A 57,671-nucleotide genomic window follows, 5' to 3' on the forward strand; every position below is an offset into this window, starting at 1 on the left:
ACATACCCCTGGCCGTCTGGGGGGCGTTATTGCTTTATCAGCATACTTGCCTTTAGCCGATCATAATCGACCTAAGCTTGATAAACATACGCCGATTTTTATGGGGTCAGGACAATTTGATCCTTTAGTATTACCAAAGTGGGTTGAAATGAGTAAAGATTGGTTGCTAAACAATGGTTACACGTATCTTTCTGATCACAAGTATCCTATGGAGCATTCTGTGTGCATGGATGAAATTAGAGATATAAGCCTTTGGTTATGCCAGCACGCTCCCGGGAGTATTTTATGACCGTAGTAAAAAAATCAAGAATAGTGGGATATACCTGCGAGCAAATGTTTCGTTTAGTAAATGAGGTAGAGCACTATGCTCAGTTTCTCCCTTATTGTGCGGAAAGTGTAGTACATCATCGTGATGAAGATGAAGTGCAAGCAACTTTAGTAATTGGTGCGGCGGGAATGAGCAAGTCATTTACCACTCGTAATCGTTTGCAAATTAATAAAATGATTGAAATTCGTTTGGTTGATGGCCCATTTAGTCACTTAGAGGGATTTTGGCGCTTTGATGAAGTGGATGAGGGCTGCAAAGTTTCTTTTGATTTGGAGTTTGAGTTTGCCGGCCGCATGTTTTCTATGTTACTTGGTCCTGTTTTTGAACAAGTAACTGATAAAATGGTTGATTCTTTTTGTGAGCGTGCAAGGGTAATTTATGGTGAAGGTTGAGCTTGTCTACATCACTCGGGAGCAGCAAACTGTTCATCAGCGGCTTGAGTTGCCGCCAGGAGCAACTGTTGCGGATGCTTTGCATGCTTCTGGAATACATCAATCTCATCCTGAAACCAAGGACATGCCTGTAGGCATTTATGCGAAACAGGTAGCATTAGATACGATGCTTAAAGAGGGTGATCGTGTTGAAATCTATAGACCTTTAACTGTGGACCCTAAAGAGAATAGACGCCAAAAAGCACGGCTAAATAAATAGATATTGCCTGGGCGCAGCGTAATCAAGGGTTCAATGCTAACCATAATGAATGCGCAGCGCTCATGGCTCTCCGATTTCACTGCATTGCCCCAGACTACTTAGACGTTAAATCAAAGCTCAAAATCCAGGGAGTAATTAAGCAAATCTTTATCTATGGGATTAAAGACTGCTGAGCTTTGTGGTTGGAAAAAACTGTTTCTGGATGCAGAAGCTTTAGTTTGACAGTATTGATCGATTTTTTGGGTTAGGGTATCAAGCTCTTGGTGCATTGCTTGAGTAAAAAAAATGATCATGGGCAGTTGATTTTCCGTAAGGGCATTCAGGTTGTACACGCTAAGTGTGTATGCAATAAAACGTCGACCAAAAACTTCAAGTTGCTGTTTTAAGTTTTGTGCCTGTAGAAAACTTAAGCCGTTTTTTTCAATTAACTGGATAAAAAACTCTATTTTTAGAAGATGCTCTTTCCAGTGTTTATCAAGAAGCTCTAATAATTCTTCAAATTTCATATCGCGCTCCTATCCGTTCTATAACCTTGATGCAGCACAGGGTAAACACTTTTTCGCTTGTTAACCTGTCCTTGCATCTAGGCTATGTAATTAAATTAGATTCGCTCAATCCGTTTTAAAGTTCCATTAGAGAAATACAAACTCACTGTAATGATCGTAAGATTGCCATGACCACGACGCCAAGTGTATGCATAATCCCAACGGTCATTGTTAAATGTGGGACTCAATAAACTGGTTCCCATCAATATGGCAACATCATTTTTACTCATGCCAACTTTTAAGCGTTTTAGCTTAGACTCGGGCAAAAGGTTGCCTTGTTGAGCGACTCGACGCGCAAAATCAAAAGAAGTGCATTGAGTTAGAGTTAGGGTACATAAAATACCAAGGAGTAAAGCTATTATTCTCATTTTTTTGCCTACCGTGAAAAATTTCGCCATAATAGCACGTCATTTACTGAAAGACACCTGCAAGGTATGTAGAACTTCGTTCCCTTAAAGAAAATAGTCGAACCAGGAGCACCGATGGATGAAAGTAAGCAATTAAAAAATGCCGGATTAAAAATAACCTTACCACGTTTAAAAGTATTGCAGATTTTAGAACAGTCTAGCAATCATCATTTAAGCGCAGAAGGGGTTTATAAGGCATTGTTAGAAACCGGTGAGGACGTTGGATTGGCGACGGTATATCGGGTGCTCACCCAATTTGAAAGCGCAGGTCTAGTTACTCGCCATAATTTTGAGGGCGGGCATTCAGTTTTTGAATTAAGCCAAGGCGCTCATCATGATCACTTAGTTTGTGTGAAATGTGGTTATGTAGAAGAGTTTGTTGATGAAATTATCGAGCAACGACAAAAAGCGATCGCGGATCGCGCCCATTTTAAAATGACGGATCATGAGTTAAATATTTATGGGATTTGTCATCGCTGTGCGGGCTCATCAGCCTGAGGCGCTAATTTAAAAGAAAATCAAAAGGTCTCTTTATGTTAACTCCCAGCGGGCAATCTGCGAATAAATTAGAAAAAGTGATGCTACTTGCCTTATGGGCAAATACCTTAAAAGAAGAATTAAGACATCAAAATAGAGCTACGTCCAAAAAATTAATTATGGCGGGGCTCGGTAAACCTACCTATCCCATTAATGCAAATACAGTTGCATCTTATTTACGATATTGGAAAAGATTAGAAGACGCAACGCAGAAATGGCATAAAAACCCAGAGGATAATTATGAACATTTGGCGATTGATTATGGCGATCCCAGAGGAGATTATGAGCCTCGGTCTATCATGGCCTCCTATATGTCGTCTTGGTATGAAGCAGAAATAAAGCCAGAACATATTTTATTTACAATTGGTGGTATCGGTGCGCTAAGGACTATTTTTGAAACATTTAATACGCATTATGAAGATATACCTGGTTATCGGATTATTACTCCATTTCCTTATTATAGCGCTTATTCTAATAACCTTCATAAATTACACCCTATCCATGTCATGTCTGAGGCGGGATATAAATTGACCGCATCAGCACTAGAAAAAAGTATTAAAGAAGCATACCAATTAGCGGAGGAAGACCAAGGCTACCCTAAAGCGGTATTAATCTGTAACCCATCCAATCCGCTGGGGAATGTAATTGAAACAAATGAGCTCTATAAGATTGCCGAGGTGTTGAGGAATTATCCTGAATTACACATTATTTTTGATGAAGCCTATATAGAGATGACTTTTGTGCAAACTGAATCGTTCCTTAAAGTTGCACCGGATTTAAAAGAGCGAGTTATTATTCTTCGTTCAGCAACAAAAGCCTTATCTGCTGCAGGCGAGCGAATGGCCATTCTCATTGTTTTTGAGCAAAGGCTTATGAATGAAATCTTAAATAAAAATATCAGTTACTTTATTCATGCCCCACGCTCAGCGCAGATTGCTTATGCGGAAACAATGCGGGATTTTAATAAAGAAGAGCAGAAAAAATTAAGTAAATTTTATAAGAAAAAAGTTGAGTACGTACAAAATAGATTGCAATTAATGGGAGCAGAAATGCCTGATCCCGAATATAAAGTAGAAGCAACATTTTATGTTTTGGGCGACTTTAGCGATTTATTTGGCTTGGAAATGCCTGGAGAGGCACGGCGGGTTTTACAGCATATAGACGTAGTGAAAACAGGGGAGGATTTAGCGTATTATTTATTGTTTAAAGACGCTTTACTTTTAGCCCCGTTAAGTTATTTTGGATTGCCTATGAACTCAGGCATTATGCGTATTACCTGCAGTGGTAATAAGCATGATTTAAAAGAAATGATGGATCGTTTGGAAGATCGGCTTTTTGAAGCAAGAAGTAACATAAAACACCAGCTCCTTGAATCAATTAAGCAAGAGTTGCCCAAAATAAAAGAAATAGATAATCAACTTTATATTATTTGTCATCAAAAGCTGGAATACGTGATTCATGAAGAAGACTCTTGTTTAGTGCTAAAGGATAAAAATAATACATTGAGTAAAATGAGGTCGATTATTGACAACCTTTTGGGATTAATAGAATAATTTTTTTACAAAAATTGGATTCATTATCTATGCTTGTATGAATCTTCTTAGTGAATTTATATATGGATAAGCAACATTATCAGCAAAGCACCAATGACGCAAAAAATGATTCGGGGCTGCCTCAAGATGAGCTGCGAATTTTAATTAATAATCTTCCTGGAGATATCTATTGGAAAGATAGAGATGGAAGATGGCTTGGTCTAAATGCCCATTGCCTGCAAAGTTTAAAACGCATGGGGTTTCTTAAATCAGGCGTAGAAGCGGAGGTCCTTGGTAAGACTGATTTTGACTTATTTGGTCAAGAAACTGCACAAATCTACCGGCAAAATGACCTAAACGTAATGGAACAACGCATTGAACTTTCAATAGAAGAAATAACCGAATTACCTACTGGAGAACAAGTTACTTTACTTTCCACGAAAAAACCTCTGATAAACCATTTAGGTGAGGTGATAGGTATTTTAGGCAATACCATAGATATCACTCATATTAAGCACATTGAAAATGAGTTAAAGCTTGCTAAAGAAAAAGCAGAAGCCGCGAATCAGGCAAAAATCGAATTTTTAGAAAATATGCGCCATGATATTCGTACTCCGCTTTCAGGAATCGTAGGCTTTGCAGAAATACTTAAAAATGAAACTAAAGAAAGTCATACTAAAGAATATGCAGATAATTTAATCGCTTCAAGCCATGCCTTACTGGACTTAATGAATGATGTGCTCGAAGCAATAAGGGTTAGCTCAGGGGAAATTCCCAAATTAAAACAAAAATTTGATCTAAGGGCCTTATTAAGAAATGTCATTGATCTAAATCTTGCCATGTCCAAAGCCAAAAAATTGCAATTGAATTGCGTTGTCGATGAAAATCTACCTCGCTATGTCCTTGGTGATAAAAAAAGAATCCACCGTATTGTTTTAGAGTTGATAGGTAATGCACTTAATTTTACGCATGTTGGGCATGTAACGCTTTCAGCGGATTTAGCAAAAAAACAAGATAATCGTTTAATTATTCGTATTAAAGTTGCCGATACTGGAATTGGTATACCACCAGAAAAACAACAAGATATTTATTTGCAGTTTAAACGCCTTACTTCTTCCTACCAAGGTATTTATAAAGGGGCAGGACTAGGCCTTTATATTGTGCGGCAATTTATTGATGAATTAGAGGGCGAAATTTCTGTAAAAAGCCAACTTGGTGTAGGTACGTCCTTTACCTGTATTCTTCCCCTATGCGAATCGTTACTGGATGATGATACCGGGGTAGAAAACGACTTCCCTGCTTACAGAACCCCTTCTTTATTGGACCAGGATTCATCTTCGAAGCGGGAATTAATTAACCAATCGGCAAAGAAAGCAAAAATATTAGTTGTGGAAGATAATTTAACGGCTCAAAAGGTCATAGAAAAAATTTTATCTAACTTAAATTGCGATGTGGATTTAGCCGCTAATGGAAAAGCAGCGTTAAGCTTAAATAGCCAAAATCATTATGATTTGATTTTTATGGATATTGGTTTAGGTGAAGGCGCTGATGGATATGAAATAACGCAACAAATCCGTAATCATGAGCGCGATAATGAGCATACGCCCATTGTCGCGCTAACTGCCCATGCAGTTGAAGAAAACAAACAACGATGTATTGAGGCGGGTATGGATACGGTTCTGGCAAAACCAATTACCAAAGCCCATGCTGTGAATATTTTAAATTCCTTTGTCAGAACTGATGAACACCTGGAAAGAGAAAAAGAAAAAAAGGCCAAACTTGATTTGCCCGATACAGAAGATGAATTATTTGCCTTAGAGCAATACCCTCTTCTTGAAGTGGAACAGACCTTAAAAAATTTAGGGGATAAAGTGATACTGCGAAATCTCTTAAAACAGCTTGTTGAAAGCGAGCTACCCCAAGATCTTAATAGAATGAAGAACTCTTTTGCTAAAGAGGATTTTGTACACGTTGAGAAACTAGCTCATAAAATAAAAGGAGGTGCAGTTTATATCGGTACCATGAGGATGAAATACGCATGCCAATATTTAGAACGTTATTGGAAAACAGGACAAAGAAACTTATTTCCTAAACTTTATTTTCAGGCTATTTCTGTTATTGAAGACACGATGTTCTATGTTAAAAATTGGCTAAAAAATAATTAGTAAACATTAGTTTACTATATAGGTACTCTGTATTTTAGACCTACGCAGTAATAACGTATATTGTTATTAGTCGCCGTGAACGTCTTCTCTTTTACCCAACAAAAAATAAGTCTTTATGGGGCCAAAACCTTTTACTGTAATGGTATCATAAGGTTCTATAATGAACTCTTCTTCTAACATAAAAGCCATCTTTTCTGAAATATGAATTTTATTCGGTAGCGCGCTTTTTTCTAAGCGGCTGGCTAAATTAACCACATTACCCCAGACGTCATATAAAAATTTCTTATGCCCAATTACTCCTGCGATTACTGTTCCATAAGTCATGCCAATGCGAAATTGTAAGTTCATCTGTTGTGATTTGTTAAACGCGTGCATACGTTCTAAAACAGCGAGTGAATAATTTGCCATATTTATCGCATGCCGGGTTGTTTGTACCGGAACGCCGGAAACGGCCATATAATTGTCACCAATGGTTTTCACTTTTTCGACATGGTATTTTTCCGTAATGCTATCGAGCTCTGCAAATAATTTATTTAAAATAGTAACGGTTTTTTTAGGACCTAATTGGTCTGTTAGTTCGCTAAAATTAATAATATCCGCAAACATTACACTTGCTTGTGGATATTCATCCGCAATATTTTGCTCCCCTAGTTTAAGGCGGGAAGCGATTGACTCGGGTAAGATGTTGAGCAATAGTAAATCATTTTCTTCATTGGCTTTGGATAAAGATCTTAATGTTTGCACTATGGAAAATATCATGATGATAGTGGACAAAAATGCAAGCCCTAAGGCAATGGAAAGAGTATGTTGGACTCGCGCTTCAATTTTGCGAATAGTGCGTTGAACTCGTGAGTTTACGTGCTCAAAAAACTCACGAATGGGTTGCATTACTTCAGTTTTGGTATTCATGTATTCATCATTAAATAATAATTTTTGCGCCAGTTCCGGGTCTGGTTTTCCTTGGATATTATAGTGTCCTGAGCTGTCTTGAAATTTTCCATCAACAGCATTCATTGCCTTTATTTCTATTTGAGTTAAGGCGTTACTTTTATTTTCTGCTTTCGACAGCAGGGAAAACTCTTTTAAGGAGAAGCGTTGTTCTAACATCATTTCCGCTAAGGATTTTGGCTTTTGAAAATCTTTGGGAGATTTATCGGTGATAATTAGATCCCAATAGGGTTCATCATATTTCACTGGGCGTGGCGCTAAACCATTACGAATGGCTAAGACTTGGTCATAATAATTGCGATATTTTTTATTGCCGGTGGTCACATAAAGGCGAGCCATAGTGGTTAAATCCTCAGAACTTTGGCGCAGTTCATCAGCAATTGAATAGGCCCTGTGGCGATCTAGCTCGGTAAACATTTCTTGTTCTGAGTGGTACTTTAACTCGAATAAACAATAAATTAGGCAAATCAGCGTGACGGCCAAAAAGAAGAAGAAGCAGTTAATGAGACGGGTATTTTTTAAATTTAATTTCATCTACCGTAGCCATATGTAAATCCCGGGTTCTTATTTAAAAAGATAGACTATTTTGCCCTAATCAGGTTATTTTTAATAACTAATTTTAAATGCTATTCTTTAAGAGTAAGTATTTGTATTTTTTCATTTAGGACAAGCAGTATTAATTCAGGATTATTTAATGAAATTATTATTTTTAGGCACTGCAAGTGGATTGGGTAGCGATCTTTTAAATTATCAATCCAATATGCTGCTTCTTACTGATAATGGCAAAAAGCTATTAATTGATTGTGGTACCGACATACGTTTTTCATTAACTAAAGCCAATTATACGGCCGCAGAAATTGATGCGGTTTATATTAGTCATTTGCATGCAGATCATGTTGGCGGTATGGAATGGTTTGCTTTACAAAGAAAGTTTGTTTCGCAAAATGGGAAGCCTACGCTGATTATTCACGAGCAATTAGCCGACATGCTCTGGGAGCATTCTCTCAGTGGCGGTTTAAAAACGCTTAATGAAGTAGATGCAACCTTGAATGATTTCTTTTCGGTGCAAGCCATCCCTAATGGACAAATATTTGAATGGGAAGGTTTGCGATTAAATTTAATTAAAACCGTGCATGTACATTCTAATGGCTGTTTAATGCCGAGCTATGGCTTGGATATTGCCTACCAAGGAAAGAAGTTTTTTATTACCGCAGACACCCAATTTACTCCCGATCATCTTAAGCAGTATTATGAAGAGGCAACTATTGTCTTTCATGATTGTGAAACATTAGCCGCGCCAAGTGGTGTACATGCGCATTTTGATCAGTTAACTACGTTAGCCCCTGAAATTAGAGCTAAAATGTGGCTTTATCATTATAATGATGGGGTCTTACCAGAGGTTGGTCCTCATGGATTTCGAGGTTTTGCCCGGTGTGGTCAGATTATTGACTTAAGCTAATTAATACGTTGATTTTGCTGATGAAAATCCATAAAAAACCTTATTTTGCACGTATTTTATTGTTATACTGCGGAGCTATTTACTCGATGTAACAGGGACCGTTAGTTATGTGGATTGTATGGATTGCATTGTCGCGGCCTTATACCTTTATTGTTTTAGCGCTAATGTTACTTATCATTGGGCCGTTGACAATAATGCGTACCCCTACTGATATTTTTCCAGATATTAATATTCCTGTGATTAGTGTGGTGTGGAGTTACACAGGATTACCTCCAGATGAAATGGGAAACAGGATCACCAGTGTTTTTGAGCGAACTGTAACTACTACGGTTAATGACATTGAACATATTGAGTCGGAGTCATTACTCGGCGTTAGCGTTACCAAGTTATTTTTCCATCCCGGGGTAAATATCGATGTGGCTTTAAGCCAGGTAACGGCAATATCGCAGACTATATTGAAAAACCTGCCTCCAGGAACTTTACCGCCATTGATTCTAAATTATAAAGCATCAACAGTGCCGGTATTGCAGTTAGTCTTATCGAGTGCAACCATTCCCGAACAAAAACTGAATGACTTAGCGAATAACTTCTTACGTTCGCAGCTTGCTACTGTACAGGGGGCGGCAATACCTTATCCCTATGGTGGAAAAACGCGCCAAATTCAAGTAGACCTTAATCCCAAAGCAATGCAAACCTATGGCGTATCTGCACAACAAATTAACGCAGTAATTGGTTCGCAAAATTTAATTGTTCCTGCCGGAACGCAAAAAATTGGGACTTATGAGTACATTGTTAAGCTTAATGGCAGTCCATTGGTTGTTGATCAATTAAACGATTTTCCCGTGGCCACGACTCCAGGTCGTGTGCTTTTTATTCGTGATGTTGCGCATGTGCGTGATGGGTTTGCACCCCAGACGAATATTGTACGTGTGGATGGGCAGCGGGCAGTAATGATGTCCATTCAAAAAACCGGGAATGCATCGACGTTAGATATTATTAACAAAATTAAGGCCTTGCTTCCGGGGGTGAAAGAAACCTTGCCTGAGGGCTTAAAGTTATCGCAATTTGCGGATCAATCTATCTTTGTTACAGCAGCAATCCAAGGGGTAATTACGGAAGGAATCATTGCTGCGGCATTAACTGGACTGATGATTTTACTGTTCTTGGGGAGCATTCGCAGCACCTTTATTATTACCATCTCTATCCCTTTATCGATCATTGCTTCAATTACCATTCTTTCTGCGTTAGGTGAAACCATTAACATTATGACCCTCGGAGGTTTGGCACTTGCCGTAGGAATCTTGGTGGATGATGCAACCGTTGCGATTGAAAATATTAACTGGAACCTGGAGCAAGGCAAAGAGGTTGAACAAGCGATTTTAGATGGGGCTAAGCAAATTGCGATTCCTGCGTTAGTTTCAACCTTATGTATCTGTATTGTATTCGTGCCCATGTTTTTCCTTGGTGGAGTGGCGCAGTACTTATTTGTTCCGTTGGCTGAGGCCGTCATCTTCGCTATGTTGATGTCTTACATTTTGTCACGAACCTTAGTTGCTACCCTTGCTAAATATTTATTAAAAAAACATGACTTGTCGGTGGATAAACCTGAAAGTACGAATCGTTTTGTACGAATGCATGAGGCCTTTGAACATAAATTCGCAGAATTTCGGCAGCGGTATTGCGATTTACTTTCTTCGGCTTTGCAAAACACGCGGCTTTTTATTCCTTGCTTTTTAGTCATTATCTTGGTGTCCTTATTTCTATTATGGCCCTGGTTGGGCGCAGACTTTTTCCCTAATGTAGATGCTGGGCAAATTAAATTACATATTCGTGCGCCAACGGGGACTCGCGTGGAAGAAACAGCGCGTCTGGTAGATAAAGTTGATACCGTAATTCGTCGTATTATTCCTGCTAATGAATTGGATAGCATCGTCGATAATATTGGCTTGCCGGTAAGTGGTATTAACCTATCGTACAGTAATTCGGCAACCATTGGGCCTGAGGATGCCGATATTTTAATTTCCCTCAAAGAAGGCCATCGTCCAAGTCCGGACTATGTTCGTAAATTAAGAACCATTTTAAATAACGAGTTTCCCTCCGTATCCATTGCATTTTTACCGGCCGACATCGTCAATCAAATTATTAATTTTGGTTTACCTTCGCCAATTAATATTCAGGTGATTGGCTTGAAGAGGAAGGAAAATGCGCAGTATGCAAATCAGTTGATACGTAAGCTTAAATTAATTCCTGGACTTGCAGATGTTCGCACTCGGCAAGCGGATAATTATCCGGTGTTGTTTGTGGATGTGGATCGCATTCTTTCTAAAGAAATTGGTTTTACGCAATCGGATATTGCGTCGGATTTACTAATTAGTTTATCCGGCAGCTTCCAAACTTCGCCTACATTTTGGCTCGATCCGCGCAATGGTGTCTCCTATCCAATTGTGACGCAGGCGCCCCAATATGTGATGAATTCATTACAGGCTTTAAAAAATCTTCCTATTGGCACATTAACGCTACCAAGCCAAGTGCAAATTTTAGGTTCGGTGAGCCAATTGACGCGCGCTTGGACCTCAGCCGTTGAATCCCATTATAATGTGCAGCCGGTGATTGACATTTTTGCCTCAATACAAGACCGTGATCTTGGTGCTGTAGCAAAGGATATTCAAAAGCTACTAAATGAAACTAAAAAAGATTTGCCTAAAGGCTCCTCCATTGCGATTCGTGGTCAAATTGATACTCAGCATCATGCCTTTACAGGTCTTTATTGGGGCTTGGCATTTTCTATTTTATTAGTGTATCTCTTGATTGTTATTAATTTTCAATCGTGGTTGGATCCTTTTATTATTATCACCGCATTACCCGCCGCATTAGCCGGAATTGCTTGGATGCTGTTTTTAACGCATACCCCTTTAAGTGTGCCCGCATTGACTGGGGCGATTATGTGTATGGGGGTGGCGACTGCAAACAGTATTTTGATCATTAGTTTTGCTCGCGATCACCTGGCGACAACGCCTAATCCTTTTGCAGCAGCCCTGGAGGCCGGAAGAGCACGGCTGCGCCCTGTACTCATGACTGCTTCGGCCATGGTTATTGGAATGTTACCTATGGCTTTGGGCTTAGGAGATGGTGGTGAACAAAATGCGCCATTAGGAAGGGCGGTAATTGGCGGTTTATCTTTCGCGACCATTGCCACACTCTTTTTTGTACCGGCAGTTTTTTATGTAATTCACGAGCGTAAATTAAACGCGAAGACGAAGCAAAGGAATAAAAATGTTTGAAAAAATGCAATTACACCTTAAGGACAAACGGCATCGTCATTATGTGATCGGTATTGCTATTTTCTTACTCATTGTACTGCTGATGATTATATTTCGTATTCATGCCGCCATTGTTTTGCGTAATCGCACCATTGCTGAAGCGGTAACTGTGGTACGCGTTATTAAAGCAACGGCATCAAAGGGTACGGATAAAATAATTCTGCCAGGAAATGTTTGGGCTTGGCATGAAGCGCCTATTTTTGCGCGTACGAATGGCTATGTAAGAAAGTGGTATGTTGATATTGGCAGCCATGTTAAGGCGGGTGATTTGCTTGCTGAGATTGAAACTCCGGAGTTAGATGCACAACAGCGCCAGGCGGTTGCTGATTTAAATACAGCAATTGCGAACAATAATCTAGCCCAATCTACGGCGAAGCGGTGGGTTAATTTATTAAGAACCGACTCCGTTTCCAAACAAGAAACAGAGGAAAAAGTGAGCAGTGCTAAGGCGCTGCAAGCAGCAATGATTTCTGCTAAAGAAAATCTAGCGCGTTTAAATGAGTTAGTGGGGTTTCAGCGTGTAATAGCACCTTTTGATGGCGTAATTACTGCTCGTGCCACTGATATTGGGGACTTAATTAATGAGGGCAGTAGTACTACCGCAAGGCCTTTATTCCGTATTGCGCAAACCAATCCGTTACGTGTTTATGTCAAGGTGCCGCAAAATTTATCAACACGCCTGACATCTGATATGCAGGTAAGCCTACATTTCGCAGAACACCCAAACAAAGTGTTTACGGCTAAATTGTTCGATACCGCCAGAGCGATTGATCCCAATACCCGAACCTTACTTGCACAATTTACAGCAGAAAATAAAGAGGAACTAATGTTATCAGGTAGCTATACGGAAGTTTGGTTTATCTTCCCGCTGCCGCCTAATACCGTGCGTTTACCGGTTAATTGCTTAATATTTCAAGCAGCGGGATTGCAAGTTGCAGTCGTTGATAAGAACAATAAGATTCAATTAAAATCAGTAACCATCAATCGCGATTTTGGCGCCGAAGTGGAAATTGCTACCGGTGTGACTCCGGGTGATCTTATCGTTTTGAATCCTCCCGATTCAATTTCCAATGGTGAAACGGTACGGGTAGCTGCATGAAAAAACTGAGCATTTCTGGTTTATTGGTTTTTGCTTTAGCTGGTTGCTCCTTTGCTCCCAAATATGAGCGCCCATTCATGCCAATTCCTGAACATTTTAAAGAGGCGGGAACTTGGAAAAAAATAACGACCACACCACAGCTGGTGGAGCCTGATGCTTGGTGGGAAGCTTTTAATGATCCCATTCTTAATGATTTGCAGGAGCGCTTAACGGTTGCCAACCAGGATTTAAGAGTCGCCTTTGCGCATTACCAGGATGCTTATGCTTCAGCACAAGTAGCACGCGCAGCACTTTTTCCTTCATTGCAGGCTTTATTTAACGCAGATAGGCAACAAAATTCACGCACAGTTGCTAACCCGCCTTCGGTATTGGTTTATGATCAATTCTTAGTCGGGGGATATCTAAGTTATGAGGTTGATGCATGGGGCGCTGTGCGTAACCAAATAATTGCCACTGCTCAGACAGCAAAAGCCAGTGCAGCGGATGTAGCTGCGATTCATCTAAGCCTGCATGCCGAGCTTGCCAGTGATTATTTCGCTTTGAGGGGGAGTGATGAACAGCAGCGTATTTTAGATAAAACTGTTGCTGCTTATAAAAAAGCGCTGTATTTAACTCAACAACGTCATCGAGGAGGAGTATCTCCTATCGCAGATGTTGACGAGGCGCAAACCCAGCTGGAAAATGCCAAAACTATGGCAGAGGATATGCGCTTAAACCGTGCACAGTTGGAACATGCCATTGCCGTATTAATTGGCGAAATTCCCTCTAATTTTTCTTTAGCTCCCGCTAAATTACCGAGAAAATTCTTAGCTATTGCTCCGAATATGCCATCAACTTTATTAGAGCGCCGACCTGATATTGTTGCTGCCGAACACCGTGTGCAATCGGCTAATGCCCGTATTGGGGTGGCTCGAGCCGCATTTTTTCCGCAATTTAACTTAACCGGAAGCGGTGGCTATCAAAGCCGTTCTTTAGCTAATCTAATTTCCAAGCCCAGCGTATTTTGGTCTATTGGGCCCCTAAGTTTATTAACGTTAATTCAGCCCATCGCCGAAGTTACGGTTTTTGATGGAGGACGATTACGAAGCTTATTAAACCAGGCTAAAGCCGATTATTTTGCAGCTGTAGCAACGTATCGGAAGTCAGTTTTAACAGGATTCCAAGATGTCGAGGATAATCTTATTGCGATGAAGCAATTGGATAAAGAGCGCGTGACTCAAGATGCTGCAGCCCAAGCGGCAACCCGCGCTTGGATTCAAGAGCAATATCGCTATAAAGGAGGATTGGTAACCTTCCTGCAAGTGGTCATTGCTGAAAATACAGCATTGCAATCAGAACTTGCTGCGGTAAATGTGCGTACGCGCCGGCAAATTGCCAGTGTGCAATTGATTAAAGCCTTAGGTGGGGGATGGTCTTTCGATGTAAGCAAGGCAAACGGGTCGAAAAAATCCTAAAAAGAAGTCCTGGTTACAAACAACCAATGGCAAGAGTAACTCCCCACCCGCAACAGGAGCTAGCCTAAGTATGCTATTGAGCGCGGGAGAGGGTTCTCTTTAACCTTGATGACAATAAATCGCTTATAAGTAAGCACCATGATTGCCATCAGTAAGTAAGGGTTTATGCGGTCATTCTTGCTACTAAATGGTTTTCCGGAGAATATTTACTGGGTGCTGTTGCATCAATAATCATTTGCGTCATTTTATTCAGCAGGCTAAATGTTAAGGAAGCGGCAAGACAAGCTAGTCCTACTTGGAGAATTGCTGTTCCTAAAATAGCTGCGCCCAGGCAACCGGCTGTAAAGGAAAAGGCCGCTTTAAACCCTGTATTTTCCATGTACGTGAAAAAAGAGCTATCGAAATGCTCCGCATTAATGGAAGCTTTATAAGCCATCATTGCTGGAATGACTAAAAGCGCACCACCAAGAGCCGCAGCACTTGCTGTCATAACTAGAGAACCAATCGTAGGCAGCGTTGCGCCAATTAAAAGTCCCCCAAAAATTCCATTTTTTGCCGCATTAAGTGCGCCAACACCAACATCACCTACTAATTGCGAGCGTGTACGGCTATTGAAAAAATCTGTCATTTTGTTTCTCATGATTAAATTTGGATTGATATGGTATTTAATTGAGCAGTTCTTGTCAAGGATAAGAGCCAGGGGGAAAAAAGGGTACGACAGTGCAAATGGCATTGCGAATATAGTGAAGTAATCCAGTACAGAGAGTGTATCGTTCTGGGTCTGCTTCACTGTATTCGCAATGACGACAATGAGTGTATTAAAAAGAAATAGGACGTGTTTTAATCGAGTTTAATCGTATATGAATAGCTACCCCAGCCATCATATTCAGTTTCAAGATAACGAATGCCATTGCACGATGCATTGACTTTGGGGTGATTCATGTACGGACCATCTTTGATATCCAGAACACACCAGTTTTCCGCATCATAAGCCACAGTCACGTGAGCATAACCGCTTTTGCATTGGTAGGAGTCTCTGATTAAAAAACTACGTGGGCCAATCATTTGCAGAATAATATCTTGATCGCTAAACCCATTGACGATATGAATCTCTGGGTGTGTGTCATCGCTTAAACGAAAATAATCTTTATAGCCACAGTATAACTCGTTTGCATGAACATTCATTACCATAAAGCTTGATGCTGCTAGTACCATCCATTTTTTCATTTTTAAGCACCTTATTGTTTAAAATCGAAACGGATTATAGAGAAAAATTGTTTTATAAACAATCATTCTGCAGCAACAGGACCTCCAGATTTTACATAAGTTGGTTTTGCCAGCCAAACCAGTACCAGTAAAAAAGTAAATACCCAAGCGGAGGCTCTGAATATATCATTTGTAGCGAGCATAAATGCTTGATTAATTATGGTTTCATAGATTACGCCGAAACGCTTTAAACCATGAATTCCCAGGGCTTGCAATTGTTCTAGTGTTAGCTGGGTGAACGGGCTAAATGCATTTACGTGTTCCACAAGATGGCTTTGGTGTAGGGCTTCTCGATCATTCCATAGCGTAACGCTAATTGAGGTGCCAAAACTTCCTCCCAATATACGAAAGAAATTGCCAAGGCCCAATGCGCTAGCCATTTTTTCCGGAGGCAGATCCGCTAGAATCATGGCAACGAGAGGAGTAAAGAAAAAGGCAAGACCAAAGCCTTGTACTAAACGTGGCTCAATCAGTTGGATGAACCCGACATCCGTATAAAATAAGGATTGCCAGTAGGAGGTAAAGGCAAACACGATAAAGCCAATACTTGTCACCAAGCGTAAATCAAATCTGCCCATGTAGTTTCCCACAATAGGAGTAAGGATAAACGGTATAATCCCTACCGGTGCTACAGCAAGGCCTGCCCACGTTGGCGTATAACCCATTTGTGTTTGTAACCACAATGGGAAAATAACGACATTAGAAAAATAGACTAAAAAGCCTAAGGTCAGACAAATAACCCCAATGGTAAAATTTCTATTTTTAAATAGGTACAGATCAATGATTGGGTCGCACTGCGTCAGTAACCAAATGACTAAGTAGCTTAGCGAGATTAAGGAAATAATGGCTAAGGTGATAATTATATTTGAGTTAAACCAATCTAAATCATGACCTTTATCTAATAGTACTTGTAAACAGCCAATACCAATAACTAATAAGATTAGGCCTACATAATCAATGGGGCGTTTGACGATTGGCGTTTCTCTTCCCGATAGGGTAATCATCGTAAAAATTACGGAAAAAATACCTACAGGAACATTAATATAGAAAATCCATGGCCAGGTATAATTATCGGTAATATACCCCCCAAGAATAGGTCCAAGGATAGGACCAACTACTGCGGTCATCGCCCAGATTCCCGTTGCCAGGCCTCTTTTTTCCGGGGGATAGTTAGCAAGTAAGATACTTTGCGATAAAGGAATCATTGGGCCAGAAACTGCTCCTTGCACCACGCGGAAAAAAATTAACATGGGAAGATTAAATGATAAGCCGCAGAGCACGGATGCGAGGGTAAATAAGGCGGTAGAAAAGAGAAATAAGCGTACTTCGCCAAAGCGCCGTGCGAGCCATCCTGTAAGTGGTAACATAATTGCTTGACTTACCGCAAAAGAGGTAATGACCCAGGTTCCATTATCAGGGCTTACGCCCAGATCTCCGGCAATAGTCGGAATCGCCACATTCGCAATGGATACATCAAGAACATTCATAAAAATGGCTAATGACAAGGAAAAGGTCATTAATCCCAGTCGACCACCACTTAAAGGAGCAAATTCTGCCATTATGTTCCTGCCTTGGGTAAAGACATATCTTGGGAATTTGCTTTTAATATAGAGTCAATCATCTGGTCTACTTTTGCTAACTGGTCAGCAAAAACTGTAGTTTTATATTTAAATAGCGCCTTATTCGTCGTTGGCATTCTACTGCCATCGCGGTTGCTGGTATCTACCGTAACGCGCATTGACAGGCCTATTTGTAACGGATTTTTTTCTACCTCTTTTTCATTAAGCTCAATACGCACCGGCAGTCTTTGTACAATTTTAATCCAGTTCCCCGTAGCATTTTGCGGTGGAAGTAAAGAAAATGCAGAGCCAGTTCCTGCATTAAGCCCAAGCACTTTGCCATGGTAGGTTATACCTGGGTAGGCATCTGCATAAAGTATAACGGGCTGGCCTACACGAATATGCTCCAGAGAGGATTCCTTATAGTTGGCATCAACCCAAGTATCATGTAAAGGGACAATTGCCAGCATCGCAGTATCTCGTGCTATTTGTTGCCCTGGGTGAATATTACGTTTCGCAATAAACCCGGTGACGGGGGCGACAATGGTTGTTCTTTGGAAATTTAAATAAGCATTTTTTAAGTTCGCTTTGGCAGTTTCCACCAGTGGATGGTTATACAGATTGGTGTTATCAATTAAAGCATTTGCAGCATCCAATTGACGTAAGGAAGCATTATAGCTTGCCTGAGCTGCATCTAATGTGGTTTGGAAATGTTGCATTTCTTCACGTGAGACAGCACGGTTACCTATCAACCCTTTGCGACGCTTAAGATCCAGTTGCGCTTTGACTAAATTTGCTTTATCCATAATTACGTTTTGACGTGCTTGGGCTGCATTTTCAAAGTATTGGCGAACTTGTCGTACGGTTTGGCCTAGATCGCCCTTAGCTTTTTGTAAGGCTATGGCATAGTCTGCTTGATCCATTTTTATAAGTACTTGCCCTTCTTTCACCAATTGCGTGTCTTCCGTATGCACTTCAACTACCGTTCCTGGTATTTGCGCCATAAGTTGCACCAAATTACCGCTCACATAAGCATCATCAGTATATTCTTCGAATTGTCCCCATATAAGCCAATAGATTAGCCAGATGATTGCGATTAATAAAAATAGGCCTCCAAGGCTATACATGGCTATTTTTCGCTTGCGTAGTGTCTCAGGGGTTGCGCCACCACTTTCTTCTTTTTTGGTCATAATGATACCTCGCCACCAAGGGCTGCTAACAAGGCTACAAAAGCTTGTTTTTGACGGGTTTGTAAATTAATGAGCAGTGATTTTTGTTGTACTACTAATTGCTTTATTTCAAGAAGTTGTACGTAATCAATAATACCGCTGGCATAACGTGAGCGAAATAATCGGTAATTGGTTATTGTCGCATGCAGTGCTTTATCTTGTGAGTTTACCTGTTTGTTAAGTGTTTGTAGCGCGGTCATCTGATCGCTAACCTCACGTAAGGCATTTAAAATAGTTTGATTGTATTGATTCACGGCAAGCTCATATTCCGCACGCTTTACGCCAAGATTGGCTCGACGAGCTCCAGCATCAAAAATAGGTAATTCGAGAGCAGCTTTAACCCCTTCTGTTTGGAGGGCTATATGGAACAATTTACTAAAATAAAATGACTGTAAGCTCAGTACGCCACTTAAATTAATATTGGGGAAAAAAGCAGCTTTAGCCACTTTAATTAAATGTGCTGCTGCTTGAGCACGAGCACGAGTGGCAACTATATCGGGCCTGCGGCCTAGTAAATTAGCGGGGATTACTTTAGGTAAAGTGAGCTCCTGTTTATTATAAATAAACTTGGTGGTTTCAATCTCGGTATTAAATGGATTTTTCCCCATTAACACGGCTAATTGGTGACGTGCCTGCATTTCTGCTCGATGATAGTCATCAACTGACAGGCGGGCAGATTGGGTGTTAGATATGGCTGTTTTTACTGGAATGTCGGATTCAACGCCATGTTTTGCGCGATCGGTAACAATCCCTTCAAGTTCTTCTAAAATACGTACATTTTCTTTGGCTAGTTGTTGCTGAATCAAATTATTTTGCAAATCAAAATAAACTGAGGCAATTGTAGAACTTAAAATTAAACGTGTTTCTTCCATATCCATATGTGCTGCAAAATTTTCATTGACGGCACTCGCAAAAGTTTCTCGGTTTTTCCCCCATAAATCGAGTTCATAGTTGAAATTTAATGCCAGGTTTTCGATACGTGCTTGATTCGCTACTATTTCCGTAAATGGAGGAGGAACAACACCGTGAAAGGAAAAATGGTCTTTAGCGATGGAGCCACTAAGATCCGCGGAGGGCCAGAGTGCCGAAAAGGCGCCTTTGGCAATTTGTCGGGCGCGATCAATGCGAGCCCAGGCACTACGCATATCCGGTCCATCAATTAGTGCTACGGTAATCAGCTGATGTAACTGCGGATCATTAAACCGTGTAAGGCAGTTCTTAGGTTGATTGGTACTGGGGATTTTATAAATATGGGTTACTGCTAAATCATGCGCATTAATTTGAGGCGTATGACTTGCCGTTACGCTATGAAGTTTACAACCTGTTAAGACGGACGCACAGCAAAGGCCTGTTAATAAGAGCGAGCGCAAATTTAAAATCCCTGTTCTTTCTTAGGCCCTTTAATTTATCAATATTTTTAGGGAAAATATATATTTCTTAAGTACCCTTTTTCCCCTATTGGCAAAAAGAGGAGTTAATAAAACCATAATGAGTATTTTTTGGCAGAGCCTCAGAATATGAACTAAACTAATTAAAGAAAACGTCCTATTTTCAAACTCAAGAAGAGAGGAAAATCATGAACAGAGCGAAAAAAATAATAATGGTTTGTGTTTTTTTAACCACAGTAGGGATGTTAACTGCATGCGGTACTGTTAATGGTTTTGGTCGAGATGTTTCCCATGTTGGCCATGGTATTCAACGTGCATCTCATCTTTAAACCCACCCATGATTTTTTCATAGCCTGGCACAGCGCAGTGTAAGCAAGTTTTACACTGCGCTTCCTCGATACTAGGATTTTGAGCTTATGAAAACGGATTACATTTCCCATCCCAGATGAAAAATTGCCGCATGTCATGGAAAAAGCACAGCATAGGTGATAATAAGCTAATTTCTTTGTTTAGACATAAAGAACGCAGCTGCTCAATTTCAGGAGCAATTATGCGGGCATCTTCCAGCTCTTTATACGCATAGGCTAGCGTAACATGAAATGTTTGAGGGATTTTATTTTGTATGTTGAATTCTTCTGCGATTGCTTTAATTAAAGCATATTGGGATGGCGGAATTACTAAATTCAACTGCAACGCGTATGACACTTTAACACTTACAACCGTTGCGGTAAGCGAAAAGGCAGTAGCCATTAATTTACTGTGTAGGTGTTGAAATCGCTCATCATTGAGCAAGGTGGGCCAGTTATCAAGGTAATCGCTTTGAGTATATAAATGATTGGTGGTCATATGATAACTGGAGCAAGGAAGGGGGCTATAATAGTTGCGGATGTTTTTGGTTCCGTTAAGAAATTCATAGACACTTAACCAGAAATCTTTATCGGTTTCACCCACACAGGCAATAACAGAAACTCCAGGAAACTTAAGGTAATTGCCGTGTACATCTATTTTTTTATGGATGAGCATTCATTGCTTTCTTTTTGTTGGATTGAGGTGATGCTAAAACAAAGCAGATGACAGGTCAATGCAAGCCGTTAGCAGTTCACAAGTTGCCCTGTAAAGCCATGCCTAACTTTGGTGTGGCTTTATGAATCTCATTTTTATAATCTAGGTTATAACTTATTTTGAATTTTATTTAGCAACTCAGGCATGACCTGAATTCGGCGATTTTTCGTACTCAATTCTTTTTTTATAAAAGGCCGCCATTCCCAATGCGGACAATCATAGTCATGAAAAAGTTTATTCAAATGAGCGATTAAGGCATCCTTCTCCATTATTTCAGGAGTAATTTGAATACTAAATTGGTTTAAATCATGTTGTTGAATGGTGTAGTCGTCAAACTCAAAGGGAAAAGAGGCCATTTTTTGACGTATGAGATCAGCAAAGATGGGAAATATTTTATTCTCTTTAGTGGCATAGCAGATATCGCCTACTCGCCCCTCAATTGCAGCTAATTGGGTAAACACGCCATTAGCTGGTTTTTCAATTAATACATCATCAAGACGATAGCGGATAATCGGTTGGGTGGTACGTAGCAAATCAGTAATGATAGGGATAAAGCGGTGTTCATCAATCCATTCTTTCTCGATAATTAAAAATTCTTCATTCATCATTAAACGATTACTGCGCTTATCACTGATGGCTAAAAATCCTTCGGTACATTGATAAACTTGTGATACAGGGCAAGCAAAAGCATTCTCGATGATGGCCGCATCACGAGATTCTAAAACCTCTGCTACCGCAAAGATTTTTTTTGGTTTTATTGCCACGCGATGCATCGCTAAGGCTAATAAAACACTGGCGGGCGCTGAAACAATAGTAGGTTGTAATTGCGTAAGCCGTTTTTTATGTAAATCAAAACGCTCAAGTAAGTCGAAAAAATGAAATTGAATTTTTTTACTTTTACTGAGGTTTGTGTAGAGTCGATTGTTAGCGCGTAAGAAAAAAGCAACTCGTTCTTGTTTTCTTAATCCTTGTGGTAGCGCTTTTGCTAATAAAATTCCAGCCCAGGCATCCCGCTCTTGAGGGCTCACTAGAAATAACCCACGATTGCCTGAGGTTCCGGAGGATAGGCCCACAGCTAAATCATCAATTAAAGGTGAAAAATCACGGGAATTCTCTGCGCGTAAAGCTACTTCCAGGGCATGGTCTTTTTTTATGTTTACTGTATTAATTTCATCAAAATGTTGCATCATGATTTTTTTATTGATGATTGGCCACTCAGCGAATGGTTTGTTCAAATAGGGTTGATAAAAAGACGATTTCCCTAAAGTGTTCTTCACTAATGCATTAAACCGTTTATCCTGATAGGCAGCTAATTGTTCACGGCTATGAAAACACTGGCTTAAATACTGGGTTTTGAAATAATAATAAAGCAGTCGAAGAATCATGAGCTTACCTTATACGCGCGCGTATGTGTTGGCAATGGGCAGGAATAATATCTATCGCCTGATTTCGTTGATGCAGTTGATGCAACTGCAAAATCGTATTTTGATAGGCTTGTTTATCCTCATGGATTAAATAAGTGAGGTTACTGGGATAAATTAGTTCTTTAAAGGTCTCCTGATGCCAGCAGCTATCCGCAATTAAAAAAGTTTCTTGGCCCTCAATTGTTTTAAAGTACAAACCAATTTGCCCTTGGGCATGTCCGGGCAAAGGTATGGCAATTAATTGTCTATCATTAAACAAATCAAAGCCTGACGTAAAAGGTGATAATTCGCTGGGCAAAGTGATTTCATGTTGCAACGGCGCTATGCGCTCATAAAAGTCTTTGGGAAGTAAGTCAGGTAAAAAGCCTTTAATTAAGGCGCGAATTCCTTTTTTCTTATTAATGCCACTAATAGCTTCAGGGTGACAAATGAATCGGGCATTGGGAAAATCTTTTAACCCGCCAATATGATCAGCATGAAAATGCGATATAACAATAGTACGAATTTCGCCTGCTTGAATGTGCTGTTCTTCCAATTGCTGTTTTAGTGATTTCTTAAGAACGACAGGAGTCAGTCGCCGATACAAAGAAAAAGGAAATTTTTGCGTCAATTGGAAGAAGCGCTCGCTATAGCCCGTATCAAACAAAATATAACCTTGCCGGGGGTGCTTAATTAAAGCGCAAATTGCGGGATAATCGCATTGCTGCATCCGCCCTGATTGTAAGGTCATGCGCTGACAATGCTTGCAGTATCCTGCTTCAAATAATTGATATTCAATCATGATGTTGGTACCACGTCGCGAAACGTTCAATCCCTTGGGAAATGCTCAATAATGGGCGATAACCTAAATCATTTTGCGCCGCTTCGATATTTAAAGTTTGTCCTAAAGATAAAACTCCGGCACTGTACTTCGTTAAGCGCGGTTCGGTACGTATAAACGGGAGGCGGTAGATCTTTTCCAAACATGCAGCATACTTTTTGGCTAGGGCATAAGGGATAAACTTAGGCATAAATGGCTTTCCTAAGGCATCGAATAATTGTCTTAATATATGGATTAAGGTTTGTGGCTCGCCATTCGTAATATTATATTTATTACCACAAAACTGCTCCCCAGCTTTAGCGGCTAAGAGTAAACTTTCAACTACATTTCCTACATAAGTAATATCAATAAGATTCTGTCCAGTACCTATAATGGGTAAAACACCCTTGCGTTCGCTTTGTAACAGACGAGGAAAAATCGCCCGGTCATAGGGGCCAAAAATGGCCCGAGGACGTAAGGTAATCACATTAAGGTTCTGTTCTTGAAAGGCCTTATCAATCAACGCCTCCGCCATTAACTTGGTTTTCACATAATGATTTGCAGGCTTTTTAGGTAATAACTCATGTTCTTTGATGTTATGTCGTTCGCTAAAATCAAAGTAGATGCTTGGTGATGAAACATGAACTAAACGTGTTGTTTCTGCCGTATTTTCAATGACATGCTGGGTTCCTAACACATTCGCAGCATAAAAATCTTGATAATGTCCCCACGGGCTGGAGAGGGCTGCACAATGAAATATGGTTTGTGCTTGTTGAGGAATTACTTTTTTTAGTTTTTCTTTATCGCGTAAGTCCACGTTAATAAAATAAGCCCCTGCTTGTCTAATGATTCGAGCAATGGCTTCATGGCGTCCTAAGGCAATAACCTCAGTACCCTGTTCCAGCAAGCGTAGTGTTAAATTCAGTCCTAAACATCCCGTTGCACCAGTAACTACAGAAACCATTTAATACTCCAAAATAAGGCCGCCTGCAGCAAGTCCGGCCCCTGTGCCTAAGAGCAGTACTAATTGTCCGCGCTGTAATTGTTGGCTGTCAATTAGGTGGCATAGTGCGGTAGGAATTGAGGCTGCAATTTGATTACCATGATAAGGGTAAATGGATACATACTTTTCTTGAGGAATATTGAGCCTTTTTTGAATATGTTGCATGGCCAGTAAGCTGGCTTGATGAGGAATAATCCAGTGAACATCACTTAGCGAAACTTGGGCTTTATTCAAAAGATTCTCCAGCAAACTATCCAATAGTTTAGAGGCTAATTTAAAAACTTTTTTTCCTTCCATATAGAATTGGGATTGCTCTATTGTAGGGTTGGGCACGCGCGTACCGCATGCCTCCAGTTTACATATATTTGCGCCAATACTATAGGTTTCATGATGTGCGGCAAGAACACGCTCTCCTCCCTCACTTTGTTCCACAACACAAGCCGCAGCACCATCACCAAAAATGGTACAGGTTTCCATATCTTGCCAATTAAGTCCTACGGAGGCGATTTCACTGGAAACAATCAAGATTCGTTTGAAACGTCCCCCGGCAAGCAAATGAGATGCAATATCTAAGGCAGTAATAAAGCTTAGGCAGGTGCTGTTTACATCAAAGCAGGCAATTCCTGATGATTCAAGGCCGAGCTGTTGTTGAAATAATGCAGCAGTACAGGGAATGGCTTGCTCCCCTACACCGCAGGCACTGATAATTGCATCCACATCCGTCAAATTTATGCCTGCTTTTTCTACTGCAATGCGCGCCGCCTGGGCTCCCATGTACGAAGTAGTTTCATCTGCTGCAGCAAAATGACGGGAAATTAGACCAGACTTTTTTTGTACACTTCCCTCTGCTAACTGGAGTTTTGCATCTAATTCACTAGATGAAACTTTATTTTTAGGTAAATATCGCCCCATTCCAATAATTTTTACGTTTGGCATAGGTTTAATTCCTTAAAAAATTAGCCTTGGCTGGAGGCACTTGTTGTGTAAAAAAAAGTTGGTCTTTGGCAAAGAATACGCAGGACAGCGCATAAACCCCATAGGTAATAAAGGGAGCAGCAAAAACATCAATGCTGTAATGGATATGGCCAATAAGCACAATACAAGCAAAAAAGATACTGGAAAAAAAACACAAATAACGAATTTTCTTATGATCCCAAAAAAGTAGCATCAACAAAAAAGGGCCGCCCACATGACCTGAAAAAAAGAGATCTCCATCGAAGAGGAAAAATGAAGCAAGATTTGCGGGAATCGCTAATTCATTTGTTGGAGCTCCTAAATGAGTAAGACAGATAAAGACACTACGTACTAGAATGAACAAGGCGGCAGACTTTGTGACAAAGGGTATTTTTCCCGGATTTAAGATAATGTAGGTGGTAAATCCGAGCCAGAATAATAGGGCAGCATAAACATGGAGAAAAGTAACATTATACATGGGTAAATGTTGCAGGATCAGATCTTCTACTTGTTGGCCTGCCACTTGGGAAGCATAGAGCCCAGCTTGGTTAGCGGCAATAAAGCTAAACAGCAGTAAGGAAATACCGAGTAAGGTCGTCCAGAGGTAATGGGAGTCTTGACAGAGTTCTTTATAATTTAACCATACGGTTTTCATTTATTATCTCCTGATAAAGTGTTTCATAGCGCTCTATCGTTTGTTGAATGTCATGTTGTTCTGCTAGTTTTCTACTAGCTCGGCCCATTTGACGGCTTTTTTCCACATCAGCGAGTAGTTCCACCAAATAGCGTGTAAGCGCTCGTACATCATTTTCTGCAAATAAATAGCCATTTACCCCGGGAGTTACTAATTCTGGAAGCGCCATGGCATTAACTGCCAGCAAGGGTAATCCTGAGGCAATTGCCTCTAAGGCCACAATGCTTTGTAATTCAACAGGACAGGCGTTTACGAAACATTGGGCTAAACCGTGAATTTTAGGATAGTCCTCATCAGCTAAATAACCGGTAAAGGTGATATGCTCCCTAAGCCCCAAGGTGTGTGCTAGATGTTCCAGACGGTGACGTTCTGCTCCGTGGCCGGTTAGTACGAAGTGAGCGTCAACTTGTTGGCGAGCAGCCTGAAAAGCATGCAAAACCACGGGTAAGTTTTTTTCTTGATCCAGGCGTCCGGTGTAAAGCAGAATGGGTTTTTCAGGTATGGCAAAACGTTGGCGAATTTGTTGTGCATCCTGTCCGGGTCTAAATTTTTGTAAGTCAACACCACAAGAAATAGCATGCACTTCTTTTTTTAAGCCCGCTTTCTTTAGTAATTGCGCTGCGGTTTGCGTCGGAGTGGTTACGGTATCTACATGGGATAACATATCAACGATAATACGCCAGCAGGTACGATTAAACCAGGGCTCGAAACGCTTGGGTAGTTTGGTATAGTGAAAAAAATTTTCAGGCATAAAATGGTTTGTCGCCATCATCGGCAAGCCCATTTTCTTTCCCGCGCGATAACAAATCCCACCCAGAATAAATTTCCCCTGAATATGGAGAAGATCAGGTTTAAAATCCTTAATGGCGTTAAGCATTCCTCTTTTAATAAAAAAAGGTAAACATACGCGAAAGTTTTTATAAAGAAATATCGGCCAGGAGCGCACGCCAAACAAACGCACGCCATCATATTCCTGGTAAGTTTGCTTTCCCGTTTTGGAAGGGCAAATGACTAAAACCTCATGGCCTCTTTTTTGTAACAAAGATGCTAGACGATGGGTGAAATAAGCTCCTCCATTTAAATCAGGAGGATAACTATCTAATACCGTAATAATTCTCATCAAAAACGCTTAATAGCAACCAGCGGCTTCTTATGGCTCAATGTGGTCATTAATTGGGCTTTTATAATATAGGTAATTTATCGCTAATGCAATTATTATCCCTACAGGTAAGGATAGGGGAATCTATTTTCTATCTTTGTTTGGTTATTCTTATATTTTTCAATGCATTTTCTTATAAATTCATGATAAATTAACAGTCATAAATTTATAAGTTGCAAAGGATTGTCGCCAGTGCTTGGTTTTAAAGCTCGCCCAGGTGTATTTATTGGGATATTTTCACTTTCTGTTTTGCAGGCTGGTTGTATGGTTGGGCCTAATTTTCGCTCACCACCATTACCACCAGTTAAGCAATATACTGAATCGCCATTGCCTGCCAAGACCGTAAAAACCTCCGGGACTGGGGGAGAGGCCCAAGCCTTTCTTAAGAATAAAGATATTCCCTTGTTATGGTGGGAGCTTTATCAGTCCCCGGAAATTAACCAATTAGTAAAGGCGGGTTTAGACAATAGTCCTACCTTGGCCTCAGCCTCAGCCGCATTGCGCCAAGCGCGAGAAAATTGGCGGGCACAAGTTGGTAATTTGTTACTTCCGGCAATTAATGGCTCTTTTGGTGTCCAGCGCCAACGTTATGCAACGGCGCAAATTGGTACACCGGGTCAAAGTCCGACGTTCTCAATTTATAGTGCAGCCTTTAATGTTTCTTATGCGCTTGATGTATTCGGTGGATCACGACGAGAGCTCGAATCCTTGCGTGCCCAGGTAGACTATCAACAATTTGAAGAAATTGCCGCACACCTAACCTTGGCTTCCAATATTGTAACCACTGCCGTAAATATCGCATCATATCAAGCGCAAATTGATGCAACTAGAAAGTTAATTAAGATTGAGCAAAATTTGTTAAATATCTTAAACCAGCAATTTAATCTGGGGGCGGTTTCACGCGCAAATATATTGACCCAGCAAACTTTATTAGAACAGTCCAAAGCAACCTTACCGCCATTAGAAAAAAGCTTATCTTTAGCCAAGCATTCACTTTCTGTATTAGTTGGCGAGTTTCCAGAGGGGGCATTACCTAAGCTTGATTTAGATCGATTAAAACTGCCTACCGAATTACCGTTAAGCATTCCTTCAATGTTGGTGCGCCAACGTCCTGATGTGCGTGCATCAGAGGCATTATTGCATTCTGCTTGCGCACAAGTCGGCGTTGCTACTGCTAATCTTTTCCCACAGGTTAACTTAACAGGGAATGACGGGTGGCTTAATACCTCTTGGTCGAAGCTATTTACTGGGCCAAATAATGTATGGTTGATTGGGGCTGCTGTGGCGCAACCACTATTTCGTGGAGGGGCTTTATTTGCTCAACGTCGTGCCGCTATTGCTGCTTATGAGCAGGCAAAAGCTCAGTACCAACAAACTGTTTTGCAAGCATTTCAAAATGTGGCTGATGTTTTAAGCGCCTTAGAAACGGATGCCCGAACATTACAAGCAGATATTCGCGCTGAAGATGCGGCACGGGCAGCATTAGAGTTGACCATACAACAATTTCGCCTTGGTGGGGTTAACTACATTAATTTATTAAATGCACAACAGCAATATCAGCAAACATTGCTAAGTCGTATTCAGGCGCAAACCTTACGTTATAACGATACAGCCGCTTTATTCCAAGCCTTAGGTGGTGGCTGGTGGCATAAGCCATGGTGTGTAAAAGAATGTTTGTAAGTGTAGGAGACATCATCCTGAAAGAGGCAGAGCCTTACCTTCACGGTCACGAGGATGGCGTTTAAGATTTAGATACAATTAAGAGAGAATTTCTTGAAAAAGCAAATGATAATTATGTTGGTATCCGTGGGGATACTTTTTGGCTTAATCTTTGGCTGGAAAGCATTTTCAGGATTCATGATGAAACGATATTTTGCGAGCATGGATAATCCGGTAATCACGGTATCTACCATGAAAGTAGAAAAGTCTTTATGGCAGCCTACAATGAAAGCGGTTGGTAGTTTACGTGCTCGTGTCGGAGTGAATGTTACTACCGAATTGGCAGGCATGGTGCAAACAATATCATTTACTCCTGGTGCTCAAGTTGAAAAAGGTACTGTTTTAGTACAACTAAATGCGGATGCCGAATTAGGGCAATTGCATTCATTACAGGCTCAGGTAGAGTTAGCCAAAATCACCTACGAACGGGATAAGGCACAATTTAAGGTGCACGCAGTAAGCAAACAAGTAGTCGATACTGATTGGTGGAATCTTAAAAACTTGCAAGCACAGGTAGAACAACAAGCTGCCATCGTAGAAAAAAAGACGGTGCGCGCCCCATTTTCAGGACGATTGGGAATCAATAACGTCAATCCTGGTCAATATCTTAACGTGGGGGATACCGTCACTGCTTTGCAGGACCTAAATATAATTTATGCGGACTTTTTCTTACCCCAGCAATCCTTGGCAGATTTACAAATAGGACAACCGGTTTCTGTAACGGTTGATACCTTCCCTGAGCAAACATTTAAAGGAAAAATTACTACGATTCAGCCCCAAGTCGATGTCAATACGCGTAATGTTCAAGTCGAGGCTACATTATTAAACCCACGCTCCTTATTAAAGCCGGGCATGTTTGTGCATACCGCCGTGGAAGTTAATGCCAAGCGCAGTTACATTACTCTACCTCAGTCTGCAATCAGTTTTAATCCTTACGGGGATATTGTTTATGTCGTAAAAGACAGTGGTAAAAAAGATGATAAAAATCGACCCATGCTTACGGTACAACAGGTATTTGTTACTTTAGGCGATACACGAGGTGACCAGGTTGCCGTTTTGAAGGGAATTAACGAGGGCGAAACCGTCGTAACCAGTGGGCAATTAAAGCTTAAAAATGGCAGTCGAATTGCGGTGAATAACTCCATTCAACCCAGTAATGAGGCGAACCCTCAGGTTACCAATAGACGCTAAGGATTGTATTTATGGCATTTACCGATATTTTTATTAAGCGGCCTGTACTGGCTACAGTGATTAGCTTAATGATTTTGGCAATGGGATTGCGCTCCATGGGCTCATTACCTGTAATGCAATATCCATTTACAGAGAATGCTATTGTTACAGTAACGACGACCTATACCGGGGCCAACCCGGATGTAATTGCCGGTTTTATCACTACCCCATTAGAAAACTCAATTGCGCAGGCCAATGGTATTGATTATATGACCTCTACCAGTACGCCGGGCACCAGTACGATCACCGTTAACCTCCTACTCAATTATGATCCCTTAAAAGCATTATCGGATATTACTACCAAAGTAAATGCGGTGCTTAACCAGTTACCGAAAAATTCACAATTGCCGGTAATTACGGTATCCGTTGGGCAAACGATTGATTCAATGTATATTGGTTTTTATAGCGATGAATTGCCCATTAATAAAGTTACTGATTACATCATTCGCGTAGTTCAACCTAAGTTGCAGGCAGTTAATGGTGTTCAGAATGCCCAAATTCTTGGAAGTCAAACCTTTGCCCTGCGTGCTTGGCTTGATCCGGTCAAATTAGCGGGCTTCGGGCTTTCGGCGGCGGATATTGGTGCCGCATTGGCTAATAACGATTTTATTTCTGCTGTGGGTCGTACGGATGGGCAGATGTTTATTCAAAATCTGACCACCTCTACTGATCTGAACGATGTTGAGCAATTTAAAAAAATGATTATTAAGGCACAAAACGGTGCCATTATTCGTTTGTCTGATGTCGCTGATGTTGATCTGGGTGCTCAAAATTATAATTCTTCGGTGAGTTTTGATGGGCGAAGGGCTGTTTATATCGGGATTGTTGTTGCGCCTTCGGCGAATTTGCTTACTGTAATTAATGACATCAGGAAAGTGTTTCCCAACATTCAGGCGCAATTACCTCAAGGTCTAAAGGCCAATATTGTTTATGATGCAAGTTTGTTCGTTGATTCGTCCATTCATGAAGTAATCCTTTCTTTACTCGAAGCATTTATGATTGTAACCGCAGTTATTTTTATTTTCCTGGGTTCCATTCGCTCCGTTATTATTCCATTAATTGCCATTCCTTTATCAATTATTGGTACTTTTTGGATTATGCTAATTTTAGGCTATTCCATTAATTTACTAACCCTATTAGCTTTAGTATTAGGGATTGGGCTGGTAGTGGATGATGCGATTATTGTTGTAGAAAACGTACAGCGCCATATTGAAGAAGGGCGAACCCGAATTAAAGCCGCATTACTTGGAGCGAGTGAGTTAGCCAATCCGATTATTGCCATTACAGTGGTTCTGATTGCTGTGTATGCGCCTATTGGGTTTATGGGAGGACTAACCGGGGCGTTGTTTACGGAATTTGCTTTTACCTTAGCGGGTGCGGTAACTATTTCTGCCGTTGTGGCCTTAACCTTATCTCCCATGATGTGTTCTAAGTTCTTGAAAGTAGGTGAGGGGACAACTAAGGGACGTTTTATGTCCCGGGTAGATCATTTTTTTAATAAACTAGAAAAAGGCTATTCGCGCGTTTTGGTAAGAACTTTGCGTAATTTGCCAGTAGTACTCGTTTTTGCCGCGATTATTTTAGCCAGTAACTTCTTTTTGTTTACCACCTCAGCTTCAGAATTAGCACCGCAAGAGGATCAGGGGGTTATCATTTCGCAAGTAACCGCAGCATCAAACGCTTCATTAGCTCAAACGCAACTTTATGCTAATGCCGTCAGTGAAATCTATAGAAAATATCCTGAAACGGATCATATTTTCCAGGTAGACGGGGGGACTGGGTTAAATACGTCCATTATTGGTATGGTGTTAAAACCCTGGGATGAACGTAGACGTACCTCAAATCAGCTGCAACCTTTGGTTCAACAGGAGTTGGATAAAATTGCCGGGGCAAAAATAGCAGCATTTCAGCTTCCCTCATTGCCAGGGGGTGGAAGCGGATTACCAATTCAATTTGTCATCACCACCACTGAGCCCTTTGAAAATTTAAATGAAGTAGTGCAACCCATATTAGAAAAGGCACGTACGTCTGGATTGTTTGCTTATATCGATCCCGATCTTAAAATCGACCAATTGCAAACACGAATCAATTTGGATCGCGATAGGATCTCTCAATTTGGCTTGACAATGCAGGATATTGGTAATTTATTTGGTTCTGCTCTTAGCGAAGGGTATATCAATTATTTTAATTTTTCGGGACGTTCTTATCAGGTCATTCCTCAAGTGACACGGGAAACTCGTTTAAACCCGGAGCAAATATTAAATTACTACATTAGGACATCTACTGGAGAATCGATACCTCTTTCGACCGTAGCCAGCTTGCAGCGGCAAGTTGTTCCTGAAGCATTGAATCACTTTCAACAGCTTAATTCGGTAACAATTTCAGCAGTTGCTTTTCCTGGTGTTTCAACCGAGAAAGCTTTAAGTACTTTAGCGCAGTTTGCAAATGAGACTTTACCCCAAGGTTATTCTATTGATTACGCATCTCAGTCACGACAGTATATAAAAGAGGGGTCAACCTTAATAGTTACCTTCTTCTTCGCGCTAATCATTATTTTCTTAGCCTTATCGGCTTTATTTGAAAGCTTCCGCGATCCGCTAATCGTATTAATTAGTGTGCCTATGTCGATTTGCGGGGCTATGATTTTCGTAAGTCTTGGCATAGGTGGCGCAACCTTGAATATTTATAGTGAAGTAGGCTTGGTGACTCTTATTGGCTTAATTAGTAAACATGGTATTTTAATTGTGCAGTTTGCTAATGAGTTACAAGAAAAAGGAGAAAAGAAGCTCGACGCAATTCGCGCTGCGGCCGCAATTCGTTTACGCCCCATTTTGATGACTACCGCGGCGATGGTGTTGGGGGTTATTCCGCTAATTATTGCAACAGGAGCTGGGGCTCAAAGTCGTTATAATATTGGTTTGGTGATTGCGACCGGTATTTCAATTGGAACTTTGTTTACTCTTTTTGTGGTTCCGTCAATGTACCTGTTTTTAGCTGAGGAACACGTGGAAAAGGCTAGAGCAGAGCATTTGGAGAACGAGGAATCCTTGGGTTAGCTGCGTTCGATTAGCCTTAAGCATATCTAAATTTCATGTAAATTAGGATGCCATTGCTTTGTATTTAACTTATTAAATAAAAAAATTGCCGTCATGGCGAACAAAGTGAAGCAACCCAGTACTGAGTTTTAAAGAAGTATCGTTCTGGGTTGCTTCGCTATGGCTCGCACTGACAAAATTAACATATCTCATGAACGTTTACTTCGCTCGCAATGGCAATCCATTAATTGAGAAGTATTTTATTTTCTCGTAAATCATTTCAACATCGCAATAGCTGGATCCACCGCAGGCTCATCCAACAGTGTTTCACTCACAGAGGCCTTAGGTAATTGAACAAATAATCCAAATCTTACGATGAGTGCAGCATCCAGTTTTTGCGGCTTATCTACCGCCTCATTCATATTCTCTAAAAAGCGTTTTCTAGTAGAAGTATAAAGATTTAACGCCTCTAATAAGGATAAAAAGCAAGCTTTCAAATAAGCAAAACTGAATGTATCCATATGCCGGTTGGGGGCGAGAAGAACACTTTCAAAGCGAGGTTGTTTCACGCGCTTTTTTATCTCTTCAAAGCGTTCTTTAATTGATAAGGGCTCAGCAGGCATGGATATTTGCAGTGCAGCATTGTGAGGCCTGAGGCCATGCTCTTCCTCAACGTCATCTGCTTCATATTCATGGTCTTGCGTGAGTAACTCATCTTCGTCTCGAGCGTTAGTTGCTATCCCATATAAGTCGTTAATTAATTCAGACTTTTCCGTTAATGGATCTTTAAGCTTAGATTCGGGTTTATGTACGGAGTTAACTTTTTGCTCATTCTTCTTCTTAGTTGCATCGCTTAAATATCCTTTTATTTGAGCTAAAACCACAAGTACACGGTCTAGTTGCGCATACTCCTCATAATGTTTCCATTCAAACTCGGCGATTTTTTCTTGCAACTGAGTTTCTAAACTTAGACTAATATCTTTAACTGTTTTTGCCTGCGCAATGATTTGCGCTTTAAAGGTGAGCAACTCTTTACGTAATTCTTTGCGATATTCCTGATCGGTATATTGCAAACCAATATGACGGTTACAAAGCTTTTTCAAGTGCCTGTCAAAGGTTCTGGTTGTATAGTCATGGATAAAGTCGAGATTTTCTTGAGATTGTGCACTCTCGATTTCTTTAAGATGTGCCAGTTGCTCTGTAGCGGTATGCAGTCGCATCTCATAGGTAGATACCAGGCCAAGAACGTAATGATAACTGGCGGTAATCCAGCCTTCAATTTCGCTAAATTGAGGGTCATATGCATTAAGTTTTTCACTACATACTTGATCTAACAGATGTGCATCGTCATAAGTACTTTTATCAATGTTGACCTTCTTGGCATCGCGAAACTGAGCCAAGATAGGCAATGTTTTTTTATATTGCTCTTGCAGCCTATGAACACATTCCTCAAAGGTGTAAGGATGTATGCTAAGAGGCTGCATCTTTGATAGAAGATCAGGATGTGCATACCGCTTATACTCTTGAACATATTGGTATAAGGTTTTCAGGCCAGCATATTCTTCTTTCACTCGTTCAATGTTTTTCTGCGTCTTGGCAATTTTATTATCAAGAATGCTGATACGCTCTTGCAATGGTTTTTCATCACAAATTAATGCAACATGCTTCTCCGAAGGTAAATCAAGAGTCTCTAAGAAGCCCTTATAAAATTCATTAGTAATGCGTCTTAATGGTTCGGAGAGACTACCAGGAGCTAATCCCAGTTTAGTCTCCCAATGATCAGCTTCAAGCAGCATGGGGGTAAATATGCCCGGTCTAATCTTATCTATATTGTTGAGTGTCGCATCATGCGCGGTAGTGGTAAATTCGTTGAGTTTTTGCATCAACTCTCGGTAAAGCAATAACATCTGCGGCGACTGCAGGAAGAGTTTAAAATAAGAGTGCGAGTTTTTAATCATCGCCTCTATAGTGAGTGTCGCGTGTTTTGCATTCTTGTAGAGTGTATTCAATTCTTCGGTCGATTGATAATTCTTATTCTTTAATGATCGAATATGATTTGGACCAATATAAAATGCATTAAGTGCAAACCATATTGAATTTTGTTGTACTGTTCCAGGTACCGGAATTTGTTCTGGCGCGGTTTGATATGCAAAAGATTGCCCTTGAATTATTGCATAAAGATTTTGCGCTTTGCTGACTAATTCGCGGGTGATAAAACTATAGTGTGGATCTGAAGCCAGTCGTTCGCTGAGCTTAATGATCTCGTTGATATGTCCATAAGCCTGTAGCAGGGTGCTTACATAATTCCATTTCCATAGCTTGGCCATACTTGCCTCACCCAGCGATGTGTATGGACCATGAAGATTATAATCATTTAAATTTTCTAACTCATGTGCAATTCCCTCGATGTGGAACAGACAATTATAGATATCTTTTATCGCGCGCACTTGCATACTCTGAGCGAGTTGCTTGTAAGGATCTTCCATTTCGGGATAAGGAACACCTTGGGTTTGGGGTACTAATTGGGCGCGCATGGCCTCATTAAAGAGCGCTCGAATGCCATATAAGGCTGTTCTGAACTCAGCGATGCCTTTTGAAATATTGGTGTCTTTAAGAAGACGATAGGCTCTTTCTCCTTGCTTCAGGTTTAAGCTCAGCGAGGCAGCTTCATTTTCCTCAAAAAGTTTTTCTTGAGCAGTCCGAATGTATTGTTGATTTTTATGGTGCCAATCCATGCTCACATTAGCAAAATAATTCTCAAAATGCTCGTCTAGTACTTCGAACAAATCCACCACGGGAAGTATTTTTTCGTCAATTTTTTTCTTTGATAATGCAGCAGCCAAGAATCTATCAAGCTTGAGAATGTCTTCGCGGCGTGCCACAGGGGCTGCACAAACAAAATAAGCTTGAAAAACATTATATAAATTGCGGCATTGGGTTTTAACTTGATCGTTTAGTGCCTCAATATTTTGTACCGTGCCTTTTATTTTATTGGCTCGCAGGAGTTCTAGGAATGCCGCCTCTGTCGGGGATTTTTCCTGCGCCAAACGCATAAATAGTTGCTTCTTTTGCCGCCAGTTTTTTTCAACGAGGGTAAAATGTTTTTCTGCATCTTTGAATAAAGTAACAACGGGTAAGTCGGTTGCTACAACGGGATTATTCGATAATAAATCAACTAGAACCCGATCTAAATTAAGCATCTCGTTAGTTCTTTGTGATGAAGTTACAAAATAAGGTTGAAACACTGCATATAAATTACGACATTGTTCTTTGAGTGGTGCAGGCAATCGGCTTAGGTCAAAAATATTTTCATGCAGATTATGTTCTTGCAATATCTTGTTAAATTCCACATAGGCTTGTCGGGCTGCTTGGAACTTGTTGTATTTATTGTGATATAAAGCATAAAGTTCAATGGCTTGCGCAGCTGCTAATTGCTCAGGGGCTGCAATTAATATGTTGGTTTGCGTATTCTGCGGATTGCTCTCATCAATATTGTAGATACTGGGGGTCGAGCTATCATAAGGACGTAAGGGGCCTTGGGCACCAGAATGCATTTCTTGGGCACTATGGATCTGCAATAGTTTAATGAAATCATTATATGCCTGTCGTGCAACCTGGAATTTATTGTGTTTATTGCGATACCATTCACAGAGCTCTAGGGTCTGATCAGCAGTTAATTGTTCAGGATTTTTTAGTAAAGTATGCGGACTATTATCTCTTTTTTCGAATTTTAATTTTTTAGTTTCTTCATCGAGAAAAGCTGCCGCTGCTTGCTCATCCAAAAATTGGGCTTGTTGTAAATCATAATAGGCGTTATCTGTTGTAGACCATTCAGATTGAATTCGCGAAAGCGAGGTCGAGCAACTTTTTAGCAAGGAGCTTACATCAGCAATGGTGGGAGTCTCTTTGGTATCGACTATTCTATTAGCTAGTATCGCAGTAAGATATTGTTCAAAATTTTGTAAGCTCTCTTTTTGTTCCGTAAGATAAGGCAAATAAGGACGTAACTTATCATATAAATTTCGTAGGCGAATCTTATTGTCATTGTCGAGCTGATTTAAGGTTAAATGCGTTTGCTCTTCGCGAATGGTTCGTTTAATTAGGGTGTTGAGACTCAGAAAGTTTTTCCTAAGCGTTAGAAGTTGAGTTTTCTCAATGGTTAGAGGGACTTCGTCTTTTTTAATGCCTAGCGGGATGGTCTCATCAAGAGTATATACATTAGTTTGGCGATTATAAGGATATAAGGCCAGCTGTGCACTTTTGTACACAGAGTCAATCAAATCGCGATTTAGCCTAATATGAAATAATTGCGTTACTTCATTTTTATCAACTAATGCAGATAAGGCTGCTCTTTTAGGAAGAATAAAGCTAACGTGATCAGGGTCTAATGCTCGAGTAATAAAACTCCATGGTCTTGATATATAGGAAGACCAGGTTGAGCGTGTAGTATAGGATGACCAAGCTTGAGGACCAAGGAGGCCCGCGCTCATTTGGTCATTAAGATCCACATTGAGACGTTCTACATAAGGCTTAAATATTTTGTAGTGGCGAGTAAGTTGGGTTCTTACCTGCGCGGGTAATTGATGCAGGCTTAAGTTTTTATGCTCTGGCTTCTCCAGCTCATCAAAAAATGCATCAATAGCATCTTGAGCTTGCTTGGTTTTATAGAGTGTTTTATTCGCTGCATCAATACGCTTATAGGCAAGCTCTAATCTTAATTCAATAAAACGAGAATCCTCAATTTGCAGTAACTCTTCTCCTCGTGCATTAAAATCAATGGCTTTTTTGGGAAGATAAACCAGCGCCTCATATAACTTTTGCGCATTAGCCATTAAGGGAGTAGAAAGGGTCCCCGGATTGAGCATGCAATTGACTTCAATTTTATCTACTAGACCGAAGAGTTTAGGAAGTACGTCATATTTTATTTGCGATAATTTGCCGCATACCACGTCTTGGGAGAACTCACTCAACTCTCCCACCTGCTCTAGGGTGCTCATAACCAGAGTAATCAGATTACGCAGGATATGGATATAATTTAAAAATTTAATCGAAACAAGAATCTTATTTCCCTTTAAATTTTCTATATCATTTAATAAATGCAGAGCGGCATTTTGTATTTCATCTAATTTTTTTTGGTTAAGCTTGGGCTCATTTTGACGAATTTGTGAGGAGTATGATTCGATCTTTTCAGTGAGCTGATTAATATAACTTGGTAAAAGCGCACTAAATTCGGTTAGAAAATTATAGTCGACATCACCACCGAGCGGACGCAATTGATCTACTGTTCTACCTGTTATCTCTCCGACAGTTTTGGCCAGGGGATAAGGTTGGATCGCATCTTTTGTTGCTTGGGCATTTTTTTCAGCAAGTTGCTGCACCTGTGCTAAATGAGGCAGAATAAAGTCCAGCTCTTCTCGAAACATTTCTTTAAGATCCACATCCAAATGTGTGGCTAAGTAACTTGCTTCATAGGTGGTTTCAATGGTATTGCTAATAAGAAGTTGGGCATTAGGGCTAGCTTTACGTAGCTCGCGAATATTAATATTTTCTAAATCAATAAATGATAGGCGGGCATAATAAAGCGCGTTGATTAACTTTTTTATTTGGGTAATGTTATCGGGCTCAAGCTCAAAGCCTGTAAAAGGAACACCGCTCGCATTGATGCGTTCTGGAGCAAAGTATTGACGTATTTGTGGACTAACATGTTTGCTATTAAGGACGTCAAAGATTTGCGCATAAATACGCTCTACATGCTTAGAAAGCTGGTTTCTCTTGAATGATTCAATAACTCGTAGTTTTTCTTCTATCATCAGATGCCCTACATTATTAACCCGCGTTAGTGTAATGCATAATACTGAAATTATTATTAAGAATGTAGGTTTTTTGAACTTATTTTTTTATGAGAGTAATTTTACCGATAATTCTAATGTAAAATCAGCTACCTTATTCGTTAAACCGGGGTAATCTGTATAGGCACCTATACTTATTGGTCTATTAACACGCTCTTTTGTTCTTTGGGTTTCTTCTAGCATTGCTTTGACCTGCGCTCCATCAGTGCAGACAAAATACACATCAGATTCAGGGCGGCGTAAAAATTGTGCTTGGAAGGACTTAAAAACTAAAGAGACTTTACATTGAGCAAGCTCCGCATGATAAAAACCATGGATTCCGCCTGCTAAGTCAGCGCCGACAGATAGAGCGCCAAAATACATGGAGTTTAAATGATTACGGCTACGTCTTCTCAAAGGGAGGCAAATAACTATTTCTTCCTCATCGATTTTGATTAACTTTGGTTTTAAATAACCAATCATCGCTACTTTAAAATGGCAGAAGTACCAGAAGAATAATTTAAAACGAAGCTTAGAGTTCATTTTTCCTCCTTAACCATACTGATACTTTGAATAAGATAAGGGCTGCTTGATGGCGGTTTAGTGGCAATAACAATTACAGAAAAGGCCACTTTTACATTAATTTCGGGCAAGAGAACCTCGGTATTAACACGTGCAAAATGAACTCCTGCAGCAATACCAGAGTCTACTACTTGGGGCTCTATAAGAAAAACAGGATGAATAGAGAGTTCTTTATCACGGATTGTTTGCCCATATCCTCCAAGAAATCCCTTAAGTGCATTCCAGGCATTCATGGTAAACCCAGCTCGATACTCCATGTGCTCCTCATCTATTGTTTTATAATCTACACTTAGGGTGTTTAGTAAGGTTTTTTTGGTCCAGGCGGTTACGGGCATGGGTTCTTTAGCATAAAGATTTGGAGCCACAATTAGAATTATTCCGAGTACAAGCGCCCTCATCATTAAAATCCTTTTATATTAACGAGTTATTTATTAATTGTAGCAGATGTCTCCATGGATGCCCAAACTACTTCAAGCGTGGAAAGCCCGACCTTTTGCAGTATCTGGACGCCAGAATTAAAAATGTCTATACGCTCTGCTAAATTAAGTTCATAATTCATTGTTATTCTCAAAATTATTAAACTAACCGATCGAAATTTATGCAAAAAATCAGTATTCGTGGTGCACGAACCCATAATCTCAAAAATCTTGATTTAGACTTACCTCGAGATCAGCTAATTGTTATTACTGGTTTATCTGGTTCAGGTAAATCTTCTTTAGCGTTCGATACGCTATATGCCGAAGGGCAGCGACGTTATGTTGAATCTCTATCGGCTTATGCCAGACAATTTTTGTCCATGATGGAGAAACCTGATGTTGATTCCATCGAGGGTTTATCTCCAGCTATTTCAATAGAGCAAAAAGCAACGTCGCATAACCCACGTTCTACGGTGGGGACAATCACTGAGATTTACGACTATCTGCGCTTGCTTTATGCCCGGGTTGGCGAACCACGCTGCCCAACACATCATGTGCGTTTGCATGCGCAGACAGTTAGCCAAATGGTGGATCAGGTAATGACCTTACCTGCCGATTCCAAAGTGATGATTTTGGCGCCGGTAGTGCGTGAGCGTAAAGGGGAGCAAGTGCAGCTATTCCAGCAATTGCAAGCGAAGGGTTATGTGCGGGCGCGTATTGATGGGGAATTATATGAGTTAGATTCACCGCCAAAACTTGGTTTACGTACGAAGCATACCATTGAAGTGGTAATTGACCGGTTTAAAGTAAGGCCCGAAATTGAGCAACGCTTAAGTGAGTCCTTTGAAAACGCACTTAACTTGGCAGAGGGGCTTGCCATTGTGGCCTCTATGGACAATCAATTTACCGACTTAGTATTCTCATCCAAATTTGCCTGCCCTGAATGCGGCTATAGTTTGAGTGAGTTAGAACCTCGATTGTTCTCCTTCAATAATCCAGTAGGCGCTTGCCCTTCTTGCGATGGCTTGGGAGTCGATCAGTTTTTCGACCCAGAACGAGTAATTCATGATGCGACGGCCAGCTTAGCTGAGGGCGCTATTCGTGGTTGGGATAAAAAGACCAATTATTATTTCTCAATGCTGGAATCATTGGCTCGGCATTATGGTTTTGATACCGGCACGGCTTTTTGCGATCTTCCTAATAAGATGCAAGAGATTATTTTATATGGGAGCGGCCGTGAAGTGATTGAATTTAATTACCATCGGCCTAGTGGTGGTTATATGGTAAGACAACATCCATTTGAAGGTGTCATCCCTAATATGCAACGTCGTTATCGGGAATCCGATTCAGGGATGATTCGCGAAGAATTGGCTAAATATTTGTCATCACGCCCCTGTCAAACATGTAAGGGCACACGCTTGCGTGAAGAGGCACGTAACGTATTCATTGATGATAAAAACTTACCCGAGATTTCAGCCTATTCCATAGAAAAGTCGTATGAGTTTTTTAAAAATCTACGTCTAACCGGCTATAAAGGGGAGATTGCCGCCAAAATTAATAAAGAAATTGTGGAGCGTTTAGGCTTTTTAGTTAATGTTGGCTTGGACTATCTATCCTTAACCCGCAGTGCGGAAACCTTATCTGGTGGAGAGGCGCAACGTATCCGCCTTGCAAGCCAAATAGGTTCTGGCCTGGTGGGGGTGATGTATATTTTAGATGAGCCATCTATTGGTTTGCATCAACGTGATAATGATCGCTTGCTAAAGACACTGATGCATTTACGGAATCAAGGTAATACCGTTATTGTGGTCGAGCATGATGAGGATGCGATTCGTAGCGCAGATTTTGTGCTGGATATTGGACCTGGCGCAGGGGTTCATGGTGGCGAGATTGTTGCTCGGGGCACTCCGGAAGAAGTAATGCAAAACCCTGCATCACTAACAGGGCAATATTTGTCAGGTAAACAGGCAATAGTTGTACCCAAAGAGCGCTTGCCAATTAATCCCGAAAAAATGATTCATTTAAAGGAGGTTAGCTGTAATAACCTTAAGCAGGTTAGTGTTAGTATTCCCTTGGGCTTAATGACCTGTATTACTGGTGTTTCTGGGTCTGGAAAGTCCAGTTTAATTAACGATACTTTGTATCCGATGGCTGCAAACCAGTTAAACCGGGCTAGTTTATTTACCCCGGGGGCCGTAAAGGAGATTTCAGGTCTGCATCTTTGTGATAAGGTGATTGATATTGATCAAAGCCCAATTGGCCGTACGCCGCGTTCAAACCCTGCCACTTATACCGGATTATTTACCCATGTTCGCGATTTATTTGCGGGGACTCCTGAAGCAAGAGCACGTGGTTATCAACCGGGTCGTTTTAGTTTTAATGTCCGTGGAGGACGTTGTGAGGCTTGTCAGGGTGATGGACTTATTAAAGTAGAAATGCACTTTTTACCGGATATTTATGTTGCTTGCGATGTTTGTCAGGGTAAGCGTTATAACCGTGAAACGTTGGATATCCAATATAAAGGCAAAAATATTCATGAAGTTTTAGAAATGACGGTTGAAGATGCCTGTACTTTTTTCGCTGCCATCCCGGTCTTAGCTAGAAAATGTCAAACTCTTATGGATGTGGGTTTGTCCTATATCAAGTTAGGTCAAAGTGCCACAACTTTGTCTGGAGGAGAGGCGCAAAGAATTAAATTGGCCCGAGAATTATCAAAACGCGGCACCGGAAGTACTTTATACATCTTAGACGAACCAACCACTGGATTGCATTTTCATGATACGCGGCAATTGCTTGCCGTATTATTCCGTTTGCGTGAGCAGGGGAATACGATTGTCATTATTGAGCATAACCTGGATGTGATAAAAACCGCAGACTGGATTATTGATTTAGGTCCAGAAGGTGGTAGTAAAGGAGGGCTTATTGTTGCCACAGGAACTCCAGAGCAAGTTGCCGAAAATCCACAATCTTATACAGGACAATTTTTAAAGCCGCTTCTGAAGTCCAAATAACACAAAACCCGTATTATGCTGCGCTAATACGGGCTGCATTCTTGATTGTGCGCCCGTATTAATTGAAGCGGGTTTTGCCACATTCCCCTGTTATTTTTATCATTTTCAAGCTATAACTTAAGTAGGATATTTTTTATAGGATAACAAAATGGGTACTTTCTTTCTTGCGCTTTTAGTCATCATTGTTCTTGTGGTGCTCTGGGCTATTGGCATTTATAACGCCTTAATTCAGCTAATTGAGACAATTAATAACGACAAAAAGCAAATCGATATCCAATTAGATCGTCGATTTAAGGTGTTTGAATCGCTTATTGATACCGTTAAAAAATATATGGACTATGAGCAAACTACATTGAAAGATGTGGTTGCCTTACGTAATCAAGCACAAGCAGCTAAAGCTGCCGGTGATGAGCAAGGACGAATTGCAGCTGAGAATGGAATTTCGCAAATTGCATCAGGTCTTAATGTAGTTTTTGAACAATATCCCGATTTGAAAGCAAATCAAAACGTGATGCAATTGCAAGAAGAAATTGTAAATACCGAAAACAAATTAGCCTATGCAAAACAAGCATATAATGATGCAATTGAGCGTTATAATGCGAAGAAAAAGTCTTTCTTTGAATCAATGGTCGTAAATTACTTTTCTTCTGCATTAAATAAAGAGTTTGTTTATTGGGGGCTTCCTGAAGAACAAATTCAGGCTAGAGAAGATTACACGGTTAAATTTTGAGATAGACTATGAGTCTTGCTGACTATCATAGCAGTGCAGGCGACTGGCGCGAGCAAATAAGAAAAAACCAGCGAAAGACGCGTACGGTAATTGGATTATTTGTTGGTATATACTTTGTTGTTGGTTTTATTGCGGATATCGTGGTCTTACAATCTATGTATCCGGGTATCACCATGCAGCAAAGTATGTATGCCTTGATTCATTTTCGAGTGGTTCCTTATGCCACCCTGCTCATGGTGGGTTTTGCCGTGATTTCTTTATTAATCACTTACTCGCTCTATGATCGGATTATGCTCTTAGGTACCGAATATCATGAGGTGACCCCGCAGACTGCGCAAAATGTACAAGAACAGCAATTATATAATGTGGTGGAGGAAATGACGGTTGCTGCTGGTTTACAGTATGTGCCCAAGGTTTTTATTATTGAAGCAGATTACATGAACGCCTTTGCCAGTGGTTACAGTGAAAAATCCGCTATGGTGGCAATTACCCGGGGACTCATTGATAAATTGAATCGTGCCGAATTACAAGCCGTTATGGCGCATGAATTAAGCCACATTCGTCATGGCGATATTAAACTTACTCTAACCGTGGCCGTTTTGAGTAACATACTGCTTATTGTGGTCGATATTTTGTTTTATTCAGTTTTATTTAGACGCAATGGTAATGATCGACGCGACAATAATCAGTTACTGATGGTGATTATGATTCTACGCTACGTTTTACCTTTAATTACTGTGTTATTAACCTTGTTTTTAAGCCGTACCCGTGAATACATGGCTGATGCTGGCTGTGTTGAATTAATGCGTGATAATGAGCCCTTAGCTCGGGCTTTATTGAAAATTAGTTCCGATCATCAACAAAATGCTGACTATTATTCAGCAGAATATGGCAATACTGCTCATGAACAGGTTCGCCAAGCCTCCTATCTTTTTGACCCTTCTGATATAACCCCTCTTAAGTCCTTAAGCAGTGCTTTTGATACTCATCCCTCGATAGAGCAACGCCTACGTGCGTTAGGCTTTAGTCGCAAGTGATCCTATTGATTTATTCTCTGGCCATTACACCAAGTTATGTTGAATTTTTTTACAATAAACTGTACAATTTTACAACTTGATTTGTTTGGATTCTTTATGCGCAAAAACAACTTGGAATATTCAGGAAAAATTATTCACTCAACAGATAATGGTTTTGAGGAGTTAAAGTCTCAGGCGTTTTCTGAGATTTTTCCCAGAGCTTGTGCTGAAGCAGGAGTGGGGGGCGTCTTTGGAGGCGTAGGGGGTATTGTCAGTAAGTATGCCTATTCCTTTTTTAAACCCGAAATAATAACTTCGGCAAGTGATTTTGCTGTTTTTGCAGGGGTTGGTGCCCTTGCCGCTCTTTTAAAATGGATCCCCCTGCTCTTAACCAAAGATTATCTAAATAATAACGATTACTTGGAAACACATCTCAATCTCAAGTCATTTATCGAACATAGCCTGAACTTGGCTTATAGTTTTGCGGCAGTGGCTGCATCTGCTGTTCTCATTGGTAGTCCTGTAGGGCCTACAGTGGCGTGCATGATGCTAATACCTACAATCACTTGGGTTCTTTCCACTTTAAATTATGGACTATCCGCATGCATTTCGGCATATATTGCTCCCGATTCGGCCAAAATGGGCTAACATAGGCATATTTTTTGAATATAGGCCAGAATCTTTACGCTAAATAGTAGTTAATCTGGCCTATATTTTGTTCCTGCAGCGGTTTCATAGCGGTATTTATAAATCTAATGCAGATCTTTTGAACACATTGATTTACTTATTTTTTCCCGCTTTTGGTGCTTGTCTAATACCCTGTTTTTTGTTTATGATGAGGGATGATAATAAGACCTTCTAGAAAAGGAATTTGGATGTTATGAAAAAGCAAGCGGTAATTCTGTCATTATTTTTATTAGGCAGCGGGCAAATGGTTTTTGCGGATGCCTTGTCCAGAACTCGAACTGAAATGGCGGAACAAACCAATGAGGCCAACAGTAATGTAGCAGGTTTCCTAAAAAAAATAACTCCGGAATTCCTTTATGGATATACTGATTTCCACTTTAAGTCATCCTCTTCAGGGAACTTGAACCGTTACAATGGACGCTCAAATCTTTATTCAGCAGGAGCGGATCACCTTTCTTTCGGTCCTAGCGTAATGGCGGGTATTTACTATTTCCGCGTTGATACCTCGTTAAATTCAGCTTTCTTATTAGCGCCTAGTCCGCTAACCACTACGTCGCAAAACATAAAAAATGATACTATTTTTGGGCACGTACTAAAGATTTTTACGCCGCAAATCTATCTGGATTTAGCTGCGGGTTATGGCTATAACAAAATTAATAGTTACTTGACCGTTTCCCCTGACACCATTGATGAATCGCACGCCTATGCTCGTAATGGTAGTGATAACTGGTTTGTTAGTGCGAATGGGATTTACAGAAAAAGCTGGCAAAAGTTTTTGTTAAGGGCGAATTTTGGTGTTTTATATAGCCAGATTAACACAGGTCCTTACCGTTATACGTTCCCAACGCTCGACACCATGGTGCCAATTCAAGCATTAACGAATAAAGCGACCTTATTAATGGAAAATGCAGAGCTTGGTTATTTGATTAATCCTAAATTGATGCCTTTTATTAATGGCGGTTTATTCCAGGTGGCTCAGTTCTCAAATAGCCGTCCTATTGTGAATTCCGCGATTGTAGTTAATGGCTCGTTACCTCAATTAAATATGAATAAAGACGGCTTTCGCCTGGGAGGAGGAATTTCCTATACGCATAAGAATGTCACAATGCGTGTCGAGGAAAAATACTACAATGCGAGCAGTACATTCCATAGTTTCCAAACCTTGGCCGCTATAGAATATCAGTTTTCATAGGATTCATGGGCACCCAAATGTAAGACGATAACCGACGACGTACTGCAAGCTCGCAATACGTCCGAGGTTAGGTAAACATGAGAGGATTTTTCAGCACGTACCCTTTATCCATGTTCTGAGTAAAGGGTTCCATTCAATGAAAGGACGAATTTTTGCAATGAATGCTTCGCAGTTTTTGCCCAAAATGCTGAAATCCAAATTGACACAATTTTCTCTGGGTCTTTTCTGTACAGCATTCATTTTTCTTGCAGATGTTATTCATCTTCCCGTAGTAAGTTTTCTTATTGATCAGTTAGATAACCGAATTTATGATCAAATAGTGCAACTAAATCGTCGTCCACACCTGCCAAATCCCAAAGTGGTTATTATTGATATCGATGATCGCTCAGTGCAAAAAGAGGGACGATGGCCTTGGCCCCGAAATAAGTTAGCGGAATTAATTAATAAACTAAAGGGAGCTGGGGTTGTAACTATTGGTACGGATATGGTGATGGCAGAGCCAGAGGTAAATTATGCCATAGGTTTAAAAGATGAGTTACAGCCTTTGATTCATCAACTCCCTCCCAATCAACAGCAGCTCCCGGTTTTACTCGAAGCCATTGCCCCACAAGTTGATAATGATCGTATTCTTGCCCATTCCTTATTGGAACATAATGTGGTGTTGGGATTTTTGTTTCATAATGATCAGGTAGTTAAAAAGGGCGTTTTACCTTCACCGTTAACAATGCCAAATAATGCCATTATTTACCGCGGCGATATGCCCCTTTATCAGTTTTCTGGTTATAACGGTTGTTTACCCTTGTTTCTTAATGCAGCTCAACAAGCAGGTTCCGTAACGAATCTGCCGGATTTAGATGGCTCAGTGCGCCATGGACTAATGATTGCCAGCTATGATAATAAACTCTATGCCACCTTATCCCTGGCAATTGCCATGAATTATTTGATGGTGGATCACGTCACCTTGAGTACTAGGGATGGTGAGTTAAGTGGAATTCAAATGGGGGCAGTTTTCATACCCACTAATCCTCAGGGACAAATTCTTATTCCTTTCTGGGGGTTACCAGGGACATTACCTTATTATTCGGCAACCGATATTATGCAAGGCAATTTTAATGCGGAGGAGTTGCAAGGTGCAATTGCGGTGATTGGCTCCACTATGATTTTGCTTGCCGATTTACATCAGTCTCCTGTTGCCCAATCATTTCCTGGAGTTGAAATGGTAGGGAACATGGTACAAGGCATTGTGGGGCAGCAGCTTGTTACACCTTATAATTGGCATACTACAAGTGCGCGCTTGTACCTATTATTATTAGGACTTTTTTTCACCTGTATCTTTGCTTTTGTCGGCGTTACAGGCATGTTATTACTGGCATTTACCAGCATATTGGCCACCTTGGCAATTTCCGTTTACCTTTTTGTCGCAAAAAGTTTGTATGTACCCTTAGCCTTTATCTTAGTGCTGATTATCCTACAAACTATGGCTAATTATGGTTATTTATTTATTATGGAGCGACGACAAAAGAGAAAAATCAATCAGTTGTTTGGTCAGTATGTTCCTGAGCAATACGTTAAAGAATTAATTGATTCCCCTGAACAATACAGTATGGAGGGGCAAGAGCGTAATATGACCGTACAGTTTAGTGATATACGCAATTTTACTTCCATTAGTGAGTCGTTAGAGGCCTCTAATGTTAAGCGTCTATTGAATACATTTTTTACACCAATTACGGAAATAATTTTCAGTTTTCGCGGCACAATTGATAAATACGTTGGAGATATGATTGTTGCTTTTTGGGGAGCGCCAATGGTCGATGAGGATCATGCCTACCATGCAATCATGGCCTCTTTAACGATGATAAATAGCTTACCTGAAATTAATGAAAAAATGATAGCAACAGGCTTACCCGCCGTTAATATTGGGGTGGGCTTGGCAACGGGGCTAATGAACGTAGGCGACATGGGATCTGAATTCCGCCGTGCCTATACCGTTCTTGGTGATACAGTAAATCTTGCTTCACGCCTACAAGATTTAACCAAATTTTATCAGGTGAATATTTTAGTAAGTGATGGGACTCGTGCGGCCGATGAACGCTTTGTTTGGCGACCTGTAGACAAAATAACGGTAAAGGGACGTAGAACAGGACTGGTAATTTATCAGCCAGTTGGTTTGCGTACAGAGGTGGCTGATGAGGTTGTGGCGGAATTGAATGAATACCAGGCAGCTTTAGATGATTATTATGCGCGTAACTGGTCGTCCGCAGAAAAGAAATTTGATATTCTGAAAAGCAAATCGCCGGAAATTTATTTGTATCAAATGTATCTTGAGCGTATTAAAGGATTCCAGGTGGAACCACCTGCTGAAGATTGGAGTGGTATTTATGTTCATCTACATAAATAATTAATGTTTGTTTATTGTACAGGGAAAAATATGAAGAGAATAATTTTAATCGGACTTTTATCCATAACGACTCAGGTTTTTGCTGAGTCTGCAGCTAAGGTTTTGTATACCCAGAATAAAGTTACTGCCTCTCACGGTGGCAGCACGCGAACTCTTTCTCGTGGTTCAGCTTTAGAGATAGGTGATGAAATTGCTACAGCTGCAGGTGCGGCGATCCATCTTCAATACTCCAATGGTACTTTAGTGAATATCGGTTCCAACTCTTCATATAAGATTCACGCTTACGCTCCAAAGCAAGGTGGTGAACAAATTAACGCAGAATTAACTCATGGGAAATTAGAAATTCAAAATGGTGGAAAAATTAAGGAGACATTAAAAACGCCTATTGTATCTTTAGCCATTCTTGGTACTCATATTCGTGTTGATGCGACTAAGGCTGCAATGGCAAGTGGTAATCCTAAAAATAAACAATGTGCTGGAGCGCGTGCTACCGAAAATACCTACGTGCAGGTTCTCGAGGGATTAGTTTCTGCTCGTGATAAATTATTAAGACCAGGAAAAAGTGTACGTGTTACCTGCGATCGCATTGTCGATGCTCCATTTCCCCCAGATGGTATAGTCAATTCGCCTTTAAATGCACCGGGAAAAATTGAAACTATGGCTGGAGGTGCTGCTGCGGATACCACTGTTTCAGACGAGGGAGCCCTAATTGCGACCTATGTTGCAACAAATCAGGGGCCCGGCACTATTACGACAAGCAGCATTGACTCCATCCAGGCGGTTACGGCTATAGCAGATATTTCTTTAGCCTGCGGCACTTTCTAACAAGGGTGTATTTATAAGCTTGTAGGAGGCCATAGGCCAAACCCTACAAGCTCTTAGGGTATGAGCTAAGAACTATATCCGCATGTTAATCTTTACTCTCGCAAGCCAATCCCTTTCTTTAACAAAAACAGATTTAAAGCAGCCAATAAAATCAGCATAAAGCAAATGATACTCATCGCGAATCCCATGCTGACTTCACTTTGGCCAATCATGGCCTGTCTTAGTGCATTAACCATATATAAAATTGGATTTAGAAGAGATATTTTTTGCCAGAAGCTGGGTAACATGGTCGTGCTGTAAAAGACACCACCTAAATAGGTTAAGGGGGTGAGCACAAACGTAGGGATAATCATAATATCGTCAAAATTGCGGGCAACCATGGCATTAGTAAAACCGGCTAAGGAAAACACGGCGGAAACCAATAAGACAACCAATAAGGTCATCGGTAAATGGCTTAATTGAATCGTTAGAAAAAAACTAGCAATCAGATAAACTAAAATCGCAACAATTAAACCGCGTACCATACCTCCTAAAACATATCCCAGCAGCAAAAAGCCATCGTGCATGGGGCTAATTAGCATCTCCTCAATACTTTTTTGGAAACGTACACTGTACATTGAAGAGGATACATTACCGTAAGAGTTAACAATAACAGACATCATTATCAAGCCAGGGGCAATAAACATGGGATAACTTACCCCCTCGATTTCACCAATACGAGCCCCGATCAAGCTACCAAAAATCAGAAAGTAAAGGGTGGTCGTAATCACCGGAGGTAAAAATACCTGGCTTGCAATACGAAACATTCGCACTACTTCACGTCGTACCAGCGTGTATAGAGAAACAAGTTGTTTTTTAATGGCCATTTTTTATAAGATCCAAAAAGAGTTCTTCCAGACGATTTGTTTTATTACGCATGCTGCTTATATTAATGCCGTGCTGAGATAAAACAGCAAAAACTGCGTTTAAGCTATCCTGCGTATCAACACGAATTTCCAAGGTATTACAATCAATAAGGGTGGCAAGCAAGGGACTAAGGTCAGGTAGGGTATGAATAGGGTCCTCTGTATTGAAGATAAATGTTTGATGACGTAAAGTTTGGAGCAGGGCTTTCATGGAGCTATTCTTAATAATTTGCCCTTTATCAATAATGGCAATATTTTTGCATAACTGCTCTGCCTCTTCCAGGTAATGAGTGGTCAGAATAATGGTGGTGCCTTCCTTATTGGTGCGTGTTAAAAACTCCCACATACTGTGTCTGATTTCAATATCAACACCGGCAGTTGGCTCATCAAGAATTAGAACTCGCGGTTGATGCACCAGGGCTCTGGCAATCATTAAGCGGCGTTTCATACCCCCCGATAAATGGCGGACAATTGAATTGCGTTTATCCCATAATCCGAGCTGGTTTAGAAGCTCCTCTGCTTTTGGTAAGGCATTTTTTCGAGAAATACCATAATAACCGGCCTGGCTTAATAAAACTTGTAGACAAGTTTCGAAAATGTTTAGGTTAATTTCTTGAGGCACTAAGCCAAGGCAGGATTTTGCCTTTTCTGCTTCTTTTTCCAGGTCATAGCCACAAATACTAATCGTACCAGATGTTTTCGTTAGTAACGTGCTGATTAAACCGATGGTTGTCGATTTCCCTGCGCCATTAGCGCCAAGAAGGGCAAAAAAATCACCCGTTTTTATTGTTAAATCAATGCCCTTGAGCGCTTTAACTCCATTGGCATAAGTTTTGGATAGCTGTTTAATATCTAAGGCATGCATATAGAATCGTGTAAAGATAAAATATCATTATACACAATTGCTGGATTATTGAGGCAATGAATAATGGATGTCATTAAAAATTACATTTAATCATCAGCATTAAGTATAACAATTGGCTCTAGGATAAATTGTCTATTATATAAGTCCCACAGGCCTTGTCTTCATCCAACCCGTGATGCTGTAACGTGTTTGATGAGTAGTTGTAACTTCATGGGGGAGCTCGCTATTAAAACAAATAAGCCGGTTTCCTTGAGGACTGATGTTTTCAAGCAGATGATCATGTGTATCATACAGTTTCAATTGACCTCCGTACTCATCGCACCAGTCTTCATTTAAATAATAAACAAAGGATACTTTTCTGGTTTTTTGCGCTGCAAATTGGTCAATGTGCTTTTTGTAAAAAGTACCGGGTTGATAGCTGGCAAAATGTGTTTCAAATTCATGCAAGCCCAGGAAGAGATTTTGATTTAAGATCTGACATAATTGATGGATTTGGTTTATAAAAAATTGGATTGCAGGATCTTGGTTATCTGATTCGAGCCATAAAATTTCATCGGTGCGGATGGCATTGTTTTGTTGGGAGCTAATATTTAGTCCAATTTTAGCGCTTCGAAATAAACCTTGCGTATATAATTCGCGCGCGGTATTACGAAGGGATAAATAATATTCTTGGGATAAAAAGTCATCAGTAAAATGAAAGCCTTGATTACATAGATTGTGAATAAGTAGCTCAATATTTTGTAACATTAGCGTCCCTCAAGGAGATATTGGTGCTCACGCCATTGCGGCATAAATTGGCTCATAAATGCATAAAATCGTTTGTTATGGCTAGGTTCTAAGAGATGTACTAATTCATGAACTAAGACATACTCTAAGCAAATTTGTGGTTTTTTAATAAGACTAAGGTTTAACCAAATTCGTGCTGCCTGAGGGTTACATGAACCCCAACGCGTTTTCATTTTTTTGATGCCCCATTGCTTAGTTTTAACGCCAATAATCGCCTCCCAGTGCGCAATAAGCTTGGGCAGTAATAGCTGCATTTGCCATTTATACCAAGAATCAAGTAGTTTTTGTATTTGCAAGTGGGAACTACCTGGACGGATGTAGCAATGTATAAGTTCATCTTGGAGTTGTATATGGTTTGGTCCATGATGCTCTTCGATGATTAATAAATAATTCTTTCCCATAAAGGGTACTGAAACCCCCGTTTGTAAGGGCAAATTTTCTAGGGGAGCGCGACTACAAATGCGTTCACGATGCTCATAAATCCAGCTCTTCTTTTCCTCTAAGGTTTTGCGGATTAAGCGCTCACTATATTTTAATGGGACACTGACTCGGACCGAACCATCCGGAGGATAAATTCGCAGGGTCATGTTTTTTATGGGTTTTCTTAAAACTTCAATGGAAATACCATCTAATTCAATAATCATACAACGGGAGCGACAGATGCTTTTTTCCCATTTTACTCTCTTTTAGCACCGATACAAGGACTGTCTATATATTCACCATTGATGTTTAAAACCATATTGACATTCGCTCGTTGGTAGCGGGTTAAAATGTCGTATTGTTCTCTGGTGATATAACCATATGAGTGGTTGCAGTAAACTAATGAATGGGCATAGGGTCTTGGTGCAACTTGGATGGGTATATCACATTCCCAGCGAAAGTGGGTCAAATCGCAGTTTGCAAACGTGGCATGAAATGGCAAAAGAGATAAGGCGATTAAGAACCAATAGTTTTTTCTCATTATGCACCTTCAGGAATGTATATATTTATTTTTTTTAAGTATAGGATAATAATCTTAAAAAAATAGTTGTCTGCATGCAAGGATTGTTATGCTTTCATCAAGTTCTGAATATCTTATGGCTCTGCGTGAACGAGATTTTCTTCTCTTTTTAGAGTGGCCTAATTTTGTTGCTAAAAAATATGGAAAGCCGGGCGAGCCTCTAGGTGGTGATGCCCTTATGGATTGTTTGGTTTTTGAATGGCTAAGCTATGGTTTTCGTGATGAAGACATTGAGCACATGACAATTCTCTATGCTATTTCTGAACTCACCACGCTGTTACACTCAGGTATATTAATGTATCAATTAATGACAACCACCTCCGCCTTATTCTCATGCATGGCTTTTCAGGCTCTTCAGTTAGATGTTACTACTTTTCCACTAGGAATGAATGAGCGCGATATTTTTAAGTTTATGGATAAGAAAACGAGAATTGATGGGAGCCCGAATCTTTTTAATGAACGTGTCAGCTTAGCTCGCCAGGATTTTTTAAAACAAACCTCGTTGGTTAAAGAGTCGCAAGTGTATGCATCGTGTAAAAAAATATACGATATTAACTTTGTACTGCATCAGGTGGGGGAATATAAGGATAACCTGTATCGAGAAGAAGATAAGGAGAAAGGTAATAGTTTGTGCTATACGCGCTTGGGGATTGTAGAAGCGTTCCAGTCTTACCTAAAGAAGCAGACGGAACTGGGTGATAAGGTTTTATCAGAAATAAATGATTATGTGACTCTGCTTCGTAAATCGCAGCCGAAGAAGTGGGAAGAAAAGTATTTGGATCAGATTGCCCCACCTTCTTTTTTTATGCAGGTATCAAAAACGTTATTAACATATTGCGCATTCTTTTTTTCTAAAATAATTCCGGAAGCTTCACTGGATGATAAAGAGAAAATACCTAGGGCAGGTGGCTTGAGTCATTAGTTCTTCTTACCTCTGTTACCGTAAGCTTTGAATCTCTACATAAAAAGGGATGATGTAACGGAAAAAGGTCTTATTTCTTCGAGGAGGCTTATCTATCGCTTTACCGACATTTCATGAGCCAATAACGCATCTTTATAATGCAAGGCATCAGGGCTTCCCATATAGCCACCTAAACCATGCTTTCCCACAACACGATGGCAAGGAATAAATAGGGCCAAGGGATTGCGCTTGCATGCTTGGCCAACTGCCCTAGGGCTACTTTGCAATGTTAACGCGAGCTCACCGTAAGTAATTGTTCGTCCGATAGGAATAACTAATAAAGCATTTAATACTTTTTGCAAATAAGTGCTACCTTGCGGTTTTAGTTGCAATTGAAAGCGATGATTAGGATTGGCTATGTAAGACTCTAACTCATGTTGAATTAAAATAGATAAAGGATGACTTATTGTCGGGCCAGAGTTCTGCGTAAAAAAAGAGCGATAAACAAAATGCTCATCAAACTCAACGGCGAGCTTACCCCATGGGGTAGAAAAAGTAGAAATAATAAGATTAGTTGTCAGATTAACTTTGATCATCATACAACCACCTCATTTGATGCATGTGCGCAGACAAGTGAGATACTGGCATCTCTCTCCGAAGAGAGAGATGCAAAGCGAATTAATCAGCTTTTTTAGTTGCTAATTTTTCTTTAATACGTGCAGCACGTCCTGCTAAATTACGTAAATAATACAGCTTCGCGCGACGTACATCACCACGTCTTTTTACTGTAATACTGTCAACGATTGGACTGTAAGTTTGGAATACACGCTCAACACCAACGTTGTGAGAAATTTTACGTACAGTGAACGCAGAGTTCAAACCACGATTACGCTTAGCAATTACAACCCCTTCAAAAGCCTGTAAACGCTCACGGTTTCCTTCGATTACTTTCACTTGAACCAGAACAGTATCACCTGGGCTAAACTCAGGGATTTCTTTACCTTGCATTTGCTCGGCATTTAGTTGGTCAATAATATTAGTCATGGACTACTCCTCAAATTGGTCTCCCTAGTTTAGAGACTAGGAAATACCGTGTTCGCACTTAAACTCAGCAAGCAATTGCTGGTCTGTTTTATTTAATTCTATTTTTTCCAGTAAATCTGGCCGCTTAAGCCAAGTTTTACCCAGAGATTGTTTCCTGCGCCACAATTCGATTTCTTTATGATTTCCACCTAATAAAACAGGAGGAACATCCAATCCGTTAATCGTTGCCGGTCGAGTGTAGTGAGGACAATCCAGTAAACCATTCATAAATGAATCTTGCTCTGCTGAGCCCAGATGTCCAAGACTGCCAGGTATTAAACGAGTAATCGCATCAATAAATACCGTAGCAGCCAATTCCCCACCACTTAAAACAAAATCTCCAAGAGACCATTCTTCATCAACATAATGCTGAAGAACGCGCTCATCAATTCCTTCATATCGCCCAGCAATAAACAGCAAGGGTTGCATGTCATTTGCCACTTGGTTTAAATCATGCTGGCGAATCACCTTTCCTTGCGGGCTAAGGTAAACCGTTTTGCAGTGACTCGGCATTTGACTGCGGGCCTGCATAATAGCTGCTTGTAAGGGCTCATACATCATGACCATTCCTGGTCCACCACCGTAGGGTTTATCATCAACTTGCCGATAAGGCCGTGATGCCCAATCACGGGGATTCCAGTGATCTATTTTAACCAAGCCTTGCTCTATAGCTCTACCCGTAATGCCATAATTTAAGGCATTAAGTATTTCGGGTATTAAAGTGATAACTCCAAGATGAAGCGCCACTTAAAAATCCAGGTCCCAATCAACAGTAATAAGTTGCTGGCTAAGATTAACATCTAAGATGAACTGACCAGGTAAATAAGGAATTAAATGCCTTTTTTCGCCTTGCACTACTAATACATCATTGGAGCCAGTAGGGATGATCTCAGTTACTTTACCAAAAGATTCTCCTTTGGAGTTCACTACACTCAAACCCATTAGCTGATGCCAGTAATATTCACCAGATTCCAGCTCCTCAAGCTGTACTTGCTGAACTGCGATTTCTACATTAGTTAGATGAGCTACAGTTTCTCGTTCAGGATAACCTTCAATTTGGACTATGATAGACTTAGTTTGTACTTCTGCATTAAGCAGTTTAATCGGTTGCCATTTATTATTAATAAAAGCATGCCAATCTTCATATCTCAAGATATTATCGCGAGGCTCTGTGAAGGAATGAACCGTAACAAAGCCTTTAATACCATGAGGGCGTCCAAAACGACCAACAACTATCCAGTTTTCCTGATTACTCACGATTATTAAGCAGCTTTATCTTTTTTGTTAAATTCTTTTACCAGTGCACTTACGCGATCAGATAATTGTGCGCCAACTTTTTGCCATTGGCTTAATTTATCTGTGTCAATGTGAATACGAACTTCTTGTCCACGTGCTACAGGGTTGAAATAACCAATAGACTCAATGTAGCTACCATCGCGACGCTTGCGGCTATCAGTAACAACTAAATGATAAAACGGACGCTTTTTCGCGCCACCTCGTGATAAACGTATAACGACCATTATATTCCTCTACTTTAGAGTGGTTACGTAAAAATGCCGTGTATTGTACGAAAATTAACTCGGCATGTGAAGTAATTCTTACGAATTATCTTAAAAAAATCGTACTTCGCTCATTTTTCTAACATTCTTCTTTAATAATTACTTAAACTCATCTGGGAACATGCCTTTTAGTCCAGCCATTCCTCCCAAGCCACGCATCATTTTTTGCATGCCACCAGGCTTAGTAAATTTCTTCATCATCTTTTGCATTTGCTCAAATTGCTTTAATAATTTATTAACATCCTGAATTTGGGTTCCTGAACCAAGAGCAATACGCTTTTTACGTGAGCCGACAATCAATTTAGGGATACGTCGCTCTTTAGGAGTCATGGAGTTAATAATAGCAATTGTTTGGGCCATTGCTTTGTCGCTAACTTGCTTCATTGCCTGTTGCGGCATCATTTGGCTTACGCCGGGAAGCTTGCTCATCATACCGCTAATGCCGCCCATATTATTCATTTGTAATAGCTGCTGTTTGAAGTCTTCCAAATCAAAGCCTTTACCTTTCTTCAATTTTTTAGCTAGTTTTTCGCTGGCTTGTTTATCCGCTTTACGCTCTACTTCTTCGATCAGCGTAAGAATATCACCCATACCCAATATTCTTGAAGCAACACGCTCTGGGTGGAAGGGCTCTAGCGCTTCAATCTTTTCCCCGCTGCCGATAAACTTAATGGGTTGGCCGGTAATTTGTTTTACAGATAGAGCCGCACCACCCCGCGCATCACCATCCGTCTTTGTAAGAATAACCCCAGTGAGTGCTAATGCTTCATGAAATGCTTTTGCTGTATTTGCTGCATCTTGTCCTGTCATGCTGTCTACAACAAATAGGGTTTCTATTGGTTGAATCACCTGATGCAAGCTTTTAATTTCTGCCATCATCTCCGCATCAACGTGCAGGCGCCCCGCGGTATCAATAAGTAG

At 40.4% G+C, this 57,671-nt stretch carries 51 protein-coding genes (2 of these 51 running past the window's edge); 22 read left to right on the plus strand and 29 right to left on the minus strand.

Annotated elements, in window-relative coordinates:
- The 3 genes in view from BN3124_RS01230 to BN3124_RS01240 are tightly spaced (each overlapping or abutting the next) and all read left to right on the plus strand, a layout consistent with a single transcriptional unit that may run on beyond the window.
- A protein-coding gene (locus BN3124_RS01230) for an alpha/beta hydrolase (RefSeq protein ID WP_078061444.1) crosses the window boundary here: on the plus strand, nucleotides 1-289 show its 3' end. The gene continues 359 nt to the left of window position 1, outside the view; the window shows 289 of its 648 coding nt (coding positions 360-648); the start codon falls outside the window, past its left edge; the stop codon is at nucleotides 287-289.
- Nucleotides 286-720, plus strand: coding sequence for a type II toxin-antitoxin system RatA family toxin (locus BN3124_RS01235; protein WP_058533044.1), 435 nt, complete (start codon nucleotides 286-288; stop codon nucleotides 718-720). Before BN3124_RS01230 ends, BN3124_RS01235 begins: the two co-directional genes overlap by 4 nt.
- Entirely contained in the window at nucleotides 707-979 is a 273-nt protein-coding gene (locus tag BN3124_RS01240) for an RnfH family protein (RefSeq protein WP_058533045.1), read from the plus strand. The genes BN3124_RS01235 and BN3124_RS01240 overlap by 14 nt, the downstream gene beginning before the upstream one ends.
- A 110-nt stretch (nucleotides 980-1,089) precedes the next feature.
- Here BN3124_RS01240 and BN3124_RS01245 read toward each other — a convergent pair whose 3' ends face one another.
- On the minus strand, nucleotides 1,090-1,485 hold the full coding sequence (locus BN3124_RS01245) for a hypothetical protein (protein WP_058533046.1): 396 nt from the start codon (nucleotides 1,483-1,485) through the stop codon (nucleotides 1,090-1,092).
- Between the two features lie 95 nt (nucleotides 1,486-1,580).
- A complete protein-coding gene (locus BN3124_RS01250; protein ID WP_058533047.1) occupies nucleotides 1,581-1,922 on the minus strand; it encodes an outer membrane protein assembly factor BamE in 342 nt (113 codons plus the stop codon).
- Between the two features lie 84 nt (nucleotides 1,923-2,006).
- Between BN3124_RS01250 and fur the strand changes: the two genes are divergently transcribed.
- From fur to BN3124_RS01265, 3 genes are all read left to right on the plus strand, one after another.
- Nucleotides 2,007-2,429, plus strand: a complete 423-nt coding sequence (gene fur, locus BN3124_RS01255) for a ferric iron uptake transcriptional regulator (RefSeq protein WP_058533048.1) — start codon at nucleotides 2,007-2,009, stop codon at nucleotides 2,427-2,429.
- Nucleotides 2,430-2,464: 35 nt separating this feature from the next.
- On the plus strand, nucleotides 2,465-4,021 hold the full coding sequence (locus BN3124_RS01260; protein WP_058533049.1) for a pyridoxal phosphate-dependent aminotransferase: 1,557 nt from the start codon (nucleotides 2,465-2,467) through the stop codon (nucleotides 4,019-4,021).
- Between the two features lie 62 nt (nucleotides 4,022-4,083).
- Nucleotides 4,084-6,165 carry a response regulator gene (locus BN3124_RS01265; RefSeq protein WP_078061445.1) on the plus strand — a complete coding sequence of 694 codons (2,082 nt, stop codon included), beginning with the start codon at nucleotides 4,084-4,086 and terminating at the stop codon, nucleotides 6,163-6,165.
- 66 nt (nucleotides 6,166-6,231) lie between these two features.
- Here the strand turns inward: BN3124_RS01265 and BN3124_RS01270 are convergent, their stop codons facing one another.
- Nucleotides 6,232-7,647 carry an adenylate/guanylate cyclase domain-containing protein gene (locus tag BN3124_RS01270; protein ID WP_058533050.1) on the minus strand — a complete coding sequence of 472 codons (1,416 nt, stop codon included), beginning with the start codon at nucleotides 7,645-7,647 and terminating at the stop codon, nucleotides 6,232-6,234.
- Nucleotides 7,648-7,807: 160 nt separating this feature from the next.
- Here BN3124_RS01270 and BN3124_RS01275 point away from each other — a divergent pair, with 160 nt between their 5' ends.
- The 4 genes from BN3124_RS01275 to BN3124_RS01290 all read left to right on the plus strand — a co-directional run bounded on the left by BN3124_RS01275 (nucleotide 7,808) and on the right by BN3124_RS01290 (nucleotide 14,445).
- Entirely contained in the window at nucleotides 7,808-8,572 is a 765-nt protein-coding gene (locus BN3124_RS01275; RefSeq protein WP_058533051.1) for an MBL fold metallo-hydrolase, read from the plus strand.
- A gap of 107 nt (nucleotides 8,573-8,679) precedes the next feature.
- Entirely contained in the window at nucleotides 8,680-11,853 is a 3,174-nt protein-coding gene (locus tag BN3124_RS01280) for an efflux RND transporter permease subunit (RefSeq protein ID WP_058533052.1), read from the plus strand.
- Entirely contained in the window at nucleotides 11,846-12,991 is a 1,146-nt protein-coding gene (locus BN3124_RS01285) for an efflux RND transporter periplasmic adaptor subunit (RefSeq protein ID WP_058533053.1), read from the plus strand. The genes BN3124_RS01280 and BN3124_RS01285 overlap by 8 nt, the downstream gene beginning before the upstream one ends.
- Nucleotides 12,988-14,445 (plus strand): efflux transporter outer membrane subunit, encoded by a 1,458-nt coding sequence (locus tag BN3124_RS01290; RefSeq protein WP_058533054.1) that lies wholly within the window; start codon nucleotides 12,988-12,990, stop codon nucleotides 14,443-14,445. The genes BN3124_RS01285 and BN3124_RS01290 overlap by 4 nt, the downstream gene beginning before the upstream one ends.
- 163 nt (nucleotides 14,446-14,608) lie before the next feature.
- On the opposite strand, the gene BN3124_RS01295 is transcribed toward BN3124_RS01290, so the two are convergent.
- The 5 genes from BN3124_RS01295 to BN3124_RS01315 form a co-directional block, all read right to left on the minus strand.
- Nucleotides 14,609-15,073, minus strand: a complete 465-nt coding sequence (locus BN3124_RS01295) for a hypothetical protein (RefSeq protein ID WP_058533055.1) — start codon at nucleotides 15,071-15,073, stop codon at nucleotides 14,609-14,611.
- A 212-nt stretch (nucleotides 15,074-15,285) separates the two neighbouring features.
- On the minus strand, nucleotides 15,286-15,672 hold the full coding sequence (locus BN3124_RS01300) for a hypothetical protein (protein ID WP_058533056.1): 387 nt from the start codon (nucleotides 15,670-15,672) through the stop codon (nucleotides 15,286-15,288).
- Nucleotides 15,673-15,734: 62 nt separating this feature from the next.
- The gene (locus BN3124_RS01305; protein WP_058533057.1) at nucleotides 15,735-17,270 is read right to left on the minus strand and encodes a DHA2 family efflux MFS transporter permease subunit; all 1,536 of its coding nucleotides are present in this window, start codon (nucleotides 17,268-17,270) and stop codon (nucleotides 15,735-15,737) included.
- A complete protein-coding gene (locus BN3124_RS01310; RefSeq protein ID WP_058533058.1) occupies nucleotides 17,270-18,460 on the minus strand; it encodes an HlyD/EmrA/EmrK family protein in 1,191 nt (396 codons plus the stop codon). The genes BN3124_RS01305 and BN3124_RS01310 overlap by 1 nt, the downstream gene beginning before the upstream one ends.
- Nucleotides 18,457-19,869, minus strand: coding sequence for an efflux transporter outer membrane subunit (locus tag BN3124_RS01315; RefSeq protein ID WP_058533059.1), 1,413 nt, complete (start codon nucleotides 19,867-19,869; stop codon nucleotides 18,457-18,459). Before BN3124_RS01315 ends, BN3124_RS01310 begins: the two co-directional genes overlap by 4 nt.
- Before the next feature lie 206 nt (nucleotides 19,870-20,075).
- On the opposite strand from BN3124_RS01315, the gene BN3124_RS01320 reads away from it, so the two are divergent.
- The gene (locus BN3124_RS01320; RefSeq protein ID WP_058533060.1) at nucleotides 20,076-20,216 is read left to right on the plus strand and encodes an entericidin A/B family lipoprotein; all 141 of its coding nucleotides are present in this window, start codon (nucleotides 20,076-20,078) and stop codon (nucleotides 20,214-20,216) included.
- An 85-nt stretch (nucleotides 20,217-20,301) separates the two neighbouring features.
- Here the strand turns inward: BN3124_RS01320 and BN3124_RS01325 are convergent, their stop codons facing one another.
- The 7 genes from BN3124_RS01325 to BN3124_RS01355 all read right to left on the minus strand — a co-directional run bounded on the left by BN3124_RS01325 (nucleotide 20,302) and on the right by BN3124_RS01355 (nucleotide 26,943).
- Entirely contained in the window at nucleotides 20,302-20,910 is a 609-nt protein-coding gene (locus BN3124_RS01325) for a DUF1868 domain-containing protein (RefSeq protein ID WP_058533061.1), read from the minus strand.
- 146 nt (nucleotides 20,911-21,056) lie between these two features.
- Entirely contained in the window at nucleotides 21,057-22,334 is a 1,278-nt protein-coding gene (locus tag BN3124_RS01330) for a F390 synthetase-related protein (RefSeq protein ID WP_058533062.1), read from the minus strand.
- Between the two features lie 4 nt (nucleotides 22,335-22,338).
- The gene (locus tag BN3124_RS01335) at nucleotides 22,339-23,154 is read right to left on the minus strand and encodes an MBL fold metallo-hydrolase (protein WP_058533063.1); all 816 of its coding nucleotides are present in this window, start codon (nucleotides 23,152-23,154) and stop codon (nucleotides 22,339-22,341) included.
- Nucleotides 23,147-24,136: an NAD-dependent epimerase/dehydratase family protein gene (locus BN3124_RS01340; RefSeq protein ID WP_058533064.1), complete on the minus strand. Its 990-nt coding sequence runs from the start codon at nucleotides 24,134-24,136 to the stop codon at nucleotides 23,147-23,149. The genes BN3124_RS01335 and BN3124_RS01340 overlap by 8 nt, the downstream gene beginning before the upstream one ends.
- Nucleotides 24,137-25,111, minus strand: a complete 975-nt coding sequence (locus BN3124_RS01345; RefSeq protein ID WP_058533065.1) for a beta-ketoacyl-ACP synthase III — start codon at nucleotides 25,109-25,111, stop codon at nucleotides 24,137-24,139.
- A gap of 4 nt (nucleotides 25,112-25,115) precedes the next feature.
- Nucleotides 25,116-25,784 carry a phosphatase PAP2-related protein gene (locus BN3124_RS01350; protein ID WP_058533066.1) on the minus strand — a complete coding sequence of 223 codons (669 nt, stop codon included), beginning with the start codon at nucleotides 25,782-25,784 and terminating at the stop codon, nucleotides 25,116-25,118.
- Complete coding sequence (locus BN3124_RS01355) at nucleotides 25,759-26,943, minus strand: glycosyltransferase family 4 protein (RefSeq protein ID WP_058533067.1); 1,185 nt, start codon at nucleotides 26,941-26,943, stop codon at nucleotides 25,759-25,761. The genes BN3124_RS01350 and BN3124_RS01355 overlap by 26 nt, the downstream gene beginning before the upstream one ends.
- A 231-nt stretch (nucleotides 26,944-27,174) precedes the next feature.
- On the opposite strand from BN3124_RS01355, the gene BN3124_RS01360 reads away from it, so the two are divergent.
- The 3 genes from BN3124_RS01360 to BN3124_RS01370 all read left to right on the plus strand — a co-directional run bounded on the left by BN3124_RS01360 (nucleotide 27,175) and on the right by BN3124_RS01370 (nucleotide 32,987).
- Complete coding sequence (locus tag BN3124_RS01360) at nucleotides 27,175-28,662, plus strand: efflux transporter outer membrane subunit (protein WP_058533068.1); 1,488 nt, start codon at nucleotides 27,175-27,177, stop codon at nucleotides 28,660-28,662.
- Nucleotides 28,663-28,755: 93 nt separating this feature from the next.
- Nucleotides 28,756-29,892 carry an efflux RND transporter periplasmic adaptor subunit gene (locus tag BN3124_RS01365; protein ID WP_230849034.1) on the plus strand — a complete coding sequence of 379 codons (1,137 nt, stop codon included), beginning with the start codon at nucleotides 28,756-28,758 and terminating at the stop codon, nucleotides 29,890-29,892.
- Nucleotides 29,893-29,903: 11 nt separating this feature from the next.
- Entirely contained in the window at nucleotides 29,904-32,987 is a 3,084-nt protein-coding gene (locus tag BN3124_RS01370) for an efflux RND transporter permease subunit (protein ID WP_058533069.1), read from the plus strand.
- Between the two features lie 254 nt (nucleotides 32,988-33,241).
- Here BN3124_RS01370 and BN3124_RS01375 read toward each other — a convergent pair whose 3' ends face one another.
- The 3 genes from BN3124_RS01375 to BN3124_RS01385 all read right to left on the minus strand — a co-directional run bounded on the left by BN3124_RS01375 (nucleotide 33,242) and on the right by BN3124_RS01385 (nucleotide 39,777).
- Entirely contained in the window at nucleotides 33,242-38,776 is a 5,535-nt protein-coding gene (locus BN3124_RS01375) for a hypothetical protein (protein ID WP_058533070.1), read from the minus strand.
- An 87-nt stretch (nucleotides 38,777-38,863) separates the two neighbouring features.
- Entirely contained in the window at nucleotides 38,864-39,337 is a 474-nt protein-coding gene (locus BN3124_RS01380; RefSeq protein WP_058533071.1) for a PaaI family thioesterase, read from the minus strand.
- The gene (locus tag BN3124_RS01385) at nucleotides 39,334-39,777 is read right to left on the minus strand and encodes a hypothetical protein (protein WP_149865173.1); all 444 of its coding nucleotides are present in this window, start codon (nucleotides 39,775-39,777) and stop codon (nucleotides 39,334-39,336) included. The genes BN3124_RS01380 and BN3124_RS01385 overlap by 4 nt, the downstream gene beginning before the upstream one ends.
- A 197-nt stretch (nucleotides 39,778-39,974) precedes the next feature.
- On the opposite strand from BN3124_RS01385, the gene uvrA reads away from it, so the two are divergent.
- From uvrA to BN3124_RS01420, 7 genes are all read left to right on the plus strand, one after another.
- Nucleotides 39,975-42,803 (plus strand): excinuclease ABC subunit UvrA, encoded by a 2,829-nt coding sequence (gene uvrA, locus BN3124_RS01390; protein WP_058533073.1) that lies wholly within the window; start codon nucleotides 39,975-39,977, stop codon nucleotides 42,801-42,803.
- A gap of 148 nt (nucleotides 42,804-42,951) precedes the next feature.
- Nucleotides 42,952-43,533 carry a LemA family protein gene (locus tag BN3124_RS01395; protein WP_058533074.1) on the plus strand — a complete coding sequence of 194 codons (582 nt, stop codon included), beginning with the start codon at nucleotides 42,952-42,954 and terminating at the stop codon, nucleotides 43,531-43,533.
- An 8-nt stretch (nucleotides 43,534-43,541) separates the two neighbouring features.
- Entirely contained in the window at nucleotides 43,542-44,570 is a 1,029-nt protein-coding gene (htpX, locus tag BN3124_RS01400; RefSeq protein ID WP_058533075.1) for a zinc metalloprotease HtpX, read from the plus strand.
- A gap of 96 nt (nucleotides 44,571-44,666) precedes the next feature.
- Nucleotides 44,667-45,197, plus strand: coding sequence for a hypothetical protein (locus BN3124_RS01405; protein WP_058533076.1), 531 nt, complete (start codon nucleotides 44,667-44,669; stop codon nucleotides 45,195-45,197).
- Nucleotides 45,198-45,429: 232 nt separating this feature from the next.
- A complete protein-coding gene (locus tag BN3124_RS01410) occupies nucleotides 45,430-46,428 on the plus strand; it encodes an autotransporter outer membrane beta-barrel domain-containing protein (RefSeq protein WP_058533077.1) in 999 nt (332 codons plus the stop codon).
- Between the two features lie 136 nt (nucleotides 46,429-46,564).
- Nucleotides 46,565-48,826 (plus strand): CHASE2 domain-containing protein, encoded by a 2,262-nt coding sequence (locus BN3124_RS01415; RefSeq protein WP_230849036.1) that lies wholly within the window; start codon nucleotides 46,565-46,567, stop codon nucleotides 48,824-48,826.
- A 30-nt stretch (nucleotides 48,827-48,856) separates the two neighbouring features.
- Entirely contained in the window at nucleotides 48,857-49,651 is a 795-nt protein-coding gene (locus tag BN3124_RS01420; protein ID WP_058533078.1) for a FecR family protein, read from the plus strand.
- A 92-nt stretch (nucleotides 49,652-49,743) separates the two neighbouring features.
- On the opposite strand, the gene BN3124_RS01425 is transcribed toward BN3124_RS01420, so the two are convergent.
- From BN3124_RS01425 to BN3124_RS16610, 5 genes are all read right to left on the minus strand, one after another.
- Nucleotides 49,744-50,517, minus strand: a complete 774-nt coding sequence (locus tag BN3124_RS01425) for an ABC transporter permease (RefSeq protein ID WP_058533079.1) — start codon at nucleotides 50,515-50,517, stop codon at nucleotides 49,744-49,746.
- Nucleotides 50,507-51,421: an ABC transporter ATP-binding protein gene (locus tag BN3124_RS01430; protein WP_058533080.1), complete on the minus strand. Its 915-nt coding sequence runs from the start codon at nucleotides 51,419-51,421 to the stop codon at nucleotides 50,507-50,509. Before BN3124_RS01430 ends, BN3124_RS01425 begins: the two co-directional genes overlap by 11 nt.
- A gap of 135 nt (nucleotides 51,422-51,556) precedes the next feature.
- On the minus strand, nucleotides 51,557-52,168 hold the full coding sequence (locus tag BN3124_RS01435; protein WP_058533081.1) for a 2OG-Fe(II) oxygenase: 612 nt from the start codon (nucleotides 52,166-52,168) through the stop codon (nucleotides 51,557-51,559).
- Entirely contained in the window at nucleotides 52,168-52,851 is a 684-nt protein-coding gene (locus BN3124_RS01440) for a M48 family metallopeptidase (RefSeq protein WP_058533082.1), read from the minus strand. Before BN3124_RS01440 ends, BN3124_RS01435 begins: the two co-directional genes overlap by 1 nt.
- A 32-nt stretch (nucleotides 52,852-52,883) precedes the next feature.
- Nucleotides 52,884-53,168 carry a hypothetical protein gene (locus tag BN3124_RS16610; RefSeq protein WP_078061446.1) on the minus strand — a complete coding sequence of 95 codons (285 nt, stop codon included), beginning with the start codon at nucleotides 53,166-53,168 and terminating at the stop codon, nucleotides 52,884-52,886.
- Between the two features lie 88 nt (nucleotides 53,169-53,256).
- Between BN3124_RS16610 and BN3124_RS01445 the strand changes: the two genes are divergently transcribed.
- A complete protein-coding gene (locus BN3124_RS01445; RefSeq protein WP_058533083.1) occupies nucleotides 53,257-54,129 on the plus strand; it encodes a helical bundle domain-containing protein in 873 nt (290 codons plus the stop codon).
- A gap of 92 nt (nucleotides 54,130-54,221) precedes the next feature.
- On the opposite strand, the gene BN3124_RS01450 is transcribed toward BN3124_RS01445, so the two are convergent.
- The 6 genes from BN3124_RS01450 to ffh form a co-directional block, all read right to left on the minus strand.
- Entirely contained in the window at nucleotides 54,222-54,707 is a 486-nt protein-coding gene (locus BN3124_RS01450) for a methylated-DNA--[protein]-cysteine S-methyltransferase (RefSeq protein WP_230849037.1), read from the minus strand.
- A 79-nt stretch (nucleotides 54,708-54,786) separates the two neighbouring features.
- Nucleotides 54,787-55,152, minus strand: coding sequence for a 50S ribosomal protein L19 (gene rplS, locus BN3124_RS01455; protein WP_058533084.1), 366 nt, complete (start codon nucleotides 55,150-55,152; stop codon nucleotides 54,787-54,789).
- A gap of 36 nt (nucleotides 55,153-55,188) precedes the next feature.
- A complete protein-coding gene (gene trmD / locus BN3124_RS01460; RefSeq protein WP_058533085.1) occupies nucleotides 55,189-55,938 on the minus strand; it encodes a tRNA (guanosine(37)-N1)-methyltransferase TrmD in 750 nt (249 codons plus the stop codon).
- Nucleotides 55,939-56,448: a ribosome maturation factor RimM gene (gene rimM / locus BN3124_RS01465; RefSeq protein WP_058533086.1), complete on the minus strand. Its 510-nt coding sequence runs from the start codon at nucleotides 56,446-56,448 to the stop codon at nucleotides 55,939-55,941. It abuts the gene before it with no gap.
- Between the two features lie 5 nt (nucleotides 56,449-56,453).
- Complete coding sequence (gene rpsP, locus BN3124_RS01470) at nucleotides 56,454-56,711, minus strand: 30S ribosomal protein S16 (RefSeq protein ID WP_058533087.1); 258 nt, start codon at nucleotides 56,709-56,711, stop codon at nucleotides 56,454-56,456.
- A gap of 138 nt (nucleotides 56,712-56,849) precedes the next feature.
- Nucleotides 56,850-57,671, minus strand: the 3' portion of a protein-coding gene (ffh, locus tag BN3124_RS01475; RefSeq protein WP_058533088.1) for a signal recognition particle protein. 558 nt of this gene lie beyond the right edge of the window; 822 of the gene's 1,380 nt are visible here — the last part of the coding sequence; its start codon lies beyond the right edge, outside the window — the gene reads right to left on this strand; its stop codon occupies nucleotides 56,850-56,852.

Origin of the sequence: Legionella saoudiensis (assembly GCF_001465875.1) — a bacterium.
GTDB classification, from domain to species: domain Bacteria; phylum Pseudomonadota; class Gammaproteobacteria; order Legionellales; family Legionellaceae; genus Legionella; species Legionella saoudiensis.

Coding starts and splice junctions, on each gene's coding strand:
- BN3124_RS01355 (WP_058533067.1), bottom strand. CDS start 26,943: ATGAGAATTATTACGGTATTAGATAGTTATCCTCCTGATTTAAATGGA.
- BN3124_RS01310 (WP_058533058.1), bottom strand. CDS start 18,460: ATGACCAAAAAAGAAGAAAGTGGTGGCGCAACCCCTGAGACACTACGC.
- BN3124_RS01245 (WP_058533046.1), bottom strand. CDS start 1,485: ATGAAATTTGAAGAATTATTAGAGCTTCTTGATAAACACTGGAAAGAG.
- fur (WP_058533048.1), top strand. CDS start 2,007: ATGGATGAAAGTAAGCAATTAAAAAATGCCGGATTAAAAATAACCTTA.
- BN3124_RS01280 (WP_058533052.1), top strand. CDS start 8,680: ATGTGGATTGTATGGATTGCATTGTCGCGGCCTTATACCTTTATTGTT.
- BN3124_RS01275 (WP_058533051.1), top strand. CDS start 7,808: ATGAAATTATTATTTTTAGGCACTGCAAGTGGATTGGGTAGCGATCTT.
- BN3124_RS01235 (WP_058533044.1), top strand. CDS start 286: ATGACCGTAGTAAAAAAATCAAGAATAGTGGGATATACCTGCGAGCAA.
- BN3124_RS01405 (WP_058533076.1), top strand. CDS start 44,667: ATGCGCAAAAACAACTTGGAATATTCAGGAAAAATTATTCACTCAACA.
- BN3124_RS01285 (WP_058533053.1), top strand. CDS start 11,846: ATGTTTGAAAAAATGCAATTACACCTTAAGGACAAACGGCATCGTCAT.
- BN3124_RS01250 (WP_058533047.1), bottom strand. CDS start 1,922: ATGGCGAAATTTTTCACGGTAGGCAAAAAAATGAGAATAATAGCTTTA.
- BN3124_RS01420 (WP_058533078.1), top strand. CDS start 48,857: ATGAAGAGAATAATTTTAATCGGACTTTTATCCATAACGACTCAGGTT.
- BN3124_RS01370 (WP_058533069.1), top strand. CDS start 29,904: ATGGCATTTACCGATATTTTTATTAAGCGGCCTGTACTGGCTACAGTG.
- BN3124_RS01300 (WP_058533056.1), bottom strand. CDS start 15,672: ATGAAAAAATGGATGGTACTAGCAGCATCAAGCTTTATGGTAATGAAT.
- rpsP (WP_058533087.1), bottom strand. CDS start 56,711: ATGGTCGTTATACGTTTATCACGAGGTGGCGCGAAAAAGCGTCCGTTT.
- BN3124_RS01240 (WP_058533045.1), top strand. CDS start 707: ATGGTGAAGGTTGAGCTTGTCTACATCACTCGGGAGCAGCAAACTGTT.
- BN3124_RS01425 (WP_058533079.1), bottom strand. CDS start 50,517: ATGGCCATTAAAAAACAACTTGTTTCTCTATACACGCTGGTACGACGT.
- htpX (WP_058533075.1), top strand. CDS start 43,542: ATGAGTCTTGCTGACTATCATAGCAGTGCAGGCGACTGGCGCGAGCAA.
- BN3124_RS01430 (WP_058533080.1), bottom strand. CDS start 51,421: ATGCATGCCTTAGATATTAAACAGCTATCCAAAACTTATGCCAATGGA.
- BN3124_RS01270 (WP_058533050.1), bottom strand. CDS start 7,647: ATGAAATTAAATTTAAAAAATACCCGTCTCATTAACTGCTTCTTCTTC.
- BN3124_RS01385 (WP_149865173.1), bottom strand. CDS start 39,777: ATGATGAGGGCGCTTGTACTCGGAATAATTCTAATTGTGGCTCCAAAT.
- BN3124_RS01340 (WP_058533064.1), bottom strand. CDS start 24,136: ATGGTTTCTGTAGTTACTGGTGCAACGGGATGTTTAGGACTGAATTTA.
- BN3124_RS01410 (WP_058533077.1), top strand. CDS start 45,430: ATGAAAAAGCAAGCGGTAATTCTGTCATTATTTTTATTAGGCAGCGGG.
- BN3124_RS01345 (WP_058533065.1), bottom strand. CDS start 25,111: ATGCCAAACGTAAAAATTATTGGAATGGGGCGATATTTACCTAAAAAT.
- BN3124_RS01260 (WP_058533049.1), top strand. CDS start 2,465: ATGTTAACTCCCAGCGGGCAATCTGCGAATAAATTAGAAAAAGTGATG.
- BN3124_RS01450 (WP_230849037.1), bottom strand. CDS start 54,707: ATGATGATCAAAGTTAATCTGACAACTAATCTTATTATTTCTACTTTT.
- BN3124_RS16610 (WP_078061446.1), bottom strand. CDS start 53,168: ATGAGAAAAAACTATTGGTTCTTAATCGCCTTATCTCTTTTGCCATTT.
- BN3124_RS01440 (WP_058533082.1), bottom strand. CDS start 52,851: ATGATTATTGAATTAGATGGTATTTCCATTGAAGTTTTAAGAAAACCC.
- BN3124_RS01330 (WP_058533062.1), bottom strand. CDS start 22,334: ATGATTCTTCGACTGCTTTATTATTATTTCAAAACCCAGTATTTAAGC.
- rplS (WP_058533084.1), bottom strand. CDS start 55,152: ATGACTAATATTATTGACCAACTAAATGCCGAGCAAATGCAAGGTAAA.
- BN3124_RS01415 (WP_230849036.1), top strand. CDS start 46,565: ATGAAAGGACGAATTTTTGCAATGAATGCTTCGCAGTTTTTGCCCAAA.
- BN3124_RS01350 (WP_058533066.1), bottom strand. CDS start 25,784: ATGAAAACCGTATGGTTAAATTATAAAGAACTCTGTCAAGACTCCCAT.
- BN3124_RS01325 (WP_058533061.1), bottom strand. CDS start 20,910: ATGCTCATCCATAAAAAAATAGATGTACACGGCAATTACCTTAAGTTT.
- BN3124_RS01375 (WP_058533070.1), bottom strand. CDS start 38,776: ATGATAGAAGAAAAACTACGAGTTATTGAATCATTCAAGAGAAACCAG.
- BN3124_RS01305 (WP_058533057.1), bottom strand. CDS start 17,270: ATGGCAGAATTTGCTCCTTTAAGTGGTGGTCGACTGGGATTAATGACC.
- BN3124_RS01290 (WP_058533054.1), top strand. CDS start 12,988: ATGAAAAAACTGAGCATTTCTGGTTTATTGGTTTTTGCTTTAGCTGGT.
- BN3124_RS01265 (WP_078061445.1), top strand. CDS start 4,084: ATGGATAAGCAACATTATCAGCAAAGCACCAATGACGCAAAAAATGAT.
- BN3124_RS01395 (WP_058533074.1), top strand. CDS start 42,952: ATGGGTACTTTCTTTCTTGCGCTTTTAGTCATCATTGTTCTTGTGGTG.
- BN3124_RS01445 (WP_058533083.1), top strand. CDS start 53,257: ATGCTTTCATCAAGTTCTGAATATCTTATGGCTCTGCGTGAACGAGAT.
- BN3124_RS01380 (WP_058533071.1), bottom strand. CDS start 39,337: ATGAACTCTAAGCTTCGTTTTAAATTATTCTTCTGGTACTTCTGCCAT.
- BN3124_RS01335 (WP_058533063.1), bottom strand. CDS start 23,154: ATGATTGAATATCAATTATTTGAAGCAGGATACTGCAAGCATTGTCAG.
- BN3124_RS01295 (WP_058533055.1), bottom strand. CDS start 15,073: ATGACAGATTTTTTCAATAGCCGTACACGCTCGCAATTAGTAGGTGAT.
- uvrA (WP_058533073.1), top strand. CDS start 39,975: ATGCAAAAAATCAGTATTCGTGGTGCACGAACCCATAATCTCAAAAAT.
- BN3124_RS01435 (WP_058533081.1), bottom strand. CDS start 52,168: ATGTTACAAAATATTGAGCTACTTATTCACAATCTATGTAATCAAGGC.
- BN3124_RS01320 (WP_058533060.1), top strand. CDS start 20,076: ATGAACAGAGCGAAAAAAATAATAATGGTTTGTGTTTTTTTAACCACA.